Here is a 57,167-nt window from a genome sequence, read left to right on the forward strand (position 1 = left end):
CAACAAGGCGCTGGAGGTGCACGTCTTCGGGCGGCGCGGTCCGGCCCAGGCCAAGTTCAGCCCGATGGAGCTGCGCGAGCTGGACCACTCGCCCAACATCGAGGTCATCGTCAACCCCGAGGACATCGACTACGACCAGGGCTCGATCGAGACCCGTCGCGGTAACAAGCAGGCCAACATGGTCGCCTCCACGCTGGAGAACTGGGCGATCCGCGACATCGGCGAGCGGCCGCACAAGCTCTTCCTGCACTTCTTCGAGTCCCCGGTCGAGATCCTCGGCGAGGACGGCCGGGTCACCGGTCTGCGCACCGAGCGCACCGAGCTGGACGGCACCGGCAACGTACGCGGCACCGGCCGGTTCAACGACTGGGACGTGCAGAGCGTCTACCGCGCGGTCGGCTACTACTCGCAGGAGCTCCCCAAGCTCCCCTTCGACGTCGCCTCCGGCACCGTTCCGCACGCCGCCGGACGGGTGCTGGCCGGTGACGAGCCGATGGACTCCGTGTACGTCACCGGCTGGATCAAGCGGGGCCCGATCGGCCTGATCGGCCACACCAAGGGCGACGCCAACGAGACCGTCGCCTGCCTGCTGGAGGACCACACCACCGGCCGGCTGCCCGCTCCGGCGCAGCCCGAGCCGGAGGCCGTCACCGATTTCCTGCGCGCCCGCGGCGTCCGCTACACCACCCGTGAGGGCTGGTACCGCCTGGACGCCCACGAGCGCTCCCTCGGCGCGGAGCAGGGCCGCGAGCGGATCAAGGTCGTGGAGCGCGACGCCATGCTCGACGCCTCGGAGCCCGGCAACTGACAGCACGGCCGACGGCCCCGGAAGGTCTCCGCACGGGGGATCCCTCCGGGGCCGTCGGCCGTCGCGGGGCCGGAGCGGTCAGCGCCCCTGCAGCGCCTTGACGTTGTCGCCGAAGGTCCAGTTCTTGGACCCGTCCCAGTTCAGCGACCAGTCCATCAGTCCCTTGAGGCTGCCGCCGTAGTGGTTCCAGGCCTGGGACACCAGTCCCGGCGCCATGTAGCCGCCGCCCGCGCCGGGCTGGGCGGGCAGTCCGGGGACCTGCTTGTCGTAGGGGACCTTGACGGTGGTGCCCTGGATGACGAGTCCCTTGTTGAGGCAGTCCGTCTGCGCGGTGAACCCCGCGACGGTGCCGGCCCCGTACGAGTCGCCGGAGCAGCCGTACATGCTGCCGTTGTAGTACTGCATGTTCAGCCACCAGAGCCGGCCGTTGTCCGCGTACTTCTTGACGATGGGCAGGTACGCGCCCCAGATCGAGCCGTACGTGATGCTGCCGCCGGTGACGTAGGCCGTCTCGGGCGCCATCGTCAGACCGAAGTTCGACGGCATCCGGGCGAGTACCCCGTCGATGATGCGGATCAGGTTGGACTGCGAGGCCGACAGCTGGTTGATCTTGCCGCTGCCGCTCAGGCCGGTCTCGATGTCGATGTCGATGCCGTCGAAGTTGTACTTCTTGAGGATCGGCACCACCGTCTCGACGAAACGGTCGGCCACCGCGCTGGAGCTGAGGTCGATCCCGGCGGCCGCGCCGCCGATGGACATCAGGGTGGTGAGTCCGGACGCCTTCGCCTGGCACATCTGGGCCGGGGTGGGGACCTTCACGGTCGAGTCCATCCCGTCCTCCCACAGGACGGTGCCGTCGGAGAGGATCACCGGGAAGGCCGCGTTGATCACGTTGTAGCCGTGCTGCGTGATGCGGCTGTCGGTGACGGGGATCCAGCCCAGCGGCGGGTGCACGCCGTTGGAGGCGCCGTCCCAGTTCTCCCAGTACCCCTGGAGCACCTTGCCCGCGGGCTTCGACTTGACGGCGCAGGTGTCGTCCTGCGCGGAGCTCGGCGTCGCCGCGACGAGCATCTGTACGACGCAGGCCGCCGCGATGCCGACGCCCAGCAGACGTGATGTCCGACCGAACATGTCCGGTTCCCTTCGTGGGGTGGAGACCAGAGAAGCCGAAATTGCCATGATCCTGACAAGTCAGAGTCCTGGCATCCCGGCCGCCACAACGCGGCACACGCTAAAGAGGTCCAGACCTTCCGTCAATAGGTCTGGACCATATGCGCGAGCGCCGGGCTCACCCGGTGACGGGCCCCACACCCCCACTCTCGCCGTCCGGCCACGGCAGCCGGATCGCGGTCTGCGGCTCCCGCGTCACCGAGGGCACCGGATCCCCGGGCGGATCGTCCGGCTCCGCCGGGGTGCCGGTCGGCTCGTCGGGCGGGAGCTCCGGGGGTTCGGTGGCGTCACCGGAGGGCAGACCGCTCGGACAGCGCGGCGCCGCCCGTCCGGCTTCCGGGACCCCCGAGGGGCTCGCGGTCACGGCGGCCTCCTCCCCCGGTGGAGTCGGGACGCCGGGAGTGGGGCAGTCCGTCGGCTCCCCCGGCGGCACCTTCGGCAGCGGCCCGGTGATATCGGCGTCCGGGTCGTACGGCGGCGGCACCCGGGGGGTGCGGTCCCGGCCGCCCTCGTCCCCGGTCCGCCGCTCGATCCAGGCGTCGTTCACGACGTCGACGATCACCAGGCCGGAGACCTCGCGCGGGGCCGGCCCGACGGCGACGATGCGCGACGGGTCGTAACCGGTCCACTCCCCCGCCCGGCCGGCCGGTGCGCGGGCACGGTCCGGCGCGGTCAGCGGGTTTCCGCAGGCACACCTCACCCTCGGCAGCCCGTAACCGTCGGCCAGCACGGCGGTGCCCGCCTGGAGCACGGACTGGAACGTGGTCACGGATCCCCCGTCGAAGCCGTGGTCGGCCACCCGGGTGTCGGCGCGCAGCAGGACCGGGGTCAGCCCACGCAGGAACCCGGGGATCCCGGCCGTCGAGACGCCCGCCGCGTGCGCGAACGCCGCTCCCCTGACGCGGTCGGCGGTGAGCAGCCGGATCTGCTTCCCGACATCGCAGGAGGCCACGGACCGGATGCCGCCGTAGAGGCCGGGGGTGGCGCCGGTGATCTCGTGGACCGCGCCGCCGCCGGAACCGGGGGACTTACGCGGGGCGGTGCGCGAGGGCGTCGGCTCCGCGCCGGGCGGCCGGGCCGTGGACGCGGTGAAGGGGTCCGGGCCCCGCGACGCGGCGGGCTGGAGCAGGACCGCCCGGACGTCGGCCGTCCCCTTCGTGCCGCTGCTGCTGCCGTGGGTGGCCTGTGCGCAGCCCGCGGCGAGGAGTATCCCGGCGGACAGCGTGGCGCCCGCGGCGCGGCGCAGACGGATGGGTGAGCGCACGAAGAGGCCTCCTGCCGGTTCACCGGTCCCGAGCGGTCCCCTCATGTCTGCCGCAGTTGACCCCGCCCCGCAAGCCGGGGGCGGACGGCGCTCGCGGCACCCGGAAGATACCGGAGCCTTCTCCTTGAACACGTTCAAGAAAGCCTCTAGAGTCGGCGCGGGAAAGCAGTTGAACGCGTTCAACTAGGGGGGTGGATCATGTCTGTCCTGGTCGGCCTGATCGTGATGCTCGGCATGCTGGTGATCGTGCCGGCCGGGCTGCGGCTGGCGGACGTGCCGGAGCTCCACCGGATCCGGCGGCTGTGGCCGGCCTTCGCCGTACCCGGAGCCGTCTCCCTCTGGCTGCCGCGCGGCCCCGCCGCCACGGCCCTCGCGCTCTGCTACGCGCTCGGGGCCGCGCTCCTCGCACTGCACGCCCCGCCCCGGCTCGTCCGCCGCTCCGCACCGATCCGTGCCCCGCGTACGGCACCGGCCGAGATCGCGCTGCTCACGGCACTCGTGACGCCCTCGATCGCCGCCACCGCGCTGGTCGCGGAGCGCTCCGGCAGTCCACTGTTCGGGTTCGGCCCCGGCATCCTGGCGCTGACCGTGCCGCACTTCCACTTCGCCGGGTTCGCCGCCGCGCTGGTCTCCGGACTGCTCTGCCGGCTCGTGGACAGCCCGGCGGGCCGGTTCGCGGCGATGAGCGTGCCGCTGGGCACCCTGCTCGTCCTGATCGGCTACTTCGTCGGGGAGTGGGCCGAACTCGCCGGCGCGGTCGTGCTCACGGCGGGGATGTGGGCCACCGCCCTGCTGACCTGGCGACGGCTCCGCACCGGCCGCGACCGGGCCACCCGGCTGCTGCTCGGCACCTCGGCCGGCGTGCTCGCGGTGACCATGGCGCTCGCGCTCAGCTGGGCGCTGGGCGAGGCCACCGGACTGCCCCACCCCACCCTGACCTGGATGGCCGCCACCCACGGCGTGGGCAACGCGCTGGGCTTCGCGCTCTGCTCGATGCTCGCCTGGAAGCGGCTCCGCGACCGCACCGACCACGAAGGACGCATCGCATGAGCACACTGACCTACCCCGAGGCGGGCGCCACCCGGCTCGGCCCGCTTCCCGACGGTTACCACCACCTCCACCACCGGAGCCGGGTCGGCCACGGGCGCGCGGACTTCGAGGCCGCCGGTGCCGCCGTCACCGGGTTCCGTATGCACCGGGCCTCCGGCGCCGGGGTCGAGGCTTCGGCACCACGCGCCGAGCCCGGCGGGGCCGTTCGGGTGTCCCTCGGCATCGGCCCGGTCCGGTTCTCCGCGCCCTGCCGGGTCGTCTGGACCGAATACGGGACTCGGCGCATCGGATTCGCCTACGGAACGCTGGCCCGGCACCCCGAGTGCGGTGAGGAGTCCTTCGTGGTCGACCTGGCCGACGACGGGACGGTGTCGTTCACCGTGATGGCGTTCAGCCGCCCGGCCCGCTGGTACGCCCGGCTCGCCGGTCCGCTCGTACCGGTGGCCCAGCGCTGGTACGCGCGCAGGCTCGGCCGCACCCTGCGCCGGATCGTCACACGGACGCGCCAGCAGCCGGACTGACACGCCGGAAGGCCCCGCGGGGCCGATACTGGGGGCGATGGAGTGGTTCACCGCAGACGGGTACTGGCTCAGCCGGCTGATCTTTCAGCGGGCGCTCGCCGTCATCTATCTGACCGCCTTCCTCACCGCCGCGCTCCAGTTCCGGGCGCTGACCGGTGAACGCGGCATGCTGCCCGCCCCCGCGCTGCTGCGGCGCACCGGCTGGCGCACCGCCCCCGGGCTCTTCCGCCTCCACTACTCCGACCGGTTCTTCGCGCTGGTCGCCTGGACCGGCTGCGCGCTCTCCGTCGCCCTGATCGCGGGCGTGGACGCCCGGCTGCCGCTGTGGGCGGCGATGCTGCTGTGGGCCCTGCCCTGGGCGCTGTACCTGTCGATCGTCCAGGTCGGGGACGTCTGGTACGGCTTCGGCTGGGAGTCGCTGCTGCTGGAGACCGGCTTCCTCGCCGCCTTCCTCGGCAACGGACACACCGCACCGCCGGTGCTGGTGCTGTGGCTGCTGCGCTGGGTGCTGTTCCGGGTCGAGTTCGGGGCCGGGATGATCAAGATCCGCGGCGACGCGTGCTGGCGCGGGCTGACGTGTCTGTACTTCCACCACGAGACCCAGCCGATGCCCGGACCGCTGAGCTGGTTCTTCCACCATCTGCCCCGGCCGCTGCACCGGGCCGAGGCGGCGGCCAACCATGTGACCCAACTGCTGGTCCCGGTGCTGCTGTTCACCCCGCAGCCGGTGGCAGGCGCGGCGGCCGGGCTGATGATCCTCACCCAGCTGTGGCTGGTGCTGTCGGGGAACTTCGCCTGGCTCAACTGGCTGACGATCGTGCTCGCCCTGTCGGCCGTCGACTGGTCCCCGGTGGCCGAGCCGCCCGCGCAGTCCGCCGCGCCCCTCTGGTACGAGGTGGTGGTCATCGCCGTCACCGCCCTGGTCCTGTTCCTCAGTTACCGTCCGGCCCGCAATCTGGTCTCGCGCCGCCAGGTGATGAACCGCTCCTTCGACCCGCTGCACCTGGTCAACACCTACGGCGCGTTCGGCAGCATCAGCCGGGTCCGGCTTGAGGTGGTGGTGGAGGGGACGGCCGAGCGGACCGTGGGTCCTGACACGGTCTGGCAGGAGTACGGATTCCGGGGGAAGCCCGGCGATCCGCGGCGGCTGCCGCGCCAGTTCGCCCCGTACCACCTGCGGCTCGACTGGATGATGTGGTTCGCCGCGCTCTCGCCCGCCTATGCCCGCCCCTGGTTCGGGCCGTTCGTCCAGCGCCTGCTGGAGAACGACCGGGACACGCTGCGGCTGCTGCGGCACAACCCGTTCCCGGATGTGCCGCCGGAGCACGTCCGCGCCAGGGTGTACCGCTACCGGTACACGACCTGGCGCGAACTGCGGACCACCGGGCAGTGGTGGCACCGCACCCACGTACGGGAGTTCATGCGCCCGGTGCCGCGCCCCGGACCGGTCAGCCCTTCCAGCCGACCTTGAACACCCAGGCGTGCTCGCCGGTCCTGCGGGCCGCCGCCGGTACGTCGATCACCAGCGAGTCACCGGTGGTGCGCCAGCTCAGCGGCCGGTCGTACCCGAGCAGCGTGATCCGGTCGCCGCCGCGCACCGGCACCGGCGCCTGGACCGTCAGGGTCGCGCCGGGCCGGACCAGCGAGTGGATGTAGAACGCCCGGTCCGGCCGGATCGTGAACCGCAGGTCCTCGCCCAGCTGCGGCATCCGCGACCAGTACGTGGTGCCGTAGACCGCCTCCCCGTTGGTCCTGAGCCACTGCCCCGTCTCGCGCAGCCTGCGCTGCATGATGTCGGGGATGGTGCCGTCGGCCTTCGGACCGATGTCGAGCAGGAAGTTGCCGTTCTTGGAGACGATGTCGACGAGCGAGTGCACGATCTCCTCGGCCGTCATGTACTTCTCGTCCGGGGTCTGCGCGTTGTAGCCGTAGCTGTACGGGTCGAGGCCCCGGCTGGACTCCCACTTGGCGGTGACGATCCGGTCGTACGTCGTGTACTCGGGCGTGGTGAAGTCGTGGGGACCGATTCCGGAGCGGTCGTTGACCGTCACGTCGATCGGCCGGGCCCGGTTCTTGGCGTGGTTGAAGTACTCGGCGAGCACCCGGTGGCTGTCGTTGTCGCCGCCGATGTCGCACCAGATGATCTCGGGGTCGTACCCGTCGACCAGCTCCAGCATCTGCGGGCCCTGGAACCCGGTGACGTAGTCCCTGCCCGGCGTGTGGCCGGTGTACGGGACGGGCTCCAGGGTGTACGGATTGCGCGGGGCGTGGCCCATCCACGGGTGGTCCGGGTTGAACCACTCGGGCATGGAGAAGTACAGCCCCCGGTGGAGTTCGGGGGCGTAGCGCCGTGAGGCGTCGAAGAGTTCCCTGACCACATCGCGTTTGGGGCCCATCTTCACCGAGTTGCGGTCGGAGAGCTTGGTGTCCCAGAGCGCGAAGCCCTCATGGTGTTTCGAGGTGAGGACGTGGTACTGCGCGCCGGCGTCCCGGAACAGCTCCACCCAGGCGCGCGGGTCGAAGTGCTCGGCGCGGAACCGGGGGATGAAGTCGTCGTAGGCGAAGGACTCGCCGTAGGTGTCGCGGTGGTGGGCGTAGACGGGGTTGCCCGGGTCCTGCATCTGGTTCCAGTACCACTCGGCGTACTGCGTGCCGACCGGGGCCCAGGCCGGGACGGAGTAGACGCCCCAGTGGATGAAGATCCCGAACTTCGCGTCCTGGTACCAGTACGGCGCCTGGTGGGTGGAGAGGGACGCGTCCGTGGGCGTGTAGTCGGGGACGCCGAGGGTGAGCGAGCGCCGGACCGTCGCCGCCCGCTGCCCCCGGCCGCGTGCGACGACGCTGCCGTCGCGGGCGGTCCCGGCGGCGGTGCCCGGTCTGTTGCGGATGCCGATGCGGACGCGGGCCTGGTCACCGGGGGCGAGGCGGGTGATGCGGGCGGGTGCGACGGTGCGTGCGCCGGGTACGTCGACCGAGAGGCTGAGTCCGTCGGCGGCGAGGATGCCCACGGTGCCCGCGTTGACGACGGTGGCCTCGACGCTCTGGGCGCCGTCGTCCAGCAGCGCGGTGGTGGAGTGCGCGTCCCGTACGGCCAGTGCCCGTCCCTCGGCGGCCGGCTGGAGGGAGAGCGCGAAGACGTGCAGGGAGGGCTTGTTCTCCTCAGCCGGCTGCGTGGTGGGGAGCGTCACCGCGACGGCCTGTCTCGCCGGGTCGAACGGGATCTCGGAAACGGCGATGGAGACCGGGTGGGGGTCCTTCGCGCCGTCGGGGCCGTAGCGGTAGGCGGAGGTCAGATCGCCGCTGCCGGCATACCAGTCGGGTCCGGCGAGGGCCGGTTCGGACGTGGTGCCGTCGGCGTAGTGCACCGTCGCCCTGCCTGAGGCGGCTCCGTAGCTGCACGCGGTGAGGAAGAGGCCGCAGAGGTAGCGGCCCGGCGGGAGGCCGACGCGCTGTCCGAGGGCGACGACATTGTTCTTCGCCCCGGCCCCGGCGGCCGGGAAGCGGAAGAGGGTACCGGCTATCTCCCGTTCGCCTGCCGGGAGTTCCTCGCCGGGGAAGGTGTAGCCGGAGCCGTCGAAGCTGCCGCCCCGGTCCTCCGCGGTGTCGATGCCGTCGTTGTCGAACCAGTCGTCGAGGGGGACGGGGACGGCCGGGGGCACGGCCCCCCAGTCACCTCCGTGCCGGGTCTCGGGCGCGGTCCCGGTTCGCGGGGCCGCTTCGGCGGTGGCGGGGGTGAGCAGGGCGGCGCCGACTGCCGCCCCTGCCGTCATTCCGAGTACGTGGCGCCTGGGAAGTTCGGTCATGACGTCCGATGATTGAAGCAGGACGTGAACCTGTCAATGCAATCTTCCAGACAGAACGAAACTTCTCTCCCACATCCATCGGATGACTCGGCGGACGAGACGGGGCGGTCCGGGCATCCGGGGTCCGCCCCCTCTCCCGTCGGCTACTTCCCCTGCTCGCGGGCCCGCAGCAGGGTGCTGATCTGCTTGACGAGTTCGTCGTCGCTGTTCACCGGCTTGCTGGAGACCAGCGCGCCGAGGCGCTCCGCGGTCTGGAAGTCGTACGCCCGCTCCTGCTCCTCGCCGGGCACCCGGTCGTACTCCTCCTTGGCGCGGAAGCCGACGGTCAGGTCCACGGCCTTGGCGATGAGCCAGGTCAGGATGAAGGAGAAGGCGATCACCGCGACGATCGCGACGAGCTGCTTGCCCAGCAGACCCCAGCCGCCCCCGTAGAAGAGCCCCTTCTTGCCGCTGATGCGCGCGGTGGCGAACAGGCCCACCATGATCAGGCCGATCAGACCGCCGACCCCGTGCACACCCACCACGTCGAGCGTGTCGTCCACGTTGAAGCGGAACTTCAGGGTGATCGCGAACGCGCAGACCGCGCCGACCACGAGGCCGGTGATGACCGCGCCCAGCGTGTTGATCTCACCGCAGGCCGGGGTGATGGCGACCATGCCCGCGACGGCGGACGAGACGACCCCCATCGTGGTGACCCGGCCGGTGCGCCACTTCTCCACCAGCGGCCATGTGACCATCGCACCCGCCGCGCCGAGCTGGGTGTTGATGAAGGCCGCGGCCGCGGTGCCCTGGTCGCTCAGCGCGGAGCCGGAGTTGAAGCCGAACCAGCCGAACCACAGCAGCCCGACCCCGATGACCACAAGCGGAATGTTGTTGGGGCGCTCCTCGCGGCGGGCGAAGTCGCGCGGCGCCCGCAGGACGAGCGCGACGGCCAGACCCGCCACACCGGAGTTGAGCTCCACCGGGAGACCGCCGGCGAAGTCGAGGGCGCCGAGGTGCCTGACGATCCAGCCGTCCGTGTCGAACACCCAGTGCGCGATGGGGATGTAGACGATGAGCAGCCACAGCACGACGAAGACCAGCCAGCCCCGCATCGTCGCGCGGTCCGCGATCGAACCGCTGATCAGCGCCACCGTGATGATGGCGAAGCCCATCTGGAAGGTGCTGTAGACGTAGGTGGGGATCGCCCCGGTCAGTGTCGTCAGGCCGATGTCGTGCATGAACACGTGGTCGAGGTTCCCGATGACTCCGGCGCCTCCGACATCGGGGCCGAAGGCGAGGGTGTACCCGATGGCCCACCAGACGAGGGTGCCGAACGCGAGCGCGGCGAAGCTCATCTTGATCATCATCAGCACGTGCTTGGTGCGCACCATGCCGCCGTAGAAGAACGCGAGACCGGGCGTCATCAGCAGCACCATGGCGGTGGAGGCGAGCAGCCAGGCGGTGTCCCCGGAGTCGTACGCGGGTGGCATCGGCGCGGGAGCGGTGTTCATCGGCGGGTACCTCGTCGGTTTCGTGGGGGCGGGCAGGACCGGGACGGGCGCTACGGTTTGCGCAGGTCGGGGGCCGGATGGCCGGTGAGCAGCCGGCGCACGGACTGCCAGACGGCCTGGTGCGCCGCGGCGACCCGGATCGGGCTGTCGTCCAGCAGCCGCACCCAGGCGCCGCAGTCCCGGGGCAGGACGCTCACCCCGTACAGGACGCCGAGCGGTGCCAGCGCCCCGTGCAGGGCGTCGGCCACTTCGGCGGCGGGGGCGCGCTCGGTCACCACGAAGAGCGAGGCGACGTGGTCGTGGCCGGCGAACACCCCCGGACCGAGGACTCCCGCGCCGTTCGGACCGGGGGCCAGGCGCAGGGTGTCGAGGGCGAGCAGGGTGCCGTCGGGCCTGCTGATGCGCAGGTCGGTGGCGAGCACCCGGTAGGCGTGGCGTTCCCCCCGGGCGAGCCGTCCGGCGGTGAGGGTGTCGCCGACGACCACGGTGGCGCCGCTCGCCACCGTGACCTCGGTGCGCTGGTAGAAGCGCGCGTCCTTGAACGGGATCACCGGGTCCGGCAGGTACTCGACGTAGCTCCCGGCCTCCGCCGTCAGGTGCACCCGCTGGCTCGCGTAGTCGTGCTCCATCCGGAAGACCTTGGTGGCGGCCTGGGTGGTCAGGTGGACCTGGGTGTCCGGGCCGCAGCGGAAGTCCGTCCGGTAGCGGTCGGCCTGCGCGTAGCCGCCGCCGGTCGCCATCAGGTAGACGTAGCTCATGCCGGGCAGCGCGGGGTCGATCCACAGCGGCCGCATGATCTGCAGCGGTGTCTTCTGGTAGCGCTCGACGAGTTCGGTGCGCCCGCCCCGCACGGCGAAGGCCAGGTCGAGGATGCCGACCTTGGCCGGGGATCCGGGCGCGAGCGTGTCGGGCACGGAGGCCAGGGCCGCCACGTCCGGCGGGATCCGGACCGCGGCGTAGTACTCCTCGGCCAGCCGGTCGGCCGGTGGCCGGTGCGGGGCGAGCGTCATCTCAGATCAGCACCTTGCGGCGCGATTCGAGGTAGACCGCGATGTCGTCGATGCCGACGCCGGTCAGGCAGTCGGTGAGGACGACGGGGCGGTTGTCCCGGACCCGGTGGGCGTCGGACTCCATGACGTTGATGTCCGTGCGCACGTACTGGGCGATATCGATCTTGTTGATGACGAGCAGATCGCACTCGGTGATGCCGGGGCCGCGCTTACGGGGCATCTTCTCGCCCTCCGCGGTGTCCAGCACGAAGAGGAAGAGGTCCACGAGGGCCGGGCTGAAGGTCAGCGTGAGGTTGTCGCCGCCGGACTCGTAGAGCAGCGTGTCGGTGTCCGGGAAGCGCTCCAGCATCTCGGCGCCGGCCGCCAGGTTCATCGTGGGGTCGTCGCGTACGGCGGTGTGCGGGCAGGCGCCCGTCTCGACGCCGACGACCCGTTCCGGTTCCAGCACACCGGCCAGGGTGCGGCGGACGTGCTGGGCGTCCTCCTGGGTGTAGATGTCGTTGGTGATAACGGCGGGACGGTGCCCGCGCTCGATCAGCATCGGCACCAGCGCCTCGATGAGCGCCGTCTTGCCGGATCCGACCGGTCCGCCGATGCCGACCCGCAGTACGTTGTCGTCCATGGTGCTCCCTGTGTGTGACGGGGTTGGTTTCAGCTGGCGAAGAGCCGGGCCTCGGCGCGCTCATGACGGCCCGACATGATGTCCGAGGCGAAGAGGGTGGCGCCCACGTCGTCGAGTTCGCGCCGCAGCGCCGCCTCGACGGCCTCCTCGATGACGGGCCCGGCGCCCCGCAGGAGCGTCTGCGCCGAGCGGTGGTCGGTCAGCCTGAGGCGCAGGGCCGCGCCCGCGAAGCTGACGCAGAAGGCGAACAGGTCGGCGGCGACGGCCTGCCGGACCGGGACCCCGGTCGCGGCGTAGATGACGCCCGCGGCGACCGCCTGGGTACCGGGGGCCTCCCGGCGCACCACACGGCCGAAGTAGTCGCTGATCTCCGGGCGGTCGAAGACCTCCTGCCCGAGGTCCAGCAGCTGCCGTCCGGTCCGGGTGGCGGCCTGGCGCATCTCGCGTCCCAGCTTGGTCGCGAAGAGGTGCTCGTCGATCCGGACCGCTGCCGCCGGGTCGCCCGCCGCGGTGGCGCGGTGGGCGAGGGCGAGCGCCGTGGCGTCGGCGGGGCCGACGCCGTGCAGCAGCAGATCGTGGAGCAGGTGCGGCACGGTCGCGGCGTCGACGGCGCCGGCCTGGGCGAAGCCCTCCAGGCTGTGCGACAGCGTGTAGAAGCCGCTCGGGAAGGCCGAGTCGGTCAGCTGGAGGCTGACCAGCAGCGGCCCGAGGCCGGTGGCGGCCGCGATCATGGCGGGCGGGGGTTCGCCCGCGCTGTCGCCCTCGTTGCGGTACATCGGCCCTAGACCAGGAAGTACAGGTGGTTGAGGGGCAGCGTCTCGGCCGGGTCGATGGTGGCGACCTTGCCGTTGAGCGTGACCTTGAACGTCTCCGGGTCGACCTGGATGTCCGGCAGGGCGTCGTTGCGGACCATGTTGTGCTTGCCGATGGTGCGGGTGCGCCGGACCGGCAGGACCGTGCGTTCCAGGCCGAGTTCGGCGGGGACGCCGGCGGCGATGCCCGCCTGGGACATGAAGGTGACGTGGGTGGCCTGCAGCGCCTTGCCGTACTGGCCGAACATCGGCCGGTAGATGACCGGCTGCGGGGTGGGCAGGGAGGCGTTGGGGTCGCCCATCTGGGCCCAGGAGACGATGCCGCCCTTGATCACCATCTTCGGCTTGGCAGCGAAGGAGTGGATGGGCCACAGCACGATGTCGGCGATCTTGCCCTTCTCGATCGATCCGACGTGCTCGGCGATGCCGGAGGCGATGGCCGGGTTGATGGTGACCTTGGCGAGGTAGCGCAGCACCCGCTGGTTGTCGTTGCGCGCCGAGTCGCCCTCCATCCTGCCGAGCTTGTCCTTGCAGTGGTGGGCGGTCTGGAAGGCCCGGGTGACGGACTCCCCGACCCGGCCCATGGCCTGGGAGTCGGAGGAGAACATGCTGATCACACCGAGGTCGTGCAGTACGGACTCGGCGGCGATCGTCTCGGCCCGCACCCGGCTGTCCGCGAAGGACACGTCCTCGGGGATGTCGTGGCTGAGGTGGTGGCAGACCATGACCATGTCCAGGAGCTCGTCCACCGAGTTCTTGGTGTAGGGCAGGGTCGGGTTGGTGGAGGACGGCAGGATGTTCGGCTCGCCCGCGACCCGCATGATGTCGGGTGCGTGGCCGCCGCCCGCGCCCTCGCTGTGGAAGGTGTGGATGGCCCGGCCGTCGATCGCGGAGCGGGTGTCCTCGAAGAAGCCGCTCTCGTTCAGGCTGTCGGTGTGGATGGAGACCTGGACGTCGTGCGCGTCCGCGACGTTCAGGGCGTTGTCGATGACGGCCGGGGTGGCGCCCCAGTCCTCGTGCACCTTGAGGCCGCAGGCGCCCGCCACGATCTGCTCGTTGAGCGCTTCCGGCAGGCTGCCGTTGCCCTTGCCCATGATGCCGAGGTTGACCGGGAAGCCCTCGGCCGCCTGGAGGAACCTGGCGATGTTGAACGGGCCGGGGGTACAGGTGGTGCCGTTGGTGCCGTCCGTCGGCCCGGTGCCGCCACCGATGAGGGTGGTGATGCCGTTGGTGAGCGCCTGTTCGGCCTGTTGCGGGGCGATCAGGTGGACGTGGGTGTCGATGGCGCCCGCGGTGGCGATGAGGTGCTCCCCCGCGATGGCCTCGGTGCCCGCGCCGATGACCAGGTTCGGATCGACGTTGTTCTGGGTCTGCGGATTGCCGGACTTGCCGATGCCGACGATGAAGCCGTCCTTGATGCCGATGTCGCACTTGACCACCCCGACCATCGGATCGATGACCACGACGTTGGTGATGACGGTGTCGAGGGCGCCCTGGGCAGCGGTGATCTGCGGATCGGAGGCCATGCCGTCCCGCATGGTCTTGCCGCCGCCGTAGAGGACCTCGTCGCCGTACTGACCCTCGCTGTAGTCCTTCTCGACCTCGACGACGAGGTTGGTGTCGGCCAGGTGGAAACGGTCTCCGACCGTCGGGCCGAACATGTCGGTGTACTGCTTGCGGGGCAGGATGGGCATCAGCGCGAACCCTTCTTCTTTTCCTTGGCGGCTTTGGCGGGCTTGGCGGTGGGCTTGGCCGCGCGCTTGGCGGTGGGCTTGGCGACGGGCTTGGCGGTGGGCTTGGCGACGGGCTTGGCGGTGGGCTTGGCGACGGGCTTGGCCGCGCGCTTCGAGACGGTTCTGCCTGCCCCGGTGCTCCTGGCGGCGGTGTTCTGCGCGCCCTGGAAGCCCTGCTCGATGGCCTTGCGGACGGCTTCGACCCGGGCGGGGTGGGAGGCGAGGCTGCCGTTGAGCAGCCCGCTGAAGCCGATCAGCCGGCCGGTCCCTCCGTACGCGCACAGCTCGACCTCGCGCGAACCGCCGGGCTCGAAGCGCACCGAGGTGCCGGCGGGGATGTTGAGGTGCATGCCGAGCGTCTCCTCGCGGTCGAACGACAGCGCCGAGTTGACCTCGAAGAAGTGGTAGTGCGAGCCGATCTGCACCGCTCGGTCGCCCGTGTTGCTCACGGTGGCCTTCAGCGTGCGGCGGCCCGCGTTGATCTCGATGGGGTCCTTGCCGTAGAGGTACTTCTGACGGAACGTCATGCGATGCTCCTGATGACTTGGCCCGCTCCATCGGCGGATGGGTGCGGGTGCGGGTGCGGATGGCCCGGACCGTGAGGGTGGTGGTGCCCTGAACCGTGTCCATGGCCGTGGCCGTGGTCGTGTCCCTCGCCCGGTGGGTGGGTGTGGGAGTGGCCGTGGTTGTCTGCCGCGGTCAGCCCGGCCGCGATCCCGTCGTCGCCGTGCTCGTGACGGCGCCGCAGGGCGTCCGCCACCCGCTCGGCCAGCACCCGTCGCAGCGCGGACGCGGAGACGAGGGGGCCGGCGCTGTCCACCACCGGCCCGGCCCGGCCGGCGGGCCCGGGCACCTCGGGCGGTGCGAACCCGCCCGGAAGCAGCGTCACGTGCTCCGCGCCGAGCAGCCGGCAGCGCCGGACGCCCTCGGCCGGGTCCGGGTCCCCGCCGGTGAACGCCACCTCGACGAGGGCATGCCGCCCGTAGCGGCGGACGAGCGCGGCGATCCGGTACAGCTCCGCGTCCTCGAACGGATCGCCGGACGGGGCCGTGACCAGCAGGGCGGAGTCCCCCGGCACCCGTCCCGCCGCCGCGCGCAGCCAGCCGACGAGGTGCTGTGCGGTGCCGAAGGGCTCGGTGAGCACGGTGGCCGCCCGGTCGCCGCCGGCAACGGATCGCAGGGTCCGGGCGGTGTCCGCGACGAGCTCGGGGTCCCGGCCGAGCGTCATCGGGACGACCGCGGCATCCTGACCCCGGCGCCGGTGCGCGGAGATGCTCCGGAACAGCTCGCGCCCGCTCGGCACGACGCTCACCCCGGGGTCCACGAGTCCCTCCAGCGCACGCCCGTAACCGGCTTCGTGGCCGCACACGGCGATGACGGCGCAGCGCTCGGCCACCGGGGTCAGCCCCCGATCGGGTCGTGGCAGGACACCAGCTTCGTACCGTCCACGAAGGACGCCTCGACCTGGAGCAGGCCGAGCATCTCCCGTACGCCGGGCATGGTGTCCCGCTCGCCCACGACATGGCGGCCCAGCTCCATGCAGTCCGCGACGCTCCTGCCGTCACGCGCGGCTTCGAGGATCGCCTCTGTGATCAGCGCGACCGACTCGCTGTAGTTGAGCTTGAGGCCGCGTTCCTGGCGTTTGCGGGCCAGGTCGGCCACCACGTACACCAGCAGCTTGTCGATCTCGCGAGGGGCGAGGTTCATCGTCAGTACCTTCCTCGGGTTGTACGGGCTTGGGGCGCGGGGACCGGCCGGGGCGGTCAGCCGCTCCGGCGGAGCCGGGGCAGCAGCGGCACGGCGGCCAGCAGTGCCCAGGTCGTGAGAATGAACGGCCAGGTGAAGGTGTGGCCGCCGAAGGGCTTGAAAAAGGACGTCAGGGACGCCGTGAGCCCGGTGCTGACGGCCGCGCCGAACAGGGCGTACGCCGCGGTCCAGGCGGTGTTCGCCATGAACACCGCACCGAGGGCGATGGCCACGAGCACCGCGTTGTATCCGTAGATGCCGTTGGCGATCAGGGCCGTCGGCGCGCCCAGCACCCACGCGGCGACGATGCCGACCACGCTGCCGGCCGACGCGTAGAGCACGACGCGCAGGCCGGCCAGGGCGAGGCCGACGAGCATGATCAGCCCGACGTACCAGCTGTCGATCAGGAAGACCTGCGAGATGTTGTTGAAGAACGCGTGCCACAGGGCGGTCCAGGTCCACCCGGTATCGCCGGTGGTGGTGCTGGCCACCGAGGCCGGGTTGCCGTGCCAGACCCGTGAGAACGAGGGAGCGCCCACCACCATCACCCCGGAGACCAGACAGAAGGGCGCGGTGAGCGGGGTGAGCCCGTAGGGCGTGAGGAAGGTGCCCAGGGTGGCCATCAGGACCGTGGAGATGACGGCGCCGACAACGGTCAGCACGTAGGTGGCGAGATGGTTGCCCAGCGAGGAGACGAGGGCGATGCCCGTGAGGCAGCCCGCGTACCCCTGGAGTCCGAGCGCGATCCCGGACCGGTCGACAGCGAGGGCGTAGGCGGTCGCGGTGGCGATCAGGGTGCCGAGCGTGGCGTAGAGACCGTTCTGCCAGCCGGACACCCACAGCGCGACGAGGATCGCCACACCGGTCAGGAGCCCGGCCTGGAGATCGACCTGCCCGAACCCCCGCAGGGAGGCCAACACGTACGCGGACGGCTGACGGCTCTCCAGCCGCCGGACGATTTCCGGCTCGGCGAGGGGCAAGGCAGACTCCAGCGGCTCGACGACGAGGAGGCCCTCCGGTCGGACGGACCGGGAGCGTATCCCTACATATGCCATCAAGTCACAGAATGATCAGATAATCGCGCTACGAAGCCTCCGGTTGACCCACCCGGGTACGGACTCGGCCGGACTGGCGCGCTACGCCCCGGACGGACCCGCCCGCTCCATAGATTCGCGGAATGTCACCCAGGATGAGGCTGCACCTGCGCAGCCACCCCGACCATCACCCGGGGGTGCAGCTGTCGGTGGTGGCCGCCGTCGCGGTCGGCGGCGCCGCCGGAGCCGTCGCCCGGTACGGCGCCGAACGCCTCTGGCCCACCGGTGCGACGGCCTTCCCATGGACGCTTCTGCTGATCAACACGGTCGGCTGTTTCCTGATGGGCGTTCTGATGGTCACCCTGAAGCTGCGCTTCCCCGGCGCGCCCCGGCTGATCAGTCCGCTGCTCGGCACCGGAGTGCTCGGCGGGTTCACCTCGTTCTCGCACTACACGGACAACGTCCGGCAGCTGTTCGAGAACCACCAGCCCGGTTACGCGGCCGGCTGCCTGGTGCTGACCGTGGTGGCCGCGCTGTCCGCCGTGACGGCGGGCGCGTTCGCCACCCACTTCGCCTTCGGGCGTTCCTACGTCACGGAGAACGGCGCGTCATGACCGACTGGCTGCTCGTCATCGCCGGCGGACTCGTGGGCGCACCGCTGCGCTACTACCTCGGGGTCGACGCGAAGTTCCGCCTGCACAGCGCCTTCCCGTGGGGCACCTTCGCCGCCAACGCCGGCGCCGCCCTGTTCCTCGGCTTCGTCGCGGAGGCGGTGGCCGGCGGGGAGCTGGGCGCCCGGCTCGATCTGCTGCTCGCCACCGGGTTCTGCGGGGCTCTGTCGACCTGGTCGACGTTCTCCTACGAACTGCTGACCCTGAACTCCGCCCGCCGGCTCATCCTGGCGGCGGGCTATCTGCTGCTGACCGTGGGCGCGGGCGTCGGCCTCTCGTTCGCCGGGGCCGCCGTGGCCCGCGCGGCCTTCTGAACGGGGCGCCCGTCGCACCACAGAGCTCCGGCCCGCACCCCGTTCACGGGGCGGGCCGGAGCTCCGTGGTGCGACGCTCAGTCGATGCCGGGCAGGATGTGCGGCTCGGCGAGGTCGTCCTCGTAGCCGGCCAGCCGGATCGGTGCGGACCTGGCCCAGACCTCGATGTTCCGGAGCTTCTCGGGCCTGCGGGCCCGCTCTCCGGACCGCTCGGCCGGTCGCTTCTCGTACTTCGTCAGTTCCGGTGTCGTCACCGCGCACTCCTTTGTGTCGCGTAACCCCGGGCGTCGCCGACGCTCCGGCTCCTATGCCGGCACGTCGACCGCCCGCCGGGGCGGGGGAAGGATCAGCTTCGGTCGCGGTGGCGCCGGTACAGGGCGGGACGGCGGCCTGGTTGACAAGCCTGTCCCAGGACGGCCGGGGAATCTTCGTGGATCCCTCGGTGGCGTCCGTTCCCCTCAGAGTAACCAAATGAGCGCCGCTACGCTCGATGGAACGTGTGCCCTGGGTCACTTTCGGCCACCGGGCACGGAAAAGACCCGGCCCGGGAGACTTCCCGGGCCGGGTCCGCGACTCCGTGCGGGGACGCTGCCCCCGGCCGCTACCAGTTCGCCGGAGCGTAGTCCTTGAGGAAGCAGCCGTACAGCGCCTCGCCCGCCTCACCGCGCACGATCGGGTCGTAGACGCGAGCGGCGCCGTCGACCAGGTCGAGCGGGGCGTGGAAGCCCTCCTCCGCCAGCCGCATCTTGTCCGGGTGCGGCCGCTCGTCGGTGATCCAGCCGGTGTCGACGGCGGTCATCAGGATGCCGTCCTTCTCGAACATCTCCTGGGCGCTGGTGCGGGTGAGCATGTTCAGCGCGGCCTTGGCCATGTTGGTGTGCGGGTGCCCCGCCCCCTTGTAGCCGCGGCCGAACACCCCCTCCATCGCTGAGACGTTGACCACGTAGGAGTGGGCCGACGCCGTCGCGGCCATGGCCGGGCGGAGCCGGCTGATCAGGATGAACGGCGCGGTCGAGTTGCAGAGCTGGACCTCCAGCAGCTCGATCGGCTCGACCTCGTCGACTGTCTGGATCCAGCTGTTGCTGTGGTGCAGGTCGGGGACCAGGCCGCCCGCGTCGATGGCGGTTCCGGCGGCGATCCGTTCCGGCGAGGCGGATCCGGTGACCAGCGCGAGATCGGTGACGTCCTGCGCGCTCAGCCCGTCCTTGCGGGCGGCGGGCAGCGCGGCGACGCGGTCGACGCTGCCGCTGCCGAAGGTGCCGATCACCTCGGCGGCGGGGAGTTCACCCGCGGGCAGCGGGGCCGACTCGGCACCGAGCAGTTCGCTGTACGCCTGCGGTGAGCGGCGCACCGTCTGGGCGGCGTTGTTGATCAGGATGTCCAGCGGGCCCGCCGCGGCGACGGACTCGGCCAGCGCGACGACCTGGGCGGGGTCGCGGAGATCGATGCCGACGATCTTCAGCCGGTGGATCCACTCGTCGCTGTCCTCCATCGCCTTGAAGCGGCGGATCGCGTCGTTGGGGAAGCGGGTGGTGATCGTGGTGTGCGCGCCGTCCCGCAGCAGGCGCAGCGCGATGTACATACCGATCTTGGCGCGGCCGCCGGTGAGCAGCGCCCGGCGGCCGGTCAGGTCGGTGCGCGCGTCACGGCGGGAGCGGTTCTCCCGGGCGCACGGCTGGCAGAGCTGGTGGTAGAACGCGTCGACCTCGACGTACCGCGTCTTGCAGATGTAGCAGGACCTGGGGCGCTGGAGGACGCCCGCGATCTCCGCGGCGGCGGAGGAGGACGGCAGGACGCCCTGGGTCTCGTCGTCGATGCGCTCCGCCGAACCGGTCGCGGTGGCCTCGGTGACGGCCTTGTCGTGCGCGGTCTTGGCGGCCCGGCGCTCCTGACGGCGGCGCTGCTTCACGGTCCGGTAGATACCGGCGGTGGCGCGGCGCACCGCGATGGCGTCCGGGTGGTCGACCTCGATGGCGTCCAGCTCGTCGAGCACGCTCAGGCAGACGGCCAGCCGCTGCGGGTCGATGCCGGGACCGAACTCCCCGGCACCGGTCACGAGCTCCTCGGTACCGAGCTCGGGGCCGTCGTCTGTCACCGTCATTGCCGTTCCTCTGTTGCTTGTGCCGCCGGATTCTCCCGGCGACCGTGGCGCGCCGCCGAGCCGGACTCACGAGGACTCGCGTCCACGGGACTGAAGGTCCGGCCGCGGGCTTCTGCGTGGAGCCGCCGCACTGCGGGCCGAACGCCCCCGCCAAGTTTGCCATGCTCCGGCGGCTGCTCCATTCGAGTACGTCAGCCGGATTCACCCGAGGGCGCGGCCGAGGGCCGCGTCCCGCTTCCGCCCGCGTCCTTCCGGGTGCTCAGCGGTGCGGCGATGTCCTCCAGGGACCGGCCTTCCGCCGCCACGGCGAAGAAGCAGGCCACCAGCCCGGCCGCGATCATGAGCACGGCCCCGATACAGAAGGCCAGCGCGGTGTCGGCGACCACGCCGCTCGCCGTGAGGTCGGCGAAGACGAGGGGTCCGGAGATTCCGCCGGCGGCGGTGCCGATGGCGTAGAAGAAGGCGATCGCCATCGCGCGGGTCTCCATCGGGAAGATCTCGCTGACGGTCAGGTAGGCGGAGCTGGCACCGGCGGAGGCGAAGAAGAGCACGACGCACCAGCAGGCGGTCATGGTGACTGCCGAGAGCCACCCGCTGTTGAAGAACCACGCGGTGACCAGGAGCAGGACGCCGGACAGGATGTACGTCCCGGCGATCATGGGTTTGCGGCCGACGGTGTCGAAGAACCGGCTGAGCAGGAGCGGCCCGAGGAAGTTGCAGGAGGCGATGACCGCGAAGTAGTAGCCGGTGGCGCCGCTCGACACGTCGAAGAACGTGACGAGGATCGAGCCGAAGCCGAACGTGACGGCGTTGTAGAGGAACGCCTGCCCGATGAAGAGCGAGAAGCCCAGCACGGCCCGTTTCGGGTAGGACCGGAAGACGGTCCTGGCGATCAGCCCGAAGCCGATCCCGCCCCGCTGCTCGACGGTGATGGCTGTCCCGGCCTCCGGGAGCGTCCGTCCCGTCTGTGACTCCACCTCACGTTCCACCTCGGCGACGAGCTTCTCCGCTTCCTCGTCCCGGCCGTGGATGAACATCCAGCGGGGGCTCTCCGGCACGTGGCGGCGCACGAGGAGGATGACGAGCCCGAGGACGACCCCCAGGGCGAAGGTGAGGCGCCAGCCGACGTCCTTCGGGAAGATGGACGTGTTCAGGGCGAGCACGGAGAGCAGCGAGCCGGCCACCGCACCGAGCCAGAAGCTGCCGTTGATGATGAGGTCGACGCGTCCCCGGTACTTGCTCGGAATGAGTTCGTCGATGGCCGAGTTGATCGCCGCGTACTCCCCTCCGATCCCGAAGCCGGTGAGGAACCGGAAGAGGAAGAACCACCAGACCGAGAAGGAGACCGCGGTGAGCGCCGTCGCCAGGAGGTAGACGGCGAGCGTGATCAGGAAGAGCTTCTTCCTGCCGTAGCGGTCGGTGAGCCACCCGAAGACCAGCGCACCCGAACACGCCCCCGCCACGTACATCGCCGCGGCGATCCCGGTGACCTGGCCGGCGCTGATGGGCAGACCGCTGCCGTCCTCGGAGAGCCGGCTCGCGATGTTGCCGACGACCGTGACCTCCAGGCCGTCCAGGATCCAGACCGTCCCCAGCCCGATCACGATCATCCAGTGCCACCCCGACCAGGGGAGTCTGTCGAGTCTGGCCGGAATCCTGGTCGTGACAGTGGCCGTAGCCGGGCTCTTGGAATCGCTGTTCGCCATGGCATCTCCCTGCATCGGATACAAGACAGTGCCCGCGAATGCGGGCCGCCAACATCCCGGATCCAACCAGCACTGCGACAAACATGGGCATAACGCCGCACATGTCCTTCGCGGCCACGTCAGCGAAAAAAAATCGCATCCATTCGGCATGACCTCGCTGATGCGGGGCACACGAGGTCTGACGCACTTGGCTAGCAGGAGGGGCGACAACATGGCAGCCACGACGGGGCAGACCGGCGCAGTGCTTGGTACTACCCGCACGTTCTCGGAGCAGACCGGCATCCGTTCGGAGCCCGGCACCTCGGAGCTGCCGTGGATCGAGGACACCGGGAAGGTGGCTCCGAAGGACGCCCGCGCCCTGTCGAAGCTGTTCCTCGACCGGCTCCAGGTCCTCGAAGAGGGCACTCACGAGTACCAGTACGCACGCAACACCCTCATCGAGATGAATCTCTCACTGGTGCGGTACGCCGCCTCACGGTTCCGCAACCGCGGTGGCGACGACGCCGAGGACATCATCCAGGTGGGGACCATCGGGCTGATCAAGGCGATCGACCGGTTCGACCTCTCTCGTGATGTCGAATTCGCCACTTTCGCGGTCCCCTACATCGTCGGGGAGATCAAGCGCTTCTTCCGGGACACGACCTGGGCGGTACACGTGCCGCGGCGGCTCCAGGAGCTGCGGGTCGACCTGGCGAAGGCGAAGGAGGAGCTCTCGGCGAAGCTCGACCGCGATCCGACGGTCAAGGAGCTGGCCGAGCTCCTCGATCTGCCCGAGGAAGAGATCATCGAGGGCCTCGTCGCGGCCAACGGCTATTCGGCGGGGTCCCTGGACTCCCCCTCGGCCGAGACCGACGGCGGGAGCGACCAGCGGTCGTTCGCCGAGATGATCGGTGAGGCCGACCCCGGGATGGAGACCGTCGAGAACCTCCACACGCTGGCGCCGCTGCTGGAACAGCTCGACGAGCGCGAGCGCAGCATCGTGCGGATGCGCTTCGGCCAGGAGATGACGCAGTCCCAGATCGGTGCCGAGCTCGGCGTCTCGCAGATGCACGTGTCTCGGCTGCTGGCCCGCATCGTCAAGCAGTTGCGTGCCGGGATGTCCGTCGAGGCGTGACGTCCGAATTCTGAGAGCGTCCGGTACCGGCAACGCCCGTAGCGGCTCACACAGCAGTCGAATGACGCCCGCCCGCACTTGGGCGGGCGTCATTCACATATGCTTCCTGGCGACGGCGGGCGGCCCGCTCGATCACAACGAGAGGGTGAGGCGTGGCTGAGACGCGTACTGGCTCCCACGCGCGGCATCCGGTCAGCGCGGTGCTCCCGCTGCAGGCCGGAGCGCTGCCGGGCGGCCGGACCTCAGTCTGGGACGTCGATGCAGCCATTCTGCTGGTGGAGGACGATGCGGGCGACGCCCTCCTCGTCGAGGAGATGCTCGCCGACGGCGAGCTGGACTCCGCGCTCACCTGGTGCAAGACGCTGACCGAGGCCCTGACGTTTCTGCGCGGGCACCGGACACCCGTCTGCGTCCTGCTCGACCTGCACCTTCCCGATGTGCACGGGCTGAGCGCCGTCACCCAGATCGTGGAGAGCACTCCGGACGCCGCGATCGTGGTGCTGACCGGACTGGCCGAGGCCGAGGCCGGACTGGACGCGGTGGCCACCGGTGCGCAGGACTACCTGGTCAAGGGACGGCTCGACCCGCAGGCCCTGTCCCGCGCCGTCCGCTACGCCCTCCAGCGCAAGCAGGTCGAACGGGCGGCGTCGGCCCTGCGCGCCAACCAGCAGATGGCCCAGGAGAACGCCCGGCTGGAACGCGGGCTGCTGCCCGTACCGCTCCTGAACGACGACAGCTTCGAGGCGGTCGCCCGCTACGAGCCCGGCCGCGCCCACGGTCTGCTCAGCGGTGACTTCTACGACGTGGTCCAGACGTCCGACGGCACGGTGCACGCCGTGATCGGCGATGTGTCGGGGCACGGCGCGGCGGAGGCCGCGCTGGGGGTGTGCCTCCGGGTGGCCTGGCGCACGGCTGTGCTGTGCCGCACCGACCAGCTGGAACAGATAGCCCTGCTTGAGGAGATCCTGGTCGCGGAGCGGTCCGACCCGCACGTCTTCGCGACCGTCACCTCGCTCGTCTTCCCGCCCGGCGGGGACCACGTACGGATCGTCCGGGCGGGACACCCCGGGCTGCTGCTGCGCCAGGGCACGGAAATCGAGTGGGTGGAGCCCGAGGGCGGCATCGCGCTCGGACTGCTGCCCGGTCACGGTCAGTGGATCTCCACCGACCTGGCGCTGGCGCCCGGCGCCCGTCTCGTACTCTTCAGTGACGGCCTGTTCGAGGGGCGCACCGGCCCCGACTCCCGGCTGGGCGAGGACGGACTGCTGGCGATGGCCCGGAACCGGGCCACGCTGCCGGCCCGTCCGTTCATCGACGCACTGGTCGACGGAGCCGCCGACGCGGCGGCTCCCCACGGCGGCCTCGCCGATGACGTGGCCGTGCTTCATCTAGCCTGGAACAGGACACCTCATGACCAGTGATTCACCGGCGGACACCCCGCTGCGGCCAGGGCGGCTGGCACGGCTGTCGGTCCAGAACTGGGTCCATCTGATCCTGGTCTGCTTCGTCGTGGTCGTGTGCGGCTGCCTGGTCGTCGGCGGACTCGTGCTGGCCCGGATATCCGACCGGACCACCGAACTGGTGGACCGTATCCAGCCCGCCCGCTCCGCCTCCTTCCAGCTGCAGAACTCGCTGCTGGACCAGGAGACCGGGGTCAGGGGCTACGCCCTCAGCGGCGACCCCGCCTTCCTCCAGCCCTACGCGACGGGCAAGCGCGACGAACAGCTCCGGCTGGCCCGGGTCCGTTCCGCGATGGGCGGCGCCGAGCCGTACGCCGGTGATCTGGACCGGATCGCCGCGGCCGCCGCGCAGTGGCGCGAGAAGCACGCCGAACCGCTGATCGCCACCGTCCGCCGGGACGGCCGGGAGAACCGGTCCTCCGCCAGAACCGCCGAGAGCAAGACGGCCTTCGACACACTGCGGCGGCTCTACGCGACGCAGCAGTCGCATCTCGACACCGCCCGCGACCACGCCCGTGCCCAGCTCAACGACGCACGCGACACCCGCGACCGGACGCTGATCGCGCTCGTGGCCTGCTTCGTGTTGTGCGTCATCGCCCTCAGCCTGCTGCTGCACCGGGTGGTGGGCCGTCCGCTCCACGCGCTGGCCGAGGCCTCCCGGCACGTACAGTCCGGCGCCTTCCGCCGCCGTATCGAGGTGCGCGGCCCGTCCGACGTGAGGGCGGTGGCGGCCGCCGTCGAGGACATGCGGTGCCGGCTGGTCGACGAGCTCGACGCCGCCCAGGGGCGGGAGGAGCTGCTGGCCCAGCAGACTGAGGAGCTCCGCCGTTCCAACTCGGAGCTGGAGCAGTTCGCGTACGTCGCCTCGCACGATCTCCAGGAGCCGCTGCGGAAGGTCGCGTCCTTCTGCCAGCTCCTGGAGAAGCGTTACGGGACGGAACTGGACAAACGCGGCAAGCAGTACATCGACTTCGCGGTCGACGGTGCCAAGCGCATGCAGGTGCTCATCAACGACCTGCTGACCTTCTCCCGGGTGGGCCGGGTCCACGACAGCTGGAGCAGCGTCGACCTCGACCGCTCGCTGGACCGGGCGCTCGCCAATCTGGCGCTGGTCATCGAGGAGTCCGGAACCACGGTCGTGCGCGAGGACGCGCTGCCCGAGGTGAACGGCGACGGCACGACCCTCGCCATGATCTGGCAGAACCTGATCGGGAACGCGGTGAAGTTCCGGCGCCCGGACGAGCCGTGCGTGATCACGGTCGGCTGCGTCCGGGAGGACGACGTCTGGCACTTCACCGTGACGGACAACGGGATCGGGATCGCCCCCGAGTTCGCCGAGAAGGTCTTCGTGATCTTCCAGCGTCTGCACGCCCGTGACGAGTACGACGGCACCGGGATCGGACTGGCCCTCTGCCGCAAGATCATCGAGTTCCACGGCGGCCGCATCTGGCTCGATCCCGAGCCCCGCCAGGGCACCCGCGTCCACTTCAGCCTGCCTGTCGAGGACGACACCTCCCCGGCCGACGAGGCCGCCCCACCCGCCGAGATCCCCGGAGATACCGCGTGACCCATCCCGCAAAGCCCATTGAGGTCCTGCTCGTCGAGGACGATCCCGGTGACGAGCTGATGACGCGTGAGGCGTTCGAGGACAACAAGATCCGCAACACCCTCCACGTGGTCCGCGACGGACAGGAGGCGCTCGACTTCCTCTACCGCCGCGGCGAGCACGGCGGGGCCCCGCGCCCCGATCTGATCCTGCTCGACCTGAACCTGCCCAAGTACGACGGTCGCCAGGTACTGGAGCAGATCAAGCAGGACCCGGAGCTCTCCCTCATTCCCGTGGTCGTGCTGACGACGTCCTCCGCGGAGGAGGACATCCTGCGCAGCTACAAACTGCACGCCAACGCCTACGTCACGAAGCCGGTCGACCTCGATCAGTTCATCGCGGCGGTCCGCCAGATCGACGAGTTCTTCGTGACCGTGGTCCGGCTTCCCGGACGTGCGTAGAATCTGCTGGCACCGGCCGGGAGTGGGATCTTCCGGCCGGGGTAAACGAGCAGCGAGAAGAGAGGCCCTCACGGTCTCGCCGCCGCGCCCTGGCTGGAGCACATGAACGAACAGGCCATCTCCGGGCCGGACGACTCCCCGATGAGCCGTCCGCCCTCGGAGGCACTGCACGCCGCCGAGGTGTTCGACGGCGAGCCCGGGTGCATCTCTCTGGCGCGGGCGCTGGCCGACCGTTTTCTCGCGCGGCTCGTCTCCGAGTGGATGGCCGTGCTCGGCACCCACACCCGCAACGACCTGATGCTGGCCGTGAGCGAACTGGTCACCAACGCCGACCGCTACAGCCACGGCCCCTATCTGCTGGAGCTGGAGGGCACGGCGGAGCGGATCAGCGTCACCGTGTACGACAGCAGCAGCGCGCTCCCGGTCTTCTACTCCCCCGACCCGAGCCGGCTGGGCGGTCACGGCATGGAGATCGTGGTGGCCCTGTGCGACCGGCTGACGGCCGAGCGGGTCCCCGTCGGCAAGCGCATCCGAGCCGAGTTCACACTCAGCAGCTGATTCCGGGCCGCCCCGGCGGTTCCCGGCTCCGGTGTTCCACGGGCCCGCGTGGGGGTCAGCCGTCGCCGTTGGGTCTGCCGAACCAGTCGACGCAGACGACCAGCGCGTCGTCGAGCGGGTCCGATTGGCGGTAGTCCGCGAGTTCGCGCAGCACGGCGCCCGGCACCGAGGCGGCGGGCAGCAGCCGCGTCGCGAGGACCGCCCTGGCGAGGCCCCGCTCGACATAGGCCTCACCGAGCGGCGAGACGGTGTCGTACACCCCGTCGCTGACGAGCAGCAGCCGGTCGCCCGGGACCAGCTGGAGGTACTGGACGTCGTACCGCGACTCCTCGAACATGCCGAGCGGCAGCTGCGCGTCCAGTTCTATGCGGGCGACCTTCCTGCCGCGCAGCCGCCACAGCTGCGGGGAGCCCGCGTCCACCGCGCCGACCGTTCCGGTGGCGAGGTCGAAGCGGAGCAGCAGGGTCGACACATGGGCGGCGCCGCGGTGCTGGTCGTAGAGCGCCTGGTCGGCGAGTGCGGCCTGGTCCGCGATGCCGATGCCGGCCCTTCTGGCGTTGCGCAGGGCGTTCACGGCGAGGTTGGTGAGCAGGGAGGCCTGGATGCCCTCGCCCATGCCGTTGGTCACGGAGACGGTCAGCTGGTCGCCGTCCGCGGCCCAGTCGAAGTTGTCGCCGTGGATGGCGTAGGCCGGCTCCAGCTGGGCACCGATGGCGTACTCGGCCGCGGTGAACGCGCGGGCGGGGAGCAGCTGCCACTGCATCTCGGCGGCCAGGGTGAGCCGGGCGATACGGCGGGCGGCCTGGTACAGGTCGGTGTCCCGTTCGGCGACGATGATCTCGTGGCCCAGCAGGTCGGCCACCTGGGCCAGCTCGTCCATGGTCCGCGGGGTGGAGCCGCCCGCCGGGAGCCGGACGGTGAGGATGCCGAGGCGCTCGCCCCGTACGGTGACCGGAAAGTGGTGGTCGACGGCGCCGCCGCGGTCCGCCGGCTGCTCGTGCGGGAGCTGGCTGCCGAAGGCCCGGCCCTGCGGGCTGTTGTGCATCGACAGGACGCGTTCACGCCCCGGCGGGGAGCCGACCGGCTTGAGCACCGTCATTCCGTAGTCCGCCAGCAGCAGTTCCACGGACCGGGCGTCGTACGCCGCGGCGAGCGCCTCGCGCACCGTCTCGACCAGGGCGTGCGGTGCGGCCGCGCGTACGGCTCTCTCGATTTCGGTACGGACGTTCACGGTCTTGCGCTCATTCCTCTTCGGGTTGTGGGGCCCGGGCCGGGCTGACAGGAGGGTGTGCCGGATGAAAGAGTGGATGGATGCGCCACCGTACCGATCCTCCTCACCGCCTTGAGCGGGTGTCCGAGGACGTGTGTGCCGCATCGGAACTGCTGGAGGTGCTCTGGGGCCGAGGCCAGGAGGCCGCTCCTCCGGGCACGGTGTCGCCTTCGCAGCTGCGGGCCCTCCTCGTCATCGAGAAGCAGGAGGGCAGCAACCTCCGCTCGCTCGGTGAGGCGCTCGGCTCGCGGGCTCCGTCGGTGAGCCGGCTCTGCGACCGGATGGAGGCCATGGGCCTCGTCCAGCGGGACCCGAGCCAGACGAGCCGCCGTGAGGTCGAGCTGCGGCTGACCGGGCGGGGCCACGCCCTGCTGGAGGAGTACCGGGCCATCCGCACGCGTGAGCTCGCGGCCGTGCTGGAGCGGATGCAGCCCTCCGACGTGGCGGCCCTCGCCGGAGGGCTGGCCGCCTTCCGTTCGGCCGCGGCGCAGCGGCTCACCGGAGACCGGCTCCCTGACGACGTCGCGGACAGCGCCTGACTCCGGCCGACGCGGTACTAGCTTCATCGAGCCCCTGCTTCCGCGTTTCCGAGGCGCTCCCGGAGGGGATCCGCCCATTGATCATTCAAGTACAGATTGTTACCTCACGGAGAATGTTGTCAACTGGCAACTATTGCTTCTATCGTTGGCCTTCACCCACCGTGAGCAGGGACGGACATGCACCGGACCGTCCTCGTCAACCAGGGTTCTCCCCGCCATCCAGTGCGTCATGAGGTGACCGTGCTCCCATCCCCCAGTGCCGGCAGAGCCATGAGAATCGTCCCACGTGAGGACCGCGGAGCGCTGGTGCTCGCCGTGACCGGCGATCTCGACATCGACAACGTCGCCCTGCTCGGCGCGGCCCTGGAGAACGCGGCCGCGAGCGGCGAAGGCCCCGTCGTCGTCGATCTCTCGGACGTGAATTTCGCGGACTCGACGACGGTCAACGTGCTGCTCCGGGGCCAGACCCTGCTGGGTCCCCGGCTGCGGCTCGCGGAGCCGTCCCCGTTCATGGAGCGGCTCATCGGGGTGCTGAGCCTCGACAGCGCGCTGCCGGTCTTCGCGACCGTCACCGAGGCGATCGGCCCCCCGCTCCCCCACTGAACCCCGAACGCCGGGCGCCCTTCCCCCGGACCACGGGGGAAGGGCGCCCGGCGTTGCCGCGGATCGGCCGGTCAGCCGAGCGGGGGCGGAGCGTCCCCGGGCGAGGTGCCCCAGGCCGAGGGCGCGTCGCCCACCGTGAAGGAGAGCGAGCGGGCCGAGCGGATGTCGTCCGTGGTCAGGTAGGTGCGTGACTGCTTCGCACCGTCGAGTCGGGCCGACTGGATGTAGCGCTCGGTCTCCGAGGCGCCCGGGGCGCTCACCGTGAGCGAGCCGCGCGGGTAGTACCGGCGGTCGAGCTTGATGTCGACGCGCTCGAACGCGGGCGTGGACAGGCCCCAGGTGTCGGTGCCGGGCTGGACCGGGAAGACCCCGATCGAGGACAGCACCATCCACGCGGACATGGTGCCCAGGTCGTCATTGCCCGTCATCCCGGTGGGGCCGTTGGTGAAGAGCGTCAGGGCCGCGTGGACCACATCGGTCGTCTTCCACGGCTGGCCGGTGGAGAGATAGGTGTACGGGGCGATGAGGTCGGGCTCGTTCTGCGGGTTGTACTTGTCGGCGTTGTAGTACGCGTACGGGCCGTTGACCCAGACCTCACGGGCGGTCTTCGCGGGGTCGGCCAGCAGCTCGTCGTACGCGAAGAAGGAGTCGAGCCGCCGGTTGGCGGCGTCCTTGCCGCCGATCAGGTCGACCATGCCGGGGATGTCCTGCGGCACCATCCACTGGTACTGCCAGGACGTGCCCTCGTGGAAGCCCTCGCTCTCGGCCGGGTCGGCCGGTCCGGTGAAGGCTCCGGCGGCGTCGCGGGCGCGGAAGAAGCCGGTCGACGGGTCGAAGATCCTCCGGTAGTTCTGCGCGCGGGCGTCGTACCGGGCGGCGTCGGCCTTGTGGCCGAGGTCACGCGCCATCTCGGCGAGCGTCCCGTCGGACAGGGCGTACTCCAGGGTGGCGGAGGCGCCGTGGTCGTAGTCGGAATCGCCGGGCTTGGCGTGCTCACGGCCCTTGACGTACGGGGCGAAGCCGTCCTTGAGGTACTCGGCGTTGGCCTCCCGGCCGACCGGGGCGGAGTCCGCGGGCGGCACACCGTCCGCGTTCTTCTTGAGGGCGCGGTACGCCTGCTCCTCGTAGCCCTTCAGCAGTCCCTGCTGGTAGGCGTTGGTGAGGAAGGGGGTGACCGGGTCGCCGGTCATGATATTCGTCTCGACCGTGCCGTAGCCCCACTTGGGCAGCCAGCCGCTCTCCGCGTCGATCCGCAGGACCGATACCGCCATGTCACGCGACTCGCGCGGGGCGAGCAGCGAGAGGAGCTGGGCCTGGGTGCGGTAGGTGTCCCAGAGTGACCAGTTCTGGTAGTAGGTGAAGGCCCCGTGGGCATCGACGGCGCGGTGCTTCTTCTGGTCCCAGCCGGTGTAGCGGCCGTCCACGTCGCTGCCGATGTTGGGCGCGAGGAAGGACCGGTAGAGGGAGGAGTAGAAGGTGCGGCGCAGCTCGTCGCTGCCGCCCTGGGCCTTCACGCCTTCGAGGCGGTCCTCCCAGTCGCGCTGCGCGGCGCGCTCGACGCGGTCGAAGCCGCGCCCGCCCTCGGCGCGGAGGTTGAGGGCCGCGCCCTTGGCGTCGACGTAGCTCAGGGCGGTGGTGGCCTCGACGGTCCGGTCCTTGCTGGTGTCGAAGCGGAGCCAGGCGCCGTTGCGCGCGTCGGTGGCGGAGGACTTCTTCGAGCCCTCGGTGACGGTGTCGCCCTTCCAGGTGCCGGAGGTGGTGAACGGCCGGTCGAAGTGGGTGACGGTGTAGACCGTGTACGGCTTGGTGTCCTGGCAGAAGCCGCTGCCGGTGATCGCGGTGCGCACGGTGCGGCGGTCCAGGATCTCGACCTCGGACGAGAGGGTCCTGTGCAGCGACTGGCCCGCGTTGAGCAGCACGTTGGCCTTGTCGGTGGCCGGGAAGGTGTAGCGCTGGACGCCGGTGCGCCGAGTGGCGGTCAGCTCGGCGTCGATGCCGGTCTTGAGCCCGACCTTGTAGTAGCCGGGGCTCGCCTTCTCGTCGTCGTGGCTGAACTCCGCCGCGTACGTCGCGTAGTCGGTCTCGGTGACGTCGCCGGTGGTGGGCAGGGTCGGCAGATCGCCGCCGAGTCCGCAGCCGACGCCGGAGAGATGGACGGCGGAGAAGCCGCGGATGTGGTTCTCGCCGTAGTCGTATCCGGTGTTGTGGCCGGTGTCCGGAGAGAGCTGCACCATGCCGAAGGGCACGGAGGCGCCGGGGTAGGTGTTGCCCTCGTTCTGGGTGCCGATGAACGGGTTGACCAGATCGGTCAGCCGGCCGTCGTTGCGCGGCGCGGCCTCGGCCGCGGCCGTGGCCCCCGTGGTGAGGACACCGCCCAGGAGGGCTGCGGCCGCGAGTGCGGCCGCGGGGCCGCGCAGTCTCGGCCGTGGGGTCCGGTGCATGGGCATACTCCTTCGGACAACGTTGTCAGAGCGCGATCATTCTTGGTTCCCCGTCAGCCCCCGTCAAGAGGGCGGACGGGCCCGGTCCGGCCCGCCCGCGAGGGCCGGACCGGAGCGGGCCGTACGGATCAGCCGGCGGGGCACCCCGCCACGGTGGGCTGCGAGGCGTCGTGGATCAGCGCCTGCTGGGCGTCGTGCACCCGCTTCACATCGGGTTTGACGATCCTGCGGTCATAGGTGAGCAGACCGTTCAACTCGCCTTCCACGTCGGAGATCTGCGTGTACACGGCGCCGTTGCCGCCCTTGCAGGCGAGCGCGTGCACCTCGTCGAGCTTGGCGAGGTAGTCGTCCGTGTAGGTGGCCGGGTCGACGGCGATGTACGACTGCTGCACGGCCCAGGCGTGGCCCGGGACCGCCAGACCCAGTCCGCCGTACTCGCCGCTGATCAGGGCGCGCCGGCCGTCCGGCTTCGGCAGCGCCGGACTCGGGTAGCCGTGCTCGTCGATGATGTCACCGGTGCCGCCGTCGACGCCCAGGTTGATCCCGGACATGCTGTTGACCAGGCGCGTCGGGTCCCAGGACTTGGCCTGGTCGGCGATGCGGGCCTCGTCGTACTGGCCCCAGCCCTCGTTGAAGGTGACCCACATGACGACGGACGGGTGGCTGGAGTGTTCGTCGATCATCTCCTTCATCTCGTGCTCGTACTCGGTGCGGGCGGCGGCCGACGGGTTGACGGTGTTCATCGCCGGCATGTCCTGCCAGACCATCAGGCCCAGCTTGTCCGCCCAGTAGAACCAGCGGTCGGGCTCCACCTTGATGTGCTTGCGCACCGAGTTGAAGCCCATCGCCTTGTGCATCCTCAGGTCGTACGCGAGTGCCTCGTCGGTGGGCGCGGTGTGCAGCCCGTCCGGCCAGAACCCCTGGTCGAGGGTGGCCATCAGGAAGACCGGCTTGCCGTTCAGCACGGTGCGCGGGGTGCCGTTCACCTTCTCGACGGCGATGGACCGCATCCCGAAGTAGCTGCCGACCCGGTCGGAGCCGACGGTGACCCTGAGCTGGTAGAGGTGCGGATCGTCGGCGGACCACAGGTGCGGGTCCGGGATCCGCACCTTCAGGGCCGATCCGGTCCGCCCGGTGGCCGTGCCGACCTTGCGCCTGCCGTCGTACGCGGTCGCGGTGACGGGGACACCGTCGCGTACGCCGCGCACCTCGACGGCGACGCTCCTGCCCGGGACGTCCGGGGTGATCTTCAGCGAGTCCGCGTGGTCGGCGGCGACCGGCTCCATCCAGACGGTCTGCCAGATGCCGGAGGACGGGGTGTACCAGATGCCGCTGGGGTCGAGGCGCTGCTTGCCCATCGGCGGGTTCTCGCCGTCCGCGGCGTCGGTCGGGTCGTAGACGCCGACGATCAGCTCCTGGGTGCGGCCGGGCTTGAGCGCGTCGGTCACATCGGCGCTGAACTTGTCGTAGCCGCCCTTGTGTTCGGTGACCTGGTGCCCGTTGACGTACACCTCGGCCTGCCAGTCGACCGCGCCGAAGTTGAGCTGGAGCCGCTTGCCCGAGCCGACCTTCCAGTTCTTGGGCACGGTGAAGGTACGGCGGTACCACATGCGGTCCTCGTGCCGTTCGATCCCGGAGAGCTGGGATTCGACCGGGTACGGGACGAGGATCCTCTCGCCGAGCTTCCTGCCCACCGGGGGCCGCTCCCCGGCCTTCGCCGCGGCGAACTCCCAGGAGCCGTTGAGGTTCTGCCAGTTGTCACGGGTGAGCTGGGGGCGCGGGTACTCGGGGAGCGCGTTCTTCGGCCCCACCTCGTCGGCCCACTTCGTGCTCAGCTCGTGCGTGGAGCGGTTCGGCCCGCTGGACCAGAAGGCGCCGACCCGCTTGCCGTCCTCTCCGGCCAGTGCGCCGTCGCCGTCGTAGCGGATGTCGGCCAGACCGGTGGCGTTGCCGGCCTTGTTGCCGACGACCGGCTCCTTGAGGGCGACGGTCAGGCTGCGCGGGTCCTTCGGGTCGGCCCTGACCGCGCCGAGCGGCCACTCGGCGCCGCCGATCACGGCGTCGAGGTGGTTCACCAGTCCGGCCGGGAGCTTCCCGAGCTTCTGCGCGAAGTCCAGCTTGAGGGTGCGGCCGTCCGCGAGCACGGTGGCGGCGATCGCCCCGTCGTACGCGAAGTCGTCGGGCAGCCGGAAGGCGGACTGCGGCACCGGTACCTTCGTGCCGCCGGGCTCGGTCCACTTGAGGTGGAGGTTCGAGCCGCCCTCGTGCTCGAAGTACTCGACCTTGAAGTCGTAGGCCTTGCCCGCGGTCAACTCGACCGGCTCCGAGGTCTGTTCCTTCTCCCAGTCGTCGACCCAGTGGTCGATGACCGGTTTGCCGTCGATCCAGAGACGGAAGCCGTTGTCCCCGATCATGGCGAAGGTGTGGGCGCCGGACTTCTCCGGCACGATCTTCCCGGTCCACCGGATGCTGGCGTCGTCGGCCTGCCCGGTGGCCGAGGTCAGCCGCGACTCCAGGCTCTGGAAGTCGATGGCGGGGTCGAATCCGGTGGCCTTCAGCTCACCGAAGTCGAAGGCTCCCGGGGCGGACTGGGTGTAGTACTCCCCCTTGAGCCCCTGCACGTCGGCCGGGCTCCGGGGGTCCTGGTCCGCCGCGGAGGCGGCGGGTACGGCGGACAGTCCCGCGGCCCCGACGACGGCGGCGAGCAGCAGGGCAAGCTTCTTTCTGATGCGCACGGATCCTCCTTGCGAGGAAGGGTGGCGGCTCGTTGCAACAGGATGTACAACGTTGGAAGGAATGGCAGTTGGCATGACAGCACGACCGATGCGGCCCTGTCCAGGTGCATGACATCCGACTCTCGGGAGGGAGCAACACCGGGAGAACCAGCGGCACATCGGCGTGGCACGGGGCAGGACGCGCCCCCGCCGCGCCGCCCTTCGGCACGACCGCGACCAGGGACTCGGCAGCCCGGGAAGCGCCCCCGGGGCACGGCAACGGACAGGACCACCGGCCGGCGGCCGGATGACCGCACCCCGCCGGCAGCCGCTCCGCCCGCCCCGGCAGAACCGGCGAGGCGGCGAACCGGCGAACCGCCACGCGGAACACGGTCTATGCGCGCCCCGCCGCTCCGGGCGCGCTGTCGAAGACGCAGTCACCGCACAGGCCGCCGCCCGGAACGCGGTAGTAGAGGCAGCAGGTGGTCCGGCGGAACCCGGGGCCGTGCGGGGCGCCGGTGTCGCGCAGCCCGTGGTGGTCGAAGAGCTCGGCCGCCAGGGCTCTGGCGCGGGCGGCGACATCCGGTCTGCCGTGCGTACGCGCCCAGCCGGTCAGCTGGCGCACGGTTCCGGCCAAGGCGGATCCGGCGTTGCCCCGCAGGAGGCGGGACGAGACGGGCGTGTCGCGGCGGATCGCCGCGGCGAGCGGTTCGAGATGGCCGTACTGGACGACGTCCCTGATCCGGGCCGCGGTGCCCGGCAGCGGCTCGGCGGAGTCCGTCCAGAGGTCCTCGGGCGCCGGCCGGTCCGGGTCCCAGTGGAGGTTCTCCGCCCGCAGGTCGGGGAAGCGGCCCGAGAGTGCCGCCGGGCCCAGCGCGCAGGACCACAGCCGTGCGGCCAGGCCCAGCTGCGCGACGGAGGCGGCCACCCGGCGCTCTGCCGTGCCGAGCCGCTCGGCGACGGTGTCGATCCGGGAGGTGAGCGGCGCGGTGTCCCCCTCGTACAGGCGGGCCAGCGCGCGGTGTCCGCCGTCCGGTGACGGGACCGTCCCGAGCGCGAAGAACACGCCCACCGAGGCCGCTCGCGGCTCGTCCATCGTGCTGTCGCCCTCCGCTTCCCCGGCCACCTGTCGTGACGCCGCGGACACCAGGAGTGCCACGGCTCGCGGTCCACCGTATCCGTACGGGATGATCGTTCTGACGTCGGCGGCAGGGGGGACTACCGTCGGGAGGAGGACACCGTAACCACTGCCGTACTACCAAAGCAGTACGCCGGATCGCCGTCTCAGGGACGACGACGCGGCGGCTTTGAAGGGCCATCGTGGTGTACATGAGTTCCCTCGCGCTGTCCGTGCTGCTGTCACTGGTCTCCGCGGTCGCCTACGCGGCCGGCGCGATCGTCCAGGAGCGCGTCGCCACGGCCTCCGACGGCCGCTCGCTCGCTCCGCTGCGCAACCGGGTCTGGTGGGCCGCGGTCGTGCTGAACGGCGTGGGAGCGCTTCTGCACGTGGTGGCGCTGGCCTACGGTCCGCTCAGCCTGGTGCAGCCGCTGGGCGCCCTGACCATCGTCTTCGCCCTGCCGATGGCCGCCCTCTTCGTCCACCGCAGGGCCGGGGCGACGGCCTGGCGCGGCGCGGTCATGGCGACCGTCGGGCTGGCGGGCCTGCTCGCCCTCACCGGAAGCTCCGACGCCCACACCCTGGACGGCCCGCAGCAGCTGATGCTCGGCACGGTGACGTTCGGCGCGGTGGCGGCGCTCGTCCTGGTCTCGAAGGCGATGCGCCGGCCGGTGATGCGGAGCGTGGTGCTGGCCGCCGCAGCGGGTGTGGCGTTCGGTATCGCCTCGGTGTTCACGAAGACCGTGGCCATGGAGTGGACCTCGGGCTCGGTGCGGACCGGCCTGCCCGCCCTGCTGGTGATCGCGGCCCTCGCCGCCACCGGGCTGCTGCTGTCGCAGGCCGCGTACCGGGGCGCGGGTCTGACCGCCCCGCTCGCCACGGTCACCGTGGTGAACCCGGTCGTCGCGGCGGTCGTCGGCCTCACGCTGTTCGGTGAGTCGTTCCGGCACGGCACCGCGGGCGCCATGCTCGCCCTCGCCTGCGGGGTCGTCGCGGCCGGCGGGCTGATCCTGCTCACCACGGAACGGATGGGCGCGGAGCGCCGACGGGCCCAGGAGGCGGCGGACGGCGGGGCGCGGAAGGCCGGGCAGAGCGCGGACGGGGCTCCGGACGCCCCCGCGCCGCCCGGCCCGGACGCGTCTCCGGCCCTAGCGGGGCCCGGCGCGGAGCCAGGGGATTTCGGCGGGCCCGCCGGCACTCCGGACCCGGCGGGCGAGACAGGGCGGCCGGCCGGGGCACCGGCGGCCGCGTCGGCGTTTTCCGAACCCGCGGAGCCGGGACCCCCGACCCCGGAAGCGTTCCCCGGCCGGCTGTCGCTTCCTGTACGGATTCCGCCGCCGGAGCGCCGCTCGGTACAGGCCGGGTACGGTCCGCACACCGCGGGCGCGGGACGCGGCGGATCGCCCGCCGGGTCCACCGCCTCGCCCGCCGCTGCCGGCGCCACAGCCGTGACGGCCGATGACGCCGCTCGGGGCGGGACCGTTCAGATCTTGACGCCGCCCGCCCTGAGGTAGGCCAGCGGGTCGATGTCGGAGCCGTACTCGGGGCCGGTGCGGACCTCGAAGTGCAGGTGGGGACCGGTCACGTTGCCGGTGGCGCCGGACCGGGCGATGCGCTGGCCCTCGCCGACCCGCTGTCCGGCGCGTACGTGGAGCGCCGACAGGTGCCCGTACTGGCTGTACTTGCCGTCGCTGTGCCGGATGACGATCTGGTAGCCGTACGCCCCTCCCCAGCCGGCCGTGACGACCGTGCCGGAGGACATCGCCTTGACCGAGGTGCCGGTGGGCACGGGGAAGTCGACGCCCGTGTGGTATCCGCTCGACCAGGCACCGGCCTGCCGGTACTGGGTGCCGGTACGGGCTTCGACCGGGGCGGTGATCCCGGCGTGCTTCGCGGTGTGCCCGCTCTTGTGGGCCTCGGTCTTCCTGGCAGTCTCAGTCTTCTTGTGGGTCTCGGTCCGGTGGGTCTCGGTTTTCTTCGGTGCGGGCCGGGCCTGCTGCTTGGGCTGCGCCACCGGGCTGGGGTGTGCCGGCTTGGCCGTCTGCTTCGGGTGCGCCTGCTTCGGTGCGGGCTGCGCCGTCCGCTTCGGCGCGGCCTGCCGGGCCGCCGGCTTCGGATCGGCCTTCGGGACGCTCTTCGTGGCCGCCCTCGGGGACCCGGCCAGGTCGAGGCTCAGCCGCTGGCCGGGGAAGATCAGGTCCGGGTCGTCACCGACGACCTTGCGGTTCGCCGAGTACAGCCGCTGCCAGGCGCCGAGGTCGCGGTCGGCCGCGATCCCGGAGAGCGAGTCGCCGCTCGCCACCGTGTACGAGCCGCGCTTCCCGGGCACCGATGCCGGCGTACCGGCCGCCGGGGGCTGCTCCGTCCGGGTCTTCGCGGGCGTCGAGGTCTTGGATTCGGCCGCCGCCCGCTTCGGCGCCGCGACCTTGGTCGTCCGCTCGGTCTGCGGGCTGATGTCGGGAGAGTCACCGCCCCGCGCCAGCCCGGCCCGCGTGGAGCAGAGCGGCCAGGCGCCCGGCCCCTGCCCCTTCAGGACCTTCTCCGCGATGGCGATCTGCTGGTCCCTGCTGGCCAGGTCGGCGCGTGGCGCGTACTCCGCGCCGCCGTACGCCGCCCAGGTCGACCGGGTGAACTGGAGCCCGCCGAAATAGCCGTTGCCGTTGTTGATGTGCCAGTTTCCGGTGGACTCGCAAGCGGCCACCTTCTCCCACACATCGCCCGATGCCGCACCCGCCGACGCGGCCGTGATCAGCGGGAGGGCTAGTCCCGCACCGCCCGCCGTGACCAGTACCGAGACCCGGTTGATGCGGCTCGGCTGATATCTGCGGTGCCGTCCGTTCGCGGCCATGACTTGGCTCCCCCACTGACAGTAGGACACGTCGCAAGCGGTCAACTTATGTGCTGACAGCCGGTGATGACAAGAGCGCGACCGGTAACCCGCCTCAACCCCCGCGCAGCCGTTCCCCATTGACACGGTCGACGTCGGCCAGCGACGCTGGCCCAGGCACGACGGGAGAGCGCTCTCCGGCAACCGGAGCGCTGGGGTGAAGGGACATGGCCGTCATGACGGACGAAGAGATCGACCCGCTGCTGGAGAAGCTCGACGCCACGCAGAAGGCGCGTCTGCTGACCGGCGGGAGCACCTGGCGCACCCACCCCGAACCGGCTGTCGGACTGCGCGCCCTCACCCTCTCCGACGGACCCGCCGGGGTACGCGGCGAGACGTGGGACGAGCGCGAGACCTCGCTCGTGCTCCCCTCCCCGACCGCGATGGCGGCCTCCTGGGACGAGCGGCTGCTCACGGATCTCGGCGCGCTGCTCGCCGCGGAGGCCCGCCGCAAGGGAGTGGACGTGGTCCTCGCCCCGACCCTCAACCTGCACCGCTCGCCGCTGGGCGGGCGGCACTTCGAATGCTTCTCCGAGGACCCGCTGCTGACCGGGCGGACCGGGGCCGCGCTCATCAGGGGCATCCAGTCGGGCGGGGTCGCCGCCACCGCCAAGCACTTCGTCGCCAACGACGCCGAGACGGACCGGCTGACCGTCGACGTCCGCATGGACGAGCAGACCCTGCACGAGGTCTATCTCGCCCCCTTCGAGGCAGCGGTGGAGGCCGGGGTGTGGGCCGTGATGTCCGCGTACAACAAGGTCGACGGCGTGACGATGTCCGCGTCCCCGCTGCTGGAGAACCCGCTCAAGAGCGACTGGGGGTTCGACGGCACCGTCGTCTCCGACTGGGGAGGCGTGCGGACCCTCCTGGACACCGCCCGCTCCGCGCAGGACCTGGCGATGCCCGGACCCGACGGTCCCTGGGCGACCGGCCTGCTCGCCGCCGTGGAGCGGGGGCTGGTCCCCGCGGAGGTGATCGACGACAAGGTGCGGCGGCTGCTGCGGCTGGCGCGTCGCGTGGGCGCGCTCGGCTCCCCCGGACCGGTACGGCGGCCCGCGGTGGCCCCGGCCGCCAGGCGGGCGCTGCTGCGCCGCGCCGTCGCCGCCGGTTCGGTACTGCTCCGCAACGACGGGCGGCTGCTCCCGCTCGATCCGGCGGCGCTGCGCTCGGTCGCGGTGATCGGCCCGCACGCCTCTGCGGTACGGATCCAGGGCGGCGGCAGCGCGGAGGTTTTTCCCGACTCCGTGGTGACTCCGCTGGCGGGGATCCAGGAGGCGCTGGGCGGGGACGCGAGGGTGACCTACCGGCCGGGACTGGCGCGGTCGCCGCTGCCCCGCCCCCTCGGCCGGGACTGGTCGCGCGACCCCCGGTCCGGGGAACCGGGCGTACTCGTGCGGCTGCTGGACGCGAGCGGGGCCGAACTCCACGCGGAGCACCGGCTGTCCGGCCGGATCGTGGAGCCCTCCGTCACGGTCGGGGGCGCAGCGGCCGTGGAGATCCGGGCCCTGGTCCGGCCGCCCGTGGGCGGGGTGTGGACCTGGGCGGTGGGAGGCTGGGGCGACATCTCGCTGTCCGTCGGCGGCCGGGAGGTGCTGGCCGGGACCTTCCCACTGGACAGCGACGATCCGACCCGGGTCCATGTCGCGCCGCCCGAGCACCGCGTGCGGGCCGAACTCGTGGCGGGCGAGGAGGTGGAGGTGGTGGCGCTGCGCTCGCTCGCGCCGCGTTCCGGAGTCGCGACGGTCCTCGCCGCCGCCCCGCCCGCCGGGGACGCATCCGCCGCGCTCGCCGAGGCCGTGGCCGCCGCACGGGCGGCGGAGGTCGCGGTGGTGGTCGTGGGGACCACCGAGCAGAGCGAGTCGGAGGGGCACGACCGCGAGAGCCTCGCCCTGCCCGAGGGCCAGGACGCACTCGTCCGCGCCGTGGTGCGGGCCAATCCGCGCACGGTGGTCGTGGTCAACTCGGGCGGCCCGGTCGCCCTTCCCTGGCACTCCCGGGTGCCCGCCCTGCTGCTCGCCTGGTTCCCGGGGCAGGAGGCCGGCGGCGGGCTGGCGGACGTGCTGTTCGGCCGGGCCGAGCCCGGCGGGCGGCTGCCGACCACCTGGGGCGCCGCCCAGGACGACGCACCGGTGCTCGACACCCGGCCCTCCCCCGACGGGCGGCTGCGCTACGAGGAGGGCCAGCACATCGGCTACCGGGCCTGGCTGCGCTCCGGCTCCGCGCCTGCCTACTGGTTCGGCCACGGCCTGGGCTACACGGACTGGGAGTACGAGGAGCTGACCGCCCCGGCCGGAGCAAGGGCCGGGGAGCCGTTCGACGTACGGGTCCGGGTGCGCAACTCGGGCCGCCGGTCCGGCCGCGAAGTGGTCCAGGTCTATCTCGCCAGGAGCGGGTCCGCGGTGGAGCGGCCGGTGCGCCGGCTGATCGGATACGCGGCCGTCCGGGCGAGGCCTGGGGAGAGCGCGGTCGCGGTGGTACGGGTGTCCGGGCGGGCCCTGGCGCACTGGTCGGCGGAGCGGCACGGCTGGGAGACGGAGCCCGGCGGGTTCACGCTGCTGGCGGGCCGCTCGGCGGGCGAACTGCCGCTCACCGCGACGCTGACGGCGACCGGGCCGGCGCCCTCGCCCGGCACCGGTGTTCCGGAGGCGGCGCACCGCGATGGAGAGCGCTCTCCGTCGGTGCTATAAATGCGCTCATGACGGATGATCTGCGCTCGGCCGGTACACCCACCCTGGAGGACGTGGCGAGGGCGGCCGGAGTCTCCCGCGCCACCGTCTCCCGGGTGATCAACGGAGTACGCAATGTCGATCCGGTGATCCAGGAGGCCGTGCGCCGGGCGGTCGCCAGCACCGGATACGCACCCAACCGCGCGGCGCGCTCGCTGGTGACCCGGCGCACCGACGCCATCGCGCTGGTGGTCTCCGGCGCCGGGGTGGAGACCGAACCGGCGGACGGGGCACGCCCGGCCGGCTCCGGGGCCGCGGAGGCCGGCGAGCCCGACACCGGTTCCGCCTTCACCGCGCAGGTGTTCGCGGACCCGTTCTTCGGCCGGGTGGTGACCGGGGTGGTCAACTACCTGCGCCCCCGCGGCATGCACCCGGTGCTGATGTTCGCCGAGACGTCACGGGCCCGGGAGGACGTGGTCTCCTTCCTCCGCCAGGGCAGCGCCGACGGCGCGCTGGTCGTGTCCACGCACGCGGAGGACCCGCTGCCGGGCCTGCTGACGGACGCGGGGCTGCCCGCGGTGCTGTACGCGAGGCCGGCCCGCCCGGTCCGGATCAGCTATGTCGACCTCGCCCACCAGGACGGCGCCCGGCTGGCGGCCGAGCATCTGCTGTCCCGGGGCTGCCGCCGCATCGCGACGATCACCGGGCCGCTCGACGTACCGGCCGGGCAGGAACGGCTGGCGGGTTTCCGTGACACGCTGACGGGGCTCGGGCACCCGTACATCCCGATCGCGGAGGGGCAGTTCACCCAGGAGAGCGGTGAGGCCGCGATGGAGCGGCTGCTGGTCGAACATCCCGACGTGGACGCGGTGTTCGCGGCCAACGACCTGATGGCGGTGGGCGCCTGCCACGTCCTGCGGGAACACGGGAAACGGGTGCCGGAGGACGTCGCGGTGATCGGGTTCGACGACAGCAGCGCGGCGTCCGCCTGCCGCCCGCCGCTGACCACGATCCGGCAGCCCGTCGAGGCGATGGCCGCCGAGATGGCCCGGTTGCTGATCGAGCGGCTGGCGAAGCCGGACGGGGCGGCCACCTCCGTGATCTTCGAACCGGCCCTGGTGGTGCGGGACTCGGCGTAGGAGCTGTCCGGCGAGCGCACTCCGTACCGGCCCTCCAGGACGCTGGACCACCGCGTATGGCGGCTGGAGCGGCTGGCCCGCGGGATCGTCACGGAGGCCGGACAGGACCGGGACCAGGCGTATCCGGAGTTCCGTCAGGCCCGGAACCGCTATGCCGCGCACGCTCGGGACGGTCTCGGCGTCCCGGGGCCGCGGTCCCCGGGACGTGGTCCGGCCGGCCGCGCGGCGTCCCGCGGGCCTGCCGTCGTCCTCGCCGCGGCGACCCCGGGGCCGGCGAGCGGCCCGTACGGCGCCGGCCCACCGCCCCGTCCGGAGTCCGTGCCGCCCCACGTCACGCCGGCGCGTGCGGCGTCCACGCCACCACCCCCGCAGCACGCCGCGCCGCCTTTCACGCCCCCTCAGCCCGTCGCGTCCGGAGCGGTCTGCGGGTGCTCCCGCTTGCGTACGGCGTCCGCGGCGGTCCTGAACCCCGGCGCCGGGGCGTTGGGCAGGGGCTCGGGGGCCGGGCGGCTGCCGCCTCTGGCGAGGAAGTCGGCCAGCGGCAGCGTCGCGGCGCCGACCGTGACGGCGTCGGGGCCGAGGCGGCCCATCTCGATCGTGGTCCGGGCCGCGGCGTGCCGGAGCGCGTACTCCTGTGCGTAGCGGCGGATGTCGGGCAGCAGGTGCGGTCCGATCAGCAGGCCCGCCCAGCCGCCGAGCAGGATGCGTTCGGGCAGGAAGAGGTTGATCAGGTCTCCCAGCGCCGCGCCCAGGCATTCGGCCGTCTCGTCCAGGAGCGACACCGCCAGCGGGTCGGGCTCACCGCCGGGGCCGGGGTAGGCCGCGGCCAGCAGCGCGGCTAGCGCGGTCTCGTCGTCGGCGTCGGCGGCGAGCGGGCCGCCCGCCTCGTGCCAGCGCTCGCGCATCGCCTCGGCGCCCGCGTACGCCTCCAGGCAGCCGATGGAGCCGCAACGGCAGCGGCGTCCGCGCAGCTGAACGGTGGTGTGCCCCCATTCGAGGGCCATGCTGCTGCGGTCCTCGTCGAGCAGGTCGCCGTGGTTCACGCAGGCTCCGACACCGGAACCGATGAGCGCGATGGCCGAGGCCCCCGCGCCCCGGCCGCCGCCGAACCACATCTCGGCCTGGCCCAGCGTCTTGGCGCCGTTGTCGATGAAGAACGGCACCTCCGGCGGGACCCGGACGGCCGCGCGGAGCAACTGCTCGAAGGGGACGGCACTCCAGTCGATCGTCTGGCCGTGGACGACGGATCCCACATCGCCGACGGCGCCGTCCGGGGCGTCCCGCTCGATGATTCCCGGGACGCCGATCCCGATGCCGAGCAGCCGGCGCGGATCGGCTCCGGCGTCGCGGAGCACATCGGCGACCCCGCTGCGGACGTGGCCGACGATGCGGCCGACGTCGTAACCGTGCTGGGCCAGCAGCCTCTCGGTACGGGCGAGTTCGGTGAGGGCGAGGTCGAAGAGCTCCACCCTGATCCGGGTCTCCCCGATGTCGATGCCGATCAGGAGGCCGCCCGCGGGTGCGACGCGCAGCAGTGTGCGGGGGCGGCCGCCGTCGGACTCGACGACTCCGGCCTCCTCCAGGAGGCCCTCGGCGTCAAGTTCCGTAACAACGTTGCTGATGGAACCCGAGCTCAGCCCGGTGGCGGGACCGAGCTCCTGGCGGCTCAGCGGGCCGTCGAAATACAACCGTTGCAATACCCTCGCCCGGTTGCCCCGTCGCAGGTCACGCACGGTCCGTCTGTTGCGCTCAGCCATGTGGCTCCTTCCCTTCCCGCAACATACCGTGACCGCGGGACTTGACGCGACCTTCTCTCAGCTCTTAAATCACGTCATAAATTAAGTCCTGAAGACCGTTCGATTCTCGAACACGGCCTTCCTCCCCGGAAAGGGGCCATCCCGCATGCGCAACGTCAGAGCCGCAGCAGCAGTCACCCTCGCGATCTCCATCGCCGCCGGCGTCACCGGCTGCGGAGGCGGCTCGTCCGCCTCGGGCGGCAGCAACGATTCGCCGAAGACCCTCACCTACTGGGCGTCCAACCAGGGCCCCAGCATCGAGGCCGACAAGAAGATCCTCACCCCCGAGCTGAAGAAGTTCGAGAAGCAGACCGGCATCAAGGTCAAGCTGGAGGTCGTGCCCTGGGCCGATCTGCTCAACCGGATCCTCGCCGCCACCACGTCCGGTCAGGGCCCGGACGTGCTGAACATCGGCAACACCTGGTCGGCGTCGCTCCAGGCGACGGGCGCGCTGCTCCCCTGGAACAAGGAGAACTTCGACGCGATCGGCGGCCGGGACCGCTTCGTCGAGTCGGCGGTGGCCTCGGCCGGAGCGGAGGGCAAGGACCCCTCCGCGGTGCCCCTGTACTCCCTCGCGTACGCCCTCTACTACAACAAGAAGAGCTTCGCGGAGGCGGGCATCAGCAAGCCGCCGGCCACCTGGGACGAGCTGGTCGCGGACGGCAAGAAGCTCTCCAAAGGCGGCAAGTGGGGGCTGGGTGCCGAGGGCTCCAACCTCTCCAACAACATCCACCAGACCTTCGTCCTGGGCCAGCAGCACGGTGCGGACTTCTTCGACAAGTCCGGCAAGGCCACCTTCACCTCCGACGGCGCCGTCGCGGCCGTGAAGCAGTACATCGACTTCATGGCCAAGGACAAGATCATCGCTCCGGGCAACGCGGAGTACGCCCAGAACCAGTCCCTGACGGACTTCGCCAAGGGCAAGACCGCGATGGTGCTGTGGCAGGCCGCCGCTTCCACCTTCGCCTCCCAGGGCATGAAGCCCGAGGACTGGGGAGCGGCCCCGGTCCCCGTCGCGGACGGCACCCCGGGCACCGGCAAGAACACCAACTCCATGGTCGCCGGCATCAACATGGCGGTGTTCAAGAACACCAAGAACATCGACGGCGCCAAGAAGTTCGTGAAGTTCATGACCAGCGACGCCGAGCAGAAGCTGCTCAACAAGACCTACGGATCGATCCCGCCGGTCAAGACCGCCCAGGCCGACGAGGCGTTCTCCGCCCCGGACCTGAAGGTCCTGCGCGACACCCTGTCCACCAGCGCGGCCCCGCTGCCGCAGGTGCCGAACGAGTCGCAGTTCGAGACGGCCGTGGGTACGGCGGTCAAGGAGCTGTGGGCCGACGCCGCGGCCGGACGCCCCGTGACCACCGAATCCGTCAAGGCGCGCCTGGAAAAGGCCCAGCAGACGATGCAGCAGTAAGGCTCCCTCATGACCGCCACCGTGACCACCGAGAGCCGGACGGAAAAGTCGGACAGGGTGACGAGCCGGGGCAACGGGGGTGCGCGCAGGCGACTGCCGCGCATCCCCGACCGGATCCGCCAGGGCGGACTGCCCTATCTCCTGCTCCTGCCGGCCGTCCTGCTCGAACTCCTCGTCCACGTGATTCCGATGATCATCGGAATCGTGATGAGCTTCCGCGAGCTCACGCAGTTCTACATCAACAACTGGGGCGGAGCGCCCTGGAGCGGCTTCGACAACTACAAGATCGCCGTGGACGTCAACGCCCCGATCGGCGAGGCGCTGCTCCACTCGTTCTTCGTCACCTGTGTCTTCACGTTCTTCGCCGTCGGCCTGGCCTGGCTGTTCGGGGTCACGGCGGCGATCATGCTCCAGGAGAACTTCCGCGGCCGGGGCTTCCTCCGGGCGATCTTCCTCGTGCCGTACGCTCTGCCGGTCTACGCGGCAGTCATCACCTGGGCGTTCATGTTCCAGCGGGACAACGGCCTGGTCAACCACGTGCTGCACGACCAGCTCGGGCTGACCGACCAGCCCTCCTTCTGGCTGATCGGCGACAACAGCATCTACGCGCTGATCATCGTCTCGGTCTGGAAGGGCTGGCCGTTCGCCTTCCTGATCGTGATGGCGGGGCTCCAGAACATCCCGCGCGAGCTGTACGAGGCCTCCGCGATCGACGGCGCCGGCATCTGGCAGCAGATCCGCAAGATCACCCTGCCGGCGCTGCGCCCGGTCAACCAGGTCCTCGTGCTCGTCCTGTTCCTGTGGACGTTCAACGACTTCAACACCCCGTACGTGCTGTTCGGGAAGGCGGCGCCGGAGAACGCGGACCTGATCTCGATCCACATCTACCAGTCGTCGTTCGTCACCTGGAACTTCGGCACCGGATCCGCCATGTCCGTCCTCCTGCTGCTCTTCCTGCTGCTCGTGACGGCCGGCTACCTGATCATCACCTCACGCGGAAGGAAGGGCGCCGATGCCTAGCAATGCCCAGTCGGCCGTGGCGCCCGGGGTATCGAAGTCCCGGGCCGGGAGGCGGTCCCCGATGGCCGCTCCGCAGTCCTTCCTCTGGACCCGCCGCGTCATCCTGGCCTTCCTGGCCGCCTTCGCGCTGCTGCCCGTCTACGTGATGGTCAGCAGTTCGCTCAAGCCGCTCCAGGACGTGTCGGGCAAGTTCCACTGGATACCGTCCGGGCTGACGGTCCAGCCGTACTTCGACATCTGGAAGACCGTCCCGCTGGCCCGGTACTTCGTCAACTCGCTGGTCGTCGCGGGTTCGGCGACGGTCCTCTCGGTGATCATCGCGGTGTTCTCCGCGTACGCCGTGAGCCGCTACAAGTTCCGCGGCAAGCGCGTCTTCACCGTCACGGTGCTCTCCACCCAGATGTTCCCCGGCATCCTCTTCCTGCTCCCGCTGTTCCTCATCTTCGTCAACATCGGGAACAGCACCGGCATCGCGCTGTACGGCTCGCGCGGCGGACTGATCCTGACGTATCTGACGTTCTCGCTGCCGTTCTCCATCTGGATGCTCATCGGCTACTTCGACTCGATCCCGAAGGATCTGGACGAGGCCGCCCTGGTGGACGGCTGCGGACCGCTCGGCGCCCTGTTCCGGGTCGTCGTGCCGGCCGCCGTGCCGGGCATCGTCGCCGTCGCCGTGTACGCCTTCATGACGGCCTGGGGCGAAGTGCTCTTCGCGTCCGTCATGACCAACGACACCACCCGCACCCTGGCCGTCGGCCTCCAGGGCTACGCCACCCAGAACGACGTGTACTGGAACCAGGTCATGGCCGCCTCGCTCGTCGTCAGCGTCCCGATCGTCGCCGGATTCCTGCTGCTCCAGCGGTACCTGGTCGCGGGCCTCACGGCGGGAGCCGTCAAGTGACCACTTCGGAAAGGAAGTCCGTGAACGACCTCAGCGCCCTCCCGGCCGACTTCACCTGGGGCGTCGCCACCGCCGCGTACCAGATCGAGGGCGCCGTGGCGGAGGACGGCCGCGCCCCGTCGATCTGGGACACCTTCTCCCACACCCCGGGCAAGATCGCCGGCGACGACACCGGGGACGTTGCCTGCGACCACTACCACCGGGTGCCGGAGGACATCGGCCTGATCAAGGAGGTGGGGGCGGGCGCGTACCGCTTCTCGCTCGCCTGGCCGCGGATCGTCCCTGGCGGCGACGGCCCCGTCAACAAGGCCGGGCTGGACTTCTACGACCGGCTGGTCGACGGGCTCCTCGACGCGGGGATCACCCCGTTCGCCACGCTGTACCACTGGGACCTGCCGCAGGCGCTCCAGGACCGGGGCGGCTGGACGGTCCGGGAGACGGCAGAGCACTTCGCCGCGTACACCTCGGCCGTCGTGGAGCGCCTCGGTGACCGGGTGAAGGACTGGGCGACCCTCAACGAGCCGCTCTGCTCGGCCTGGATCGGTCACCTGGAGGGCACCATGGCGCCGGGTCTCACCGACCTGACCGCCGCCGTCCGGGCCTCGTACCACCTGCACCTCGGGCACGGTCTCGCCGTGCGGGCGATCCGCGCCGCGTCCTCGGACGCCCGCGTCGGCATCGTCAACAACCTCAGCCCGGTGGAGGCCGCCACCGACCGCGAGGCGGACCGGGCCGCCGCCGTGCGCGGTGACGGGCACATCAACCGCTGGTGGCTCGACCCGATCCTCGGGCGCGGCTACCCGCAGGACATGGTCGACCTGTACGGCGTCGAACTCCCGGTCCGGGACGGCGACATGGACCTCATCTCGGCACCGCTCGACTGGATGGGCGTGAACTACTACTTCCGCCAGGTCGTCACCGCCGACGCGACCGGTCCCGTCCCGCACGCCAAGCAGGTCTACCTGCCCGGCTCCCGCCACACCCACATGGACTGGGAGGTGCACGCCGAGGGCCTGGAGCAGCTGCTGCTGCGCCTGACCGAGGAGTACGGCGTCGAGCGCATCTACGTCACCGAGAACGGCTCGGCGTACCAGGACGTCGTGCTGGCCGACGGTTCGGTGCACGACCCGGAGCGCACCCAGTACCTGGAGGAGCACCTCGCCGCCTGTGCGCGCGCCGTCCGCAAGGGCGCGCCGCTGGCCGGGTACTTCGCCTGGTCGCTGCTGGACAACTTCGAGTGGGCGTACGGCTACGACAAGCGCTTCGGCCTGGTCCACGTGGACTACGCGACGCAGCGCCGCACGGTCAAGAGCAGTGGCCGGCGCTACGCCGAGCTGATCCGGGAGGCCGGGGCGGGCCGTTCGGGCAGGACCGCCTGACCCCGGCCGGCCCTCGTGGCCGGCCTGCCTCCGGCTGCGGCGGACGACCGCCGCGGCCGGAGGTTTCGCTTTTCCGCCGGGATCGGCGCGCGGCCGGGTCCGGGCATGAGTCCGCGGTGGTCACGGATCGCCGTGACCACCGCGGACTTCCTCACCGCACCGACAGCGGGGATGGGACGGTGCGGGCGGCCTGCGGGACCGTCAGTCCGGCCGGGTGCGAGACCCGGCCGGGAGAGCGCTCTCCCAACCGGAACCAGTCTTGCGCCGCAGCTCAGCGAGTGTCAAGACGGGCGAGCAGGGCACGGGAGGTGACGGAGGACGGTGCGAGGCGCCCAGGAGGGCGGCGCGCACCCGCCTGCCCGGCTGAACAGGCCGTCCGCGGGTCCCGAATCCATACTGGACAACGCGGCATCAAGGCATCGCGACATCCCCGGCGTACCGGCGCCCCCGACAGATTGCAGGAGTATCCAGATGAGCGGCACCGCGCAGATCGGCGTCACCGGGCTCGCGGTGATGGGCCGCAACCTCGCCCGTAACTTCGCCCGCAACGGCTTCACGGTCGCGGTGCACAACCGCACGGCGGCGAAGACCGACGCCCTGATCGAGGACTTCGGTGAGGAAGGGACCTTCGTCGCCGCGCACACGCCGCAGGAGTTCGTCGCGGCGCTGGAGCGGCCCCGGCGCCTGGTCGTCATGGTGAAGGCGGGCGAGCCCACGGACGCGGTGATCCAGGAGTTCGCGCCGCTGCTGGAGGCGGGCGACGTCATCATCGACGGCGGGAACGCCCACTTCGAGGACACCCGGCGCCGGGAGAAGGAGCTGCGGGAGCGCGGCATCCACTTCGTCGGCGCCGGCATCTCGGGCGGCGAGGAGGGCGCGCTGAACGGGCCGAGCATCATGCCGGGCGGCAGCGACGAGTCGTACGCCTCGCTCGGGCCGATGCTGGAGAAGATCTCCGCGAAGGCCAAGGACGGGGCCCCGTGTGTCACGCACATCGGCCCGGACGGCGCCGGTCATTTCGTGAAGATGACGCACAACGGCATCGAGTACGCGGACATGCAGCTGATCGGTGAGGCCTACCAGCTGCTCCGCGACGTGGCGGGGTACTCCGCCACGCAGATCGCCGACACCTTCCGCACCTGGAACACCGGACGCCTGGACTCCTACCTCATCGAGATCACCGCGGAGGTCCTCTCCCACGTGGACGCGGCGACCGGCAAGCCCTTCGTGGACGTGGTGCTCGACCAGGCGGAGCAGAAGGGCACCGGCCGCTGGACCGTGCAGATCGCCCTGGACCTGGGCGTTCCCGTCTCCGCGATCGCCGAGGCCGTCTTCGCCCGCTCCGTCTCCGGCCACGCCGCGCTCCGCGAGGCCTCCCGCCACCTCGCCGGACCGACCGCCCGCAAGCTCGGCAAGGACGAGGCGGCGGCCTTCGCCGACCAGGTCGAGCAGGCCCTGTACGCCTCGAAGATCGTCTCCTACACGCAGGGCTTCCACGAGATCGCGGCCGGCAGCGAGACGTACGACTGGAACATCGACCTCGGCAGGGTCGCCGCGATCTGGCGCGGCGGCTGCATCATCCGGGCCGCGTTCCTCGACCGGATCACCAGCGCCTACGAGGCGCGGGCCCAGCTGCCGAGCCTGCTGGCCGACAAGAGCTTCGCCCAGGAGATCGCCGCCGCGCAGGACGACTGGCGCGCCGTCGTGGCCACCGCCGTCACCCAGGGCGTCCCCACACCCGCCTTCGCCGCCACCCTCGCCTACTACGACTCGCTGCGCGCCGAACGGCTGCCCGCCGCGCTCACCCAGGGCCAGCGCGACTACTTCGGCGCGCACACCTACCGCCGGGTCGACCGCGACGGCGTCTTCCACACCCTCTGGGGCGGGGACAAGAGCGAAGTCGAGAGCTGACGGGCGGGCCGGACGGCCGCCCGGCCCACCCCGGGCTCCGCCGCCCGCCCCGCGCCGGTCAGCGCCCCGAGATCAGGTCCGCCACCCGGGCGAGGGGAGACGTACTGGTGCGGTGCCCCTCCACTTCCTGGCGGTCCGCGGCCCGGTAGACCGCGTACATTCCGTGGACCCCCATCCAGCGCAGCGGCTCCGGCTCCCAGCGCGGCGAGGTGCGGCCGGTCCACGGCAGCCGGGTGCGTTCGGTCTCCTCTCCGATGACCAGGTCGGTGAGGGTGCGGGCCGCGAGATGCGAGGCCGTCACGCCCTGGCCCACGTATCCGCCCGCCGAGCCGATGCCGGTGGCCCGGTCCAGCTGGACGGTGGGACACCAGTCACGGGGTACCGCGAGCACACCGGACCAGGCGTGGGCGACGGGAACACCGGCGGCCGCCGGGAACAGCGCGGCCAGTGTCCGGGCCAGCGAGGCCACGGTCCGGGTGCTGGTGCCGCCGTCCCCGTCGACGCGGGATCCGAACCGGTAGGGCACTCCCCGCCCGCCCAGGGCGATCCGGCCGTCGGCGGTACGCTGCCCGTAGAGGTAGGCGTGGGTCTGGTCGCTGAACAGCTCCTGTCCTTCCCAGCCGATGCTCTGCCAGGCAGCCGGGGACAGCGGCTCGGTCACGAGCATCGACGAGTTCATCGGCAGCCAGGTGCGCTTCTCACCGGGCAGTTCGGAGGTGAAGCCCTCGGTGCAGCGCAGCACGTGACGTGCGCTCACCGAGCCGAACGGCGTGGTCGCCTCGTGCGGGGCGATCGCCGTGACGGGCGTCGACTCGTACAGGCGTACCCCCAGCCGGACGACGCTCTCGGCGAGGCCGGTGACCAGCCGGGCGGGGTGGATACGGGCGCAGTGCGGGTTAAAGGCCGCGCCGAGGCCGCCCGCGACCTCGACGCGCTTCTTCAACTCCGCCGCGGAGAGGAGCCTTTCGTCCGTGTTGCCCCATTCCCTGTCGTGCGTGACGGAAGCCCGCAGCCGGTCCAGCTGGGCCGGTGCGTGGGCGACACGCAGATAGCCGCTCTTCACCGCGTCCGCCGCGATGCCCTCACGCCTGAGCGTCGAGAGCACCACATCTACCTCCTCGTTCATCAGGGCCTGGAACCGCAGGACGGCCTCCTTGCCGCGTTCTGCGGCGAACCGGGCGGGCGAACCCGGGATCTTGCCGGACAGCCAGCCGCCGTTGCGGCCGGAGGCGCCGAAACCCGCGAACTCCCGCTCCAGAACGACGATGTCCCAGTCGGGCCGGGCCTTCTTGAGGTGGTACGCGGTCCAGAGCCCGGTGTATCCGGCGCCGATGACGCACACATCCGCGGTGGTCGAACCGTCGAGCGGGGTGCGTCGCGAGGGGAAGCCGGTCTGGCTGAACCAGAAGGACACCTGGCCGTTGGCCGGGTCAGAGGTGGACATGGCAGAACTCCGGGAGAGTGCGATCAGGGGTGTGGTGAGGGGCGGGCGGATCAGCGGGCGGAGGCGGCCGCGCCGGCCCGTGGGGTCCCCGGCAGGACGTCGTCCTCGGAGCGGCGGGGCAACGCCAGACACGCCGCGGCCATCCCCAGGGCGACGATCCCGGTGAGGGCGGCCACCGGGGCCGTGCTGCCACTGCGGTCGAGCAGGTAGGTGGAGAGGCTCGGGGCGATACCACCGATGGAGCCGGCGATTCCGTAGCTGAGGGAGGCGCCCGTGTAGCGGACCTCGGGGCGGAACAGCAGGACGACCTCGGCGGCCAGGACCCCGTAGCCGGCTCCGACGAAGGCCATGCTGACGGCGACGCCCAGATACAGCAGCGCCGCGTTCTGGGTGCCCACCAGGGCGAAGGCGGGCCATGCCCAGACCAGCAGGCCGACGGCGGAGGCCACGGCGATCCCGCGTGCGCCGAAGCGGGGTGCCAGGAGGGCGCCGACGAGGACGAAGAGACCCTCGCTGACCGCGGCGATCAGGTTCGCGGGCAGCGTGATGGAGGTGCTCATCCCGAGTGTGCCGGTCGCGTAGACGAGGGTGAACGTGGTCAGCAGGTAGTAGGTGACGAAGACGCCGGCGAACGCGCCCACCCCGATGAGGACGCGCCGCCAGTCCTGGCGCAGCACCTCGACGACGGGGAGCCGTGCGGGCTTCGGTGCTTCGCCGGCCGCGGTGAAGTCCGGCGACTCGTGGATCTTCGTGCGGATCGCCATGCCGATGGGGATGAGCAGGACGGAGGCGAGGAAGGGCAGTCGCCAGCCCCAGCTGTGCAGCCAGGCCTCCGAGCCGCTGGTGACGGCCATGAAGACGAGGGTGGCGAGGACCAGGCCGAGCGGTGAGCCCAGTTGGGCGAAGGCCCCGAAGAGCGTCTTGCGGCGGGGCGCCGCGTGCTCGACGCCGATGAGCGCCGCGCCGCCCCACTCGCCGCCGACCGCCATCCCCTGCACGATGCGCAGGAGCAGCAGGAGGAGCGGGGCCGCGACCCCGATGGCGCCGTACGACGGCAGGAGGCCGACCGCGACGGTGGCACCGCCCATCAGGAGCAGGGTGACGACGAGGGTGCGCTTGCGCCCCACCCGGTCCCCGAAGTGCCCGAAGATCACGGCACCGAGCGGACGGGCGAGGAAACCGGCGCCGAAGGTGGCGAGGGAGAGCAGTGTGCCGACGAGCGGCGGGAGTCCGGGGAAGAAGACGTGGTTGAAGACGAGCGCGGAAGCGGTGCCGTAGATGAAGAAGTCGTACCACTCGATGGTGGTCCCGATGATCTGGGCGGAGGCGAGCCGTCTCGTGGAGAGGGCGGGCCCGGATCCGGCGGAGGCCGGGGTCGTTCCTTGACGCATGACGTACTCCTGGCGAGGCGGCAGGACGGACGGCGAGGGCAGAGGCGTTCCGAGTCGGTGCGGTGAGCGGCGTCGGCCGCCCGTTGGCTCGGTTACTGGACGGCGCGCGTGGCGGAGGGTGCCGGGCGGGGCACTAGGCGCGGGGGGGCGGAGGCGACACCGTCGCGGTCGTCGGCTTCGATGCGGTGTGCGGCGCGGTCGGACGGTTCTCCGTGGCCGCCTCCGCCGCCGGTGACCACGCTGACGCGGTCGCCGGCCCCCAGCTTTTCGTGGAAGACGACAGGGAGTTGTTCGACGGATCCGTCGGCGCGGGTGATGGTGAACGAGCCCGGCCGCCCCGGGCCCGCGCCGTCCAGGCCGGGTGCGCCGGTGCGGTGGCGGTCCGCGTATCCGGCGATGTCGACGCCGTCGGACACGGCCTCGTAGGTACGCCGGATACCCAGGCCGCCCCGGTACTCGCCGGTGCCGCCGGAGTGCTCGTGGAGCGCGTACTCGACGACCCGGAAGTGCGAGTAGTCGGACTCCAGGGCCTCGACGGGGGCGTTCGCACAGTTGGAGATGGGGTTGTCGAGGGCGTCGGCTCCGTCGTGTGCGGCGCACGCGCCCCAGCCGCCGCCGAGGATTTCCAGGACGACCTGGTAGCTGCTGGTGTCCCGGTCGAGGTGGCTGACGGTGAACGCGGTCGTGGTGTCGAAACCGGTCGCGGCGGCCCGTTCCGGAACCTGCCGCCCGAGCGCCTGGACGATCGCGTTGAAGACCCGGCTGGCGGGAGTGAGCCGGCTGCGTACGGCGGCGGGAGACCTCGGGTTGAGGATGCTGCCGAACGGGGCGTGCACGGTGATGGGCCGGTTGCAGCCCTCGTTGAACGGGATGTCGGGTTCGTCCAGCAGGCAGCGGACGGCGCTGATGGCCGAGGAGACGGTCGAGGCGAGGGGACAGTTGACGTTGCCGTCGATCTGGTCGCCGCTGCCCGTGAAGTCGAGGTGGATCTCCTCGCCCGCCACGGTGACCCTGACCCGGATGTCGACCGTTCCGGCGTCCCAGGGGCTGCCGTCGAGCGTCTGCACGGACTCGTAGACACCGTCCGGGATGCGGCCGAGTGCCGCCCGGGTGCGTCGCTCGGAGTAGTCCTTGAGCTCGTCCATGGCCGTGAGGCAGTCGGCGGTGCCGAATCGGGCGGCGGCCTCCTTGAGCCGGGCCGCGGCCGTGCGGTTGGCGGCGAACTGGGCGTTGAGATCGCCGACGACGAGGTCGGGCACGCGGACGTTGGCCCGCACCATCTCCTCGACGAAGCCGCCGCGCCCCCAGTCGCGCGATACGGAGAACCGGCTGAGCGGCAGGCGGAGGCCTTCCTGGTAGATCTCGGTCGCGGTGGCGTTGAGGCCGGGGCTGCCACCGCCGATGTCGACGTGGTGGGCGACGCTCGCGGCGAACGCCACCAGGTGCCCGTCGGTGAGAACGGGGGTGAAGAGGTAGATGTCCTGGAGGTGCTGGCCGCCGTTGAACGGGTCGTTCATCAGCAGCGCGTCGTCCTCTGTCAGCGTGGACAGGTCGACGGCGTCGGCCAGGCCGCGGATCGCGGACGATATGCCCGCGGTCATGATCGGGATGCATTCGGCCTGGTCGATGACCTCCCCGCGGGCGTCGGTCAGCGCGACCGAGTAGTCGCGCGCTTCCCGGACGATCGAGGAGAACGCCGCCCGGCGCAGGTCGGTGGCCATCTCGCGGGTGATGGAGGAGAGCGCGGCCCGGATCAGGCCGAGCCGGGCTGTGTCGAGAGGCATGGGTCAGCTCCTGGTGAGGACGAGGTTGGTGGCCGGGTCGACGGTGGCGGTCCAGCCGCTGGGCACATAGGTCGTCGAGGACTCGTCGGTGATCACGGCGGGTCCGGCCAGTTCGGTGCCGGCGGGCAGGGCTCCCCGCGACACGGTGACGGTGGGGCGGGGTGTGCCGTACTCCAGGACGGTGCCCTGCTGAACCGGTTCGCCGGGCCGGTGCTCGACGGCGGGGAGCGCCACCTGGGGGCGGGGTCGGCCGACGCTCAGCCGGAGGGTCACCACCTGCACGGGGGCGGTGTGATCCGCGTGTCCGAAGCGCTGGGCGTGCAGGGAGTGGAAGGCCGCTACGAGTTGTTGTACGAGGTCCTCCCCCTCCGGCTGGGGCAGCGGGACGGAGAGCTCGAAGCCCTGCCCGGCATAGCGCATGTCGGCGGTCCAGGTGTCGTGCACGGTGGTGGCGTCGACGCCCTGCCCGGCGAGTTCGCTGTGGGCCTCACCGGTGACGGCGGCCATGACCTCCCGCAGACGTGTGTGGTCGAGCGTGCCGGCGGCGGCGAGGACGGTGCGGGCGAACTCACGCCGGAATCCGGAGGCCAGCAGGCCGTAGGCGGAGGCGAGTCCGGAGTGCGGGGCGATCACGACGCGCCGCATCCCCAGTTCGTCGGCGACGCCCGCCGCGTGCACCGGGCCCGCGCCCCCGTAGGCGAGCAGCGTCAGCCGGCGCGGGTCCTGGCCGCGCTCGACCGAGGCGACCCGGATGGCACCCGCCATGGCGACGTTGGCCAGCTGATGGGCCGACCAGGCGGCCTCGCCCGCCGTGACGCCGAGCCGGGCGGCGAGCGGGGCGAAGACGGCTTCCGCGGCGTCCAGGTCGAGCGGGAAGCGTCCGGCCAGCCTCGGGTGCGGCCCGAGCAGGCCGAGGACGGCGTTCGCGTCGGTGACGGTGGGCACCGGTCCGCCGCGTCCGTAGCAGGCGGGCCCCGGGTCGGCCCCGGCGCTCCGCGGGCCGACAGTGAGCAGGCCTCCGCTGTCGACGGCGATGATGCTGCCGCCGCCGGCGCCGACGGTCGTGATGTCGATCATCGGCACGCGCACCGGCAGCCCGTCGACGGTGACCTCCGGAGTGAGCTGCGGGGTGCCGTCGACAACGAGGGACACGTCCGTGCTGGTACCGCCCATGTCCATGGTGACGACGTCCCCGAGCCCGGCCGATTCGGCGACGGCCACGGCCGCGCTGACCCCGGCGGCGGGGCCGGAGAGCAGCATCGTCACCGGCCGGGCCGTCACCACGGGCACCGGCACGGCGCCGCCGTTGGACTGCATCACCTGCAGTCCCGTGATGCCGCGTCGAGCCGCCTCGTCGGCGAGCCGGAGCAGATACCCGGAGACGGCGGGCCGGACGAAGGCGTCGACCACGGTGGTGCTGGCGCGCTCGTACTCGCGGAATTCGCGTGCCACCTCGCAGGACAGGGACACCGGCAGCCCGGGGGCGAGATCGGCGGTCAGCTCGGCCAGCCGCCGTTCGTGCGCGGGGTTGCCGTACGAGTGCAGCAGGCACACCGCGATCGCGGTGACGTCCTGGGCGAGCAGTTCCTTCACCGCGCGCCGCGCGCTCTCCTCGTCGAGTCCGAGCGCGATCTCGCCCGACGCGAGGATCCGCTCATCGATCTCCTGGACCAGATGCCGCGGCACGAGCGGTGCGGGCTTGACGTACCTCAGGTCGTACATGCGGTCACGGTCCTGGCGCTGGAGCG

46 protein-coding genes (2 of these 46 cut by a window edge) are annotated in these 57,167 nt (G+C 71.3%); 21 read left to right on the forward strand and 25 right to left on the reverse strand.

Features of this window, described 5'->3' with window-relative positions:
- Nucleotides 1–808 carry the 3' portion of an FAD-dependent oxidoreductase gene (locus tag ACIP89_RS30670; RefSeq protein ID WP_402117733.1) on the forward strand. The gene continues 560 nt to the left of window position 1, outside the view, so 808 of the gene's 1,368 nt are visible here — the last part of the coding sequence; its start codon lies off the left edge, out of view; its stop codon occupies nt 806–808.
- Nucleotides 809–886: 78 nt separating this feature from the next.
- On the opposite strand, the gene ACIP89_RS30675 is transcribed toward ACIP89_RS30670, so the two are convergent.
- Both ACIP89_RS30675 and ACIP89_RS30680 read right to left on the reverse strand, forming a co-directional pair.
- The gene (locus ACIP89_RS30675) at nt 887–1,939 is read right to left on the reverse strand and encodes a chitinase (protein ID WP_401924853.1); all 1,053 of its coding nucleotides are present in this window, start codon (nt 1,937–1,939) and stop codon (nt 887–889) included.
- Nucleotides 1,940–2,096: 157 nt separating this feature from the next.
- Nucleotides 2,097–3,242 (reverse strand): DUF6777 domain-containing protein, encoded by a 1,146-nt coding sequence (locus ACIP89_RS30680; protein WP_402117735.1) that lies wholly within the window; start codon nt 3,240–3,242, stop codon nt 2,097–2,099.
- A gap of 198 nt (nt 3,243–3,440) precedes the next feature.
- Between ACIP89_RS30680 and ACIP89_RS30685 the strand changes: the two genes are divergently transcribed.
- From ACIP89_RS30685 to ACIP89_RS30695, 3 genes are read left to right on the forward strand one after another with little or no spacing between them, the layout of a single operon-like run.
- Entirely contained in the window at nt 3,441–4,292 is an 852-nt protein-coding gene (locus ACIP89_RS30685) for a YndJ family protein (RefSeq protein WP_402117737.1), read from the forward strand.
- The gene (locus ACIP89_RS30690; protein WP_402117739.1) at nt 4,289–4,813 is read left to right on the forward strand and encodes a DUF1990 family protein; all 525 of its coding nucleotides are present in this window, start codon (nt 4,289–4,291) and stop codon (nt 4,811–4,813) included. The genes ACIP89_RS30685 and ACIP89_RS30690 overlap by 4 nt, the downstream gene beginning before the upstream one ends.
- 37 nt (nt 4,814–4,850) lie before the next feature.
- The gene (locus ACIP89_RS30695; protein ID WP_402117740.1) at nt 4,851–6,284 is read left to right on the forward strand and encodes a lipase maturation factor family protein; all 1,434 of its coding nucleotides are present in this window, start codon (nt 4,851–4,853) and stop codon (nt 6,282–6,284) included.
- Here the strand turns inward: ACIP89_RS30695 and ACIP89_RS30700 are convergent.
- The 10 genes from ACIP89_RS30700 to ACIP89_RS30745 all read right to left on the reverse strand — a co-directional run bounded on the left by ACIP89_RS30700 (nt 6,262) and on the right by ACIP89_RS30745 (nt 17,012).
- Nucleotides 6,262–8,616, reverse strand: a complete 2,355-nt coding sequence (locus tag ACIP89_RS30700) for an alpha-L-fucosidase (protein ID WP_401924865.1) — start codon at nt 8,614–8,616, stop codon at nt 6,262–6,264. The two genes, ACIP89_RS30695 and ACIP89_RS30700, sit on opposite strands and share 23 nt — an antisense overlap.
- Nucleotides 8,617–8,759: 143 nt before the next feature.
- Complete coding sequence (locus tag ACIP89_RS30705; RefSeq protein WP_401924868.1) at nt 8,760–10,109, reverse strand: ammonium transporter; 1,350 nt, start codon at nt 10,107–10,109, stop codon at nt 8,760–8,762.
- 50 nt (nt 10,110–10,159) lie between these two features.
- Nucleotides 10,160–11,119, reverse strand: a complete 960-nt coding sequence (locus ACIP89_RS30710; protein WP_401924870.1) for an urease accessory protein UreD — start codon at nt 11,117–11,119, stop codon at nt 10,160–10,162.
- A 1-nt stretch (nt 11,120) separates the two neighbouring features.
- Nucleotides 11,121–11,741, reverse strand: coding sequence for an urease accessory protein UreG (ureG, locus tag ACIP89_RS30715; protein WP_073734604.1), 621 nt, complete (start codon nt 11,739–11,741; stop codon nt 11,121–11,123).
- Between the two features lie 29 nt (nt 11,742–11,770).
- The gene (locus ACIP89_RS30720) at nt 11,771–12,517 is read right to left on the reverse strand and encodes an urease accessory protein UreF (RefSeq protein WP_401924873.1); all 747 of its coding nucleotides are present in this window, start codon (nt 12,515–12,517) and stop codon (nt 11,771–11,773) included.
- A 5-nt stretch (nt 12,518–12,522) separates the two neighbouring features.
- Nucleotides 12,523–14,247, reverse strand: a complete 1,725-nt coding sequence (ureC, locus tag ACIP89_RS30725) for an urease subunit alpha (protein ID WP_401924876.1) — start codon at nt 14,245–14,247, stop codon at nt 12,523–12,525.
- Nucleotides 14,247–14,813 carry an urease subunit beta gene (locus ACIP89_RS30730; RefSeq protein WP_402117743.1) on the reverse strand — a complete coding sequence of 189 codons (567 nt, stop codon included), beginning with the start codon at nt 14,811–14,813 and terminating at the stop codon, nt 14,247–14,249. Before ACIP89_RS30730 ends, ureC begins: the two co-directional genes overlap by 1 nt.
- The gene (locus ACIP89_RS30735; RefSeq protein ID WP_402117745.1) at nt 14,810–15,682 is read right to left on the reverse strand and encodes a sirohydrochlorin chelatase; all 873 of its coding nucleotides are present in this window, start codon (nt 15,680–15,682) and stop codon (nt 14,810–14,812) included. Before ACIP89_RS30735 ends, ACIP89_RS30730 begins: the two co-directional genes overlap by 4 nt.
- 5 nt (nt 15,683–15,687) lie before the next feature.
- On the reverse strand, nt 15,688–15,993 hold the full coding sequence (locus ACIP89_RS30740; RefSeq protein ID WP_402117747.1) for an urease subunit gamma: 306 nt from the start codon (nt 15,991–15,993) through the stop codon (nt 15,688–15,690).
- Between the two features lie 56 nt (nt 15,994–16,049).
- Nucleotides 16,050–17,012: an urea transporter gene (locus ACIP89_RS30745; protein WP_402117749.1), complete on the reverse strand. Its 963-nt coding sequence runs from the start codon at nt 17,010–17,012 to the stop codon at nt 16,050–16,052.
- A 197-nt stretch (nt 17,013–17,209) separates the two neighbouring features.
- On the opposite strand from ACIP89_RS30745, the gene ACIP89_RS30750 reads away from it, so the two are divergent.
- Together ACIP89_RS30750 and ACIP89_RS30755 are read left to right on the forward strand one after the other, a co-directional pair.
- Entirely contained in the window at nt 17,210–17,680 is a 471-nt protein-coding gene (locus ACIP89_RS30750; RefSeq protein ID WP_401930944.1) for a fluoride efflux transporter FluC, read from the forward strand.
- Nucleotides 17,677–18,051 carry a fluoride efflux transporter FluC gene (locus ACIP89_RS30755; protein WP_402117750.1) on the forward strand — a complete coding sequence of 125 codons (375 nt, stop codon included), beginning with the start codon at nt 17,677–17,679 and terminating at the stop codon, nt 18,049–18,051. Before ACIP89_RS30750 ends, ACIP89_RS30755 begins: the two co-directional genes overlap by 4 nt.
- Nucleotides 18,052–18,128: 77 nt before the next feature.
- Here the strand turns inward: ACIP89_RS30755 and ACIP89_RS30760 are convergent, their stop codons facing one another.
- The 3 genes from ACIP89_RS30760 to ACIP89_RS30770 all read right to left on the reverse strand — a co-directional run bounded on the left by ACIP89_RS30760 (nt 18,129) and on the right by ACIP89_RS30770 (nt 21,858).
- Nucleotides 18,129–18,305 (reverse strand): hypothetical protein, encoded by a 177-nt coding sequence (locus ACIP89_RS30760; protein WP_199884350.1) that lies wholly within the window; start codon nt 18,303–18,305, stop codon nt 18,129–18,131.
- Between the two features lie 347 nt (nt 18,306–18,652).
- Nucleotides 18,653–20,152 carry an SDR family NAD(P)-dependent oxidoreductase gene (locus ACIP89_RS30765; RefSeq protein WP_402117751.1) on the reverse strand — a complete coding sequence of 500 codons (1,500 nt, stop codon included), beginning with the start codon at nt 20,150–20,152 and terminating at the stop codon, nt 18,653–18,655.
- A gap of 191 nt (nt 20,153–20,343) precedes the next feature.
- Nucleotides 20,344–21,858: an MFS transporter gene (locus ACIP89_RS30770; RefSeq protein ID WP_402117753.1), complete on the reverse strand. Its 1,515-nt coding sequence runs from the start codon at nt 21,856–21,858 to the stop codon at nt 20,344–20,346.
- A 211-nt stretch (nt 21,859–22,069) separates the two neighbouring features.
- Here ACIP89_RS30770 and ACIP89_RS30775 point away from each other — a divergent pair, with 211 nt between their 5' ends.
- The 5 genes from ACIP89_RS30775 (at nt 22,070) to ACIP89_RS30795 (ending at nt 26,997) form a co-directional block, all read left to right on the forward strand.
- Nucleotides 22,070–22,972, forward strand: a complete 903-nt coding sequence (locus ACIP89_RS30775; RefSeq protein ID WP_401930935.1) for an RNA polymerase sigma factor SigF — start codon at nt 22,070–22,072, stop codon at nt 22,970–22,972.
- 200 nt (nt 22,973–23,172) lie between these two features.
- Nucleotides 23,173–24,393 carry a PP2C family protein-serine/threonine phosphatase gene (locus tag ACIP89_RS30780; protein ID WP_401931054.1) on the forward strand — a complete coding sequence of 407 codons (1,221 nt, stop codon included), beginning with the start codon at nt 23,173–23,175 and terminating at the stop codon, nt 24,391–24,393.
- Entirely contained in the window at nt 24,383–25,999 is a 1,617-nt protein-coding gene (locus tag ACIP89_RS30785) for a CHASE3 domain-containing protein (protein ID WP_401924899.1), read from the forward strand. Before ACIP89_RS30780 ends, ACIP89_RS30785 begins: the two co-directional genes overlap by 11 nt.
- Entirely contained in the window at nt 25,996–26,439 is a 444-nt protein-coding gene (locus ACIP89_RS30790; protein WP_401924902.1) for a response regulator, read from the forward strand. The genes ACIP89_RS30785 and ACIP89_RS30790 overlap by 4 nt, the downstream gene beginning before the upstream one ends.
- A 102-nt stretch (nt 26,440–26,541) precedes the next feature.
- Nucleotides 26,542–26,997 carry an ATP-binding protein gene (locus tag ACIP89_RS30795; protein ID WP_401924904.1) on the forward strand — a complete coding sequence of 152 codons (456 nt, stop codon included), beginning with the start codon at nt 26,542–26,544 and terminating at the stop codon, nt 26,995–26,997.
- Between the two features lie 55 nt (nt 26,998–27,052).
- Here ACIP89_RS30795 and ACIP89_RS30800 read toward each other — a convergent pair whose 3' ends face one another.
- Nucleotides 27,053–28,228 carry a PP2C family protein-serine/threonine phosphatase gene (locus tag ACIP89_RS30800; RefSeq protein ID WP_401924906.1) on the reverse strand — a complete coding sequence of 392 codons (1,176 nt, stop codon included), beginning with the start codon at nt 28,226–28,228 and terminating at the stop codon, nt 27,053–27,055.
- 80 nt (nt 28,229–28,308) lie between these two features.
- On the opposite strand from ACIP89_RS30800, the gene ACIP89_RS30805 reads away from it, so the two are divergent.
- Together ACIP89_RS30805 and ACIP89_RS30810 are read left to right on the forward strand one after the other, a co-directional pair.
- Nucleotides 28,309–28,806 carry a MarR family transcriptional regulator gene (locus tag ACIP89_RS30805; RefSeq protein WP_401924910.1) on the forward strand — a complete coding sequence of 166 codons (498 nt, stop codon included), beginning with the start codon at nt 28,309–28,311 and terminating at the stop codon, nt 28,804–28,806.
- A gap of 270 nt (nt 28,807–29,076) precedes the next feature.
- Nucleotides 29,077–29,409, forward strand: a complete 333-nt coding sequence (locus ACIP89_RS30810; RefSeq protein ID WP_402117754.1) for an STAS domain-containing protein — start codon at nt 29,077–29,079, stop codon at nt 29,407–29,409.
- 71 nt (nt 29,410–29,480) lie between these two features.
- Here the strand turns inward: ACIP89_RS30810 and ACIP89_RS30815 are convergent, their stop codons facing one another.
- The 3 genes from ACIP89_RS30815 to ACIP89_RS30825 form a co-directional block, all read right to left on the reverse strand.
- Nucleotides 29,481–31,850 (reverse strand): GH92 family glycosyl hydrolase, encoded by a 2,370-nt coding sequence (locus tag ACIP89_RS30815; RefSeq protein WP_402117756.1) that lies wholly within the window; start codon nt 31,848–31,850, stop codon nt 29,481–29,483.
- Nucleotides 31,851–31,978: 128 nt separating this feature from the next.
- Complete coding sequence (locus ACIP89_RS30820) at nt 31,979–34,660, reverse strand: PA14 domain-containing protein (RefSeq protein ID WP_402117758.1); 2,682 nt, start codon at nt 34,658–34,660, stop codon at nt 31,979–31,981.
- Nucleotides 34,661–34,958: 298 nt separating this feature from the next.
- A complete protein-coding gene (locus ACIP89_RS30825; RefSeq protein ID WP_402117821.1) occupies nt 34,959–35,660 on the reverse strand; it encodes a (2Fe-2S)-binding protein in 702 nt (233 codons plus the stop codon).
- A 224-nt stretch (nt 35,661–35,884) separates the two neighbouring features.
- Between ACIP89_RS30825 and ACIP89_RS30830 the strand changes: the two genes are divergently transcribed.
- On the forward strand, nt 35,885–37,195 hold the full coding sequence (locus ACIP89_RS30830) for a DMT family transporter (protein WP_402117759.1): 1,311 nt from the start codon (nt 35,885–35,887) through the stop codon (nt 37,193–37,195).
- On the opposite strand, the gene ACIP89_RS30835 is transcribed toward ACIP89_RS30830, so the two are convergent.
- Nucleotides 37,165–38,529, reverse strand: a complete 1,365-nt coding sequence (locus ACIP89_RS30835; protein WP_402117761.1) for a transglycosylase family protein — start codon at nt 38,527–38,529, stop codon at nt 37,165–37,167. The two genes, ACIP89_RS30830 and ACIP89_RS30835, sit on opposite strands and share 31 nt — an antisense overlap.
- A gap of 206 nt (nt 38,530–38,735) precedes the next feature.
- On the opposite strand from ACIP89_RS30835, the gene ACIP89_RS30840 reads away from it, so the two are divergent.
- Nucleotides 38,736–41,255 carry a glycoside hydrolase family 3 C-terminal domain-containing protein gene (locus ACIP89_RS30840; RefSeq protein ID WP_402117763.1) on the forward strand — a complete coding sequence of 840 codons (2,520 nt, stop codon included), beginning with the start codon at nt 38,736–38,738 and terminating at the stop codon, nt 41,253–41,255.
- Nucleotides 41,256–41,263: 8 nt separating this feature from the next.
- Nucleotides 41,264–42,373, forward strand: a complete 1,110-nt coding sequence (locus ACIP89_RS30845) for a LacI family DNA-binding transcriptional regulator (RefSeq protein WP_402117764.1) — start codon at nt 41,264–41,266, stop codon at nt 42,371–42,373.
- A gap of 398 nt (nt 42,374–42,771) precedes the next feature.
- Here ACIP89_RS30845 and ACIP89_RS30850 read toward each other — a convergent pair whose 3' ends face one another.
- Nucleotides 42,772–44,130: an ROK family protein gene (locus ACIP89_RS30850; RefSeq protein WP_402117766.1), complete on the reverse strand. Its 1,359-nt coding sequence runs from the start codon at nt 44,128–44,130 to the stop codon at nt 42,772–42,774.
- Nucleotides 44,131–44,275: 145 nt separating this feature from the next.
- Here ACIP89_RS30850 and ACIP89_RS30855 point away from each other — a divergent pair, with 145 nt between their 5' ends.
- From ACIP89_RS30855 to gndA, 5 genes are all read left to right on the forward strand, one after another.
- The gene (locus tag ACIP89_RS30855) at nt 44,276–45,589 is read left to right on the forward strand and encodes an ABC transporter substrate-binding protein (RefSeq protein WP_401924931.1); all 1,314 of its coding nucleotides are present in this window, start codon (nt 44,276–44,278) and stop codon (nt 45,587–45,589) included.
- Nucleotides 45,590–45,598: 9 nt separating this feature from the next.
- Entirely contained in the window at nt 45,599–46,609 is a 1,011-nt protein-coding gene (locus ACIP89_RS30860; RefSeq protein ID WP_401924934.1) for a carbohydrate ABC transporter permease, read from the forward strand.
- A complete protein-coding gene (locus ACIP89_RS30865) occupies nt 46,602–47,510 on the forward strand; it encodes a carbohydrate ABC transporter permease (RefSeq protein ID WP_401924936.1) in 909 nt (302 codons plus the stop codon). Before ACIP89_RS30860 ends, ACIP89_RS30865 begins: the two co-directional genes overlap by 8 nt.
- Before the next feature lie 20 nt (nt 47,511–47,530).
- Nucleotides 47,531–48,889: a GH1 family beta-glucosidase gene (locus ACIP89_RS30870; protein ID WP_402117823.1), complete on the forward strand. Its 1,359-nt coding sequence runs from the start codon at nt 47,531–47,533 to the stop codon at nt 48,887–48,889.
- A gap of 471 nt (nt 48,890–49,360) precedes the next feature.
- Nucleotides 49,361–50,800, forward strand: coding sequence for an NADP-dependent phosphogluconate dehydrogenase (gene gndA / locus ACIP89_RS30875; protein ID WP_402117768.1), 1,440 nt, complete (start codon nt 49,361–49,363; stop codon nt 50,798–50,800).
- 58 nt (nt 50,801–50,858) lie between these two features.
- Here the strand turns inward: gndA and ACIP89_RS30880 are convergent, their stop codons facing one another.
- The 4 genes from ACIP89_RS30880 to ACIP89_RS30895 all read right to left on the reverse strand — a co-directional run.
- Nucleotides 50,859–52,244, reverse strand: a complete 1,386-nt coding sequence (locus ACIP89_RS30880) for an NAD(P)/FAD-dependent oxidoreductase (RefSeq protein WP_402117770.1) — start codon at nt 52,242–52,244, stop codon at nt 50,859–50,861.
- 50 nt (nt 52,245–52,294) lie between these two features.
- The gene (locus ACIP89_RS30885) at nt 52,295–53,635 is read right to left on the reverse strand and encodes an MFS transporter (RefSeq protein WP_401924945.1); all 1,341 of its coding nucleotides are present in this window, start codon (nt 53,633–53,635) and stop codon (nt 52,295–52,297) included.
- 92 nt (nt 53,636–53,727) lie between these two features.
- Complete coding sequence (locus ACIP89_RS30890; protein ID WP_402117773.1) at nt 53,728–55,419, reverse strand: hydantoinase B/oxoprolinase family protein; 1,692 nt, start codon at nt 55,417–55,419, stop codon at nt 53,728–53,730.
- A gap of 3 nt (nt 55,420–55,422) precedes the next feature.
- Nucleotides 55,423–57,167, reverse strand: the 3' portion of a protein-coding gene (locus ACIP89_RS30895) for a hydantoinase/oxoprolinase family protein (protein WP_402117774.1). It continues 265 nt past the right edge of the window; 1,745 of the gene's 2,010 nt are visible here — the last part of the coding sequence; its start codon lies off the right edge, out of view; it ends in the stop codon at nt 55,423–55,425.

Origin of the sequence: Streptomyces sp. NPDC088730 (assembly GCF_044751215.1) — a bacterium.
Taxonomy (GTDB): domain Bacteria; phylum Actinomycetota; class Actinomycetes; order Streptomycetales; family Streptomycetaceae; genus Streptomyces.

Excerpts from the sequence above, each read along its gene's own strand:
- ACIP89_RS30675 (WP_401924853.1), bottom strand. The coding sequence starts at position 1,939 with ATGTTCGGTCGGACATCACGTCTGCTGGGCGTCGGCATCGCGGCGGCC.
- ACIP89_RS30685 (WP_402117737.1), top strand. The coding sequence starts at position 3,441 with ATGTCTGTCCTGGTCGGCCTGATCGTGATGCTCGGCATGCTGGTGATC.
- ACIP89_RS30690 (WP_402117739.1), top strand. The coding sequence starts at position 4,289 with ATGAGCACACTGACCTACCCCGAGGCGGGCGCCACCCGGCTCGGCCCG.
- ACIP89_RS30695 (WP_402117740.1), top strand. The coding sequence starts at position 4,851 with ATGGAGTGGTTCACCGCAGACGGGTACTGGCTCAGCCGGCTGATCTTT.
- ACIP89_RS30700 (WP_401924865.1), bottom strand. The coding sequence starts at position 8,616 with ATGACCGAACTTCCCAGGCGCCACGTACTCGGAATGACGGCAGGGGCG.
- ACIP89_RS30705 (WP_401924868.1), bottom strand. The coding sequence starts at position 10,109 with ATGAACACCGCTCCCGCGCCGATGCCACCCGCGTACGACTCCGGGGAC.
- ACIP89_RS30710 (WP_401924870.1), bottom strand. The coding sequence starts at position 11,119 with ATGACGCTCGCCCCGCACCGGCCACCGGCCGACCGGCTGGCCGAGGAG.
- ureG (WP_073734604.1), bottom strand. The coding sequence starts at position 11,741 with ATGGACGACAACGTACTGCGGGTCGGCATCGGCGGACCGGTCGGATCC.
- ACIP89_RS30720 (WP_401924873.1), bottom strand. The coding sequence starts at position 12,517 with ATGTACCGCAACGAGGGCGACAGCGCGGGCGAACCCCCGCCCGCCATG.
- ureC (WP_401924876.1), bottom strand. The coding sequence starts at position 14,247 with ATGCCCATCCTGCCCCGCAAGCAGTACACCGACATGTTCGGCCCGACG.
- ACIP89_RS30730 (WP_402117743.1), bottom strand. The coding sequence starts at position 14,813 with ATGACGTTCCGTCAGAAGTACCTCTACGGCAAGGACCCCATCGAGATC.
- ACIP89_RS30740 (WP_402117747.1), bottom strand. The coding sequence starts at position 15,993 with ATGAACCTCGCCCCTCGCGAGATCGACAAGCTGCTGGTGTACGTGGTG.
- ACIP89_RS30750 (WP_401930944.1), top strand. The coding sequence starts at position 17,210 with ATGTCACCCAGGATGAGGCTGCACCTGCGCAGCCACCCCGACCATCAC.
- ACIP89_RS30755 (WP_402117750.1), top strand. The coding sequence starts at position 17,677 with ATGACCGACTGGCTGCTCGTCATCGCCGGCGGACTCGTGGGCGCACCG.
- ACIP89_RS30765 (WP_402117751.1), bottom strand. The coding sequence starts at position 20,152 with ATGACGGTGACAGACGACGGCCCCGAGCTCGGTACCGAGGAGCTCGTG.
- ACIP89_RS30770 (WP_402117753.1), bottom strand. The coding sequence starts at position 21,858 with ATGGCGAACAGCGATTCCAAGAGCCCGGCTACGGCCACTGTCACGACC.
- ACIP89_RS30775 (WP_401930935.1), top strand. The coding sequence starts at position 22,070 with ATGGCAGCCACGACGGGGCAGACCGGCGCAGTGCTTGGTACTACCCGC.
- ACIP89_RS30785 (WP_401924899.1), top strand. The coding sequence starts at position 24,383 with ATGACCAGTGATTCACCGGCGGACACCCCGCTGCGGCCAGGGCGGCTG.
- ACIP89_RS30795 (WP_401924904.1), top strand. The coding sequence starts at position 26,542 with ATGAACGAACAGGCCATCTCCGGGCCGGACGACTCCCCGATGAGCCGT.
- ACIP89_RS30805 (WP_401924910.1), top strand. The coding sequence starts at position 28,309 with ATGCGCCACCGTACCGATCCTCCTCACCGCCTTGAGCGGGTGTCCGAG.
- ACIP89_RS30810 (WP_402117754.1), top strand. The coding sequence starts at position 29,077 with ATGAGAATCGTCCCACGTGAGGACCGCGGAGCGCTGGTGCTCGCCGTG.
- ACIP89_RS30815 (WP_402117756.1), bottom strand. The coding sequence starts at position 31,850 with ATGCACCGGACCCCACGGCCGAGACTGCGCGGCCCCGCGGCCGCACTC.
- ACIP89_RS30820 (WP_402117758.1), bottom strand. The coding sequence starts at position 34,660 with ATGCCAACTGCCATTCCTTCCAACGTTGTACATCCTGTTGCAACGAGC.
- ACIP89_RS30825 (WP_402117821.1), bottom strand. The coding sequence starts at position 35,660 with ATGGACGAGCCGCGAGCGGCCTCGGTGGGCGTGTTCTTCGCGCTCGGG.
- ACIP89_RS30835 (WP_402117761.1), bottom strand. The coding sequence starts at position 38,529 with ATGGCCGCGAACGGACGGCACCGCAGATATCAGCCGAGCCGCATCAAC.
- ACIP89_RS30840 (WP_402117763.1), top strand. The coding sequence starts at position 38,736 with ATGGCCGTCATGACGGACGAAGAGATCGACCCGCTGCTGGAGAAGCTC.
- ACIP89_RS30845 (WP_402117764.1), top strand. The coding sequence starts at position 41,264 with ATGACGGATGATCTGCGCTCGGCCGGTACACCCACCCTGGAGGACGTG.
- ACIP89_RS30850 (WP_402117766.1), bottom strand. The coding sequence starts at position 44,130 with ATGGCTGAGCGCAACAGACGGACCGTGCGTGACCTGCGACGGGGCAAC.
- ACIP89_RS30855 (WP_401924931.1), top strand. The coding sequence starts at position 44,276 with ATGCGCAACGTCAGAGCCGCAGCAGCAGTCACCCTCGCGATCTCCATC.
- ACIP89_RS30860 (WP_401924934.1), top strand. The coding sequence starts at position 45,599 with ATGACCGCCACCGTGACCACCGAGAGCCGGACGGAAAAGTCGGACAGG.
- ACIP89_RS30865 (WP_401924936.1), top strand. The coding sequence starts at position 46,602 with ATGCCTAGCAATGCCCAGTCGGCCGTGGCGCCCGGGGTATCGAAGTCC.
- gndA (WP_402117768.1), top strand. The coding sequence starts at position 49,361 with ATGAGCGGCACCGCGCAGATCGGCGTCACCGGGCTCGCGGTGATGGGC.
- ACIP89_RS30880 (WP_402117770.1), bottom strand. The coding sequence starts at position 52,244 with ATGTCCACCTCTGACCCGGCCAACGGCCAGGTGTCCTTCTGGTTCAGC.
- ACIP89_RS30885 (WP_401924945.1), bottom strand. The coding sequence starts at position 53,635 with ATGCGTCAAGGAACGACCCCGGCCTCCGCCGGATCCGGGCCCGCCCTC.
- ACIP89_RS30890 (WP_402117773.1), bottom strand. The coding sequence starts at position 55,419 with ATGCCTCTCGACACAGCCCGGCTCGGCCTGATCCGGGCCGCGCTCTCC.